Below are 57,671 nucleotides of genomic sequence, written 5' to 3' on the forward strand. Positions count from 1 at the left end.
TAGATCTGCTATTTCTTGGGCAACCGCTTTGGACGCTGTGGCCGAATTTTCATATACTATGGTACCTATGTTTTCAAATCTTTTTTCGAAACCTGTTGCTTTGTCTATGTTACTTTTTAACATGTCGTATTGTTTTCTTGTTGATATTGCTTTTTAGTTTTCCAACTGTTTTATTTTTTCTGTAAAACTTTGTATAAGTTTAAATTGATTTTTAGCTCGATCTAAATTATGCTCAGGATATTTTGTTTTATAATAAATGTCGTTGTTCAAATAATCTGTTAAAAAACGCAGTGCCATAATAAAAATCATTGTTTTGGCACTTAAAGGCAAATATCGCAATTCTACAGGAGATAATGAAGATTTCATTTTCTTTAAAAAGCCTTTTTTATAAGCTTTATAGTAATCGAGATTAAATTCTACCATATCTAAATCGGTTTCATCTTCCGCAGCGGTATTGCAAATGGTTCTTATAGCATCTCCAAAATCATAATGTACAATTCCTGGCATTACGGTGTCGGTATCTATAAGGCATAATCCTTTATTTTTTTTATTAAACAAGGCATTTGAAATTTTTGTATCGTTATGGGTAACCCTTAGTTTTATTTCTCCTGATTCTTTTAGGTTCTGAATAATGTGCATTTCCTCTTTTAAATCGGCTACGAGTTTTATATACTCTTTAGCTCTTTCTAACCTTTCTTGTGATGCTATCTTTAGAGCATCCTCAAATTGCTCATAACGAAAGGACATATCATGAAACTTAGGAATTACTTCCACTAATTTTGAGGTGTCAAAATCGCTTGTTAGCGTTAAAAATTGACCCAATAAACGTCCGCCTTCATAAGCTATCTCTTCGCTGGTAACTATGTCATGGGTTACACTCTTATCTATAAAATACATTAAGTTCCAATAGTTTCCGCCTTCATCCTTATAATAAGGTGTGCTAGTATTTGTTTTTGCAAAAGTTAGTACGCGACGCTTTAATTTTTTTGATGGAAGATCTTTTAGTTTTTCCCGGATATGATTGCTAATAGTTACTTTATTTTCGATTAAGCCCGGTACATCTTTAAAGACACCATGGTTAATACGCTGCAACACAAAATAAGGTTTTTTAGAGGTTATTACTAAGTAGGTGTCGTTGATGTGGCCAGAGGCTAATTCTTTAAAAGAACGGAATTCACCGTTATGTTGAAATTGATTAAAAACCTTTTTTAATTTTTCTGCGGTCATATGACTTTATTTTTTTGGGGGATAACTTCGTTCTTTTAATTTTTTAAAAGTTAATTTACAACTATTTAGTGTCCGACTTATAACCTATTTTTTTCAAATAATGATAGTAGGCTGATGATTAGATATAGTTGGGATTTACAGATTATTATAGCCTACAAAGGTAATATTTACCCTATAATCAACTAAGCATTTATAATTTAGATAGTCGTGACGGCAATCACCATAAATACGGAATCAAAGATAAGATTTATATAAAAGATTTTAGTGTTTTCAACACCATTTTTGTTTTATTAGTTTAGATTTTATTAAATATCTAGTTACGGAGAGCTCTCTTTTTAACGGATTTGAATCTCACAAAGTTCTAATTTTTTTTTTCGAAGTATGTAAACGTAAAAAATTAATGGAATCTATTTTAATAAAAAAAATCAGCATGAAAATGCTGATTTTTTAAGTACTCGAGGCGGGACTTGAACCCGCACGACCAGATGGTCACAGGATTTTAAGTCCGGCGTGTCTACCAATTCCACCACTCGAGCCTATTATCGTTTGCACGATAACAAATTGGTAAGTTATAAATGAGCGAAAAACGGGATTCGAACCCGCGACCCTCACCTTGGCAAGGTGATGCTCTACCCCTGAGCTACTTTCGCATTTTTTAAAAGAACAAAGCATTTTTACGTCAAATGCGAGGGCAAATTTAAGACAATTCTATAAATTGCAAAGCCTTTTTTAATATTTTTATAAAAAGGTTTAGTAAAGTATATAAATTGATATGGCTGTTACTGAATTAATAAATATATTTGCACCACTTTAGTAATTAATTATGCAGACTTCATTGGGTACTATCGCAAAAAAACAATCCTTTGTAACAGTTTTGGACGATTTAAAACAATTGACCAAGTTTGGGTTGTCAATTAGCGTTGTTTTTTCTGCATTGGCAGGTTATTTACTAGCTGCAGAATCTGTTCAAATATCAACACTGCTTTTATTGGCGGTTGGCGGTTATTTTATGGTTGGAGCCTCAAATGCTTTTAACCAAATTATAGAAAAGGATACTGATAAATTAATGAAACGGACTATGGACAGACCTTTGCCTGCGGGCAGAATGTCCGTAAATACTGCCTTGACCATTGCGGTTATCAGTACTATTTTAGGAGTTGCAATTTTATATATGATAAACCCTAAAACAGCAATGTTTGGGGCTATCTCAATATTTTTATACACCTGTCTTTATACTCCTTTAAAACCTAAAACACCTTTAGTTGTTTTTGTTGGTGCTTTGCCGGGTGCCATCCCATTTATGTTGGGTTGGGTCGCTGCTACAGGTAAGTTTGGTATAGAAGCGGGAATGTTGTTCATGATTCAATTTTTTTGGCAGTTTCCGCATTTTTGGGCCATAGGATGGTTACAATATGATGAGTATAAAAAAGCAGGTTTCAATATGCTGCCTACGGGTGAAAAGAACAAAAAAGCAACATCGCAAATCATTCTTTATACCGTGTGGATGATTATAGTTTCTGTATTTCCTGTGTTAAATTTAACAGGGAATTTATATTTATCGCCAATAGCGGCAATTTTAATTTTGTTGTCAGGTATGGTTATGCTATATTACGGTATTCAATTGCATAAAAAGCAGACCGATAAACTTGCGAGAAAATTAATGTTAGCAAGTGTTTTGTATATTACTTTAATTCAAGTAATTTACGTAATAGATAAATTTTTACATTAAGATGATAATGGACGCTCAAGTGAGAAGTAGAACTTCGAAACAGATGATGTACGTAGCCATCATTAGTATGATAATGATGTTTGCTGGACTTACAAGTGCTTATGTAATTAGTAGTAATAGAGAAGATTGGGTAACTTTTGATTTGCCTCAAGCCTTATATATAAGTACGTTGCTAATTATTCTAAGTAGCATAACCTATTTTTTGGCAAAGAAAAGTATTCATAAAAATAATAGATCGCAAACAACAATTTTTTTAGTAGCAACGTTAGTATTGGCTATTGGATTTGTCTTTTTTCAAATTGAAGGATTTAATCAATTAAGAGAAGTAGGATTGTATTTTACAGGAAAGGGCAGTGTGGTTTCATCATCCCTATTGGTGGCAATTTCCTTCGCTCACTTGTTGCATGTTGCTGCAGGGCTTATTGTCTTATTGGTGGTTTTGTTTAAACATTTAAATCATAAATATAATGCCAATAATGCGTTGGGATTAGAAGTTGGAGGAATTTTTTGGCATTTTGTTGATTTTTTATGGATTTTCCTGTTTTTATTTTTCTATTTCATTACATAATATTGTTGATGTCATATTATTTTATATTTTTGCCTATCAACCATTATAATTTAACCAAAAATTAACTGATAAACTTTTTATGGAAGCAACAATTGCTACAGAAAACAAAGAACAAGGTGCTTGGACCGGTGGCGGTAAAAAACCATTGGGAGCCAGTTATGGTAAAATGATGATGTGGTTCTTTATCATGTCAGATGCCTTGACTTTCTCGGGGTTTTTAGCGGCTTATGGGCTTATGCGTTTTAAATTTATTGATAGTTGGCCTATTGCCGATGAGGTATTTACGCACGTGCCTTTTATACATGGCCATTACCCGATGTACTACGTGGCATTTATGACCTTTGTCCTAATTTTTTCATCCGTAACAATGGTATTGGCCGTTGATGCCGGTCATCAAATGAAAAAAGGAAAGGTAACTTTATATATGTTGCTCACTATTGTAGGTGGTCTGATTTTCTTGGGCTCACAAGCTTGGGAGTGGAAAAATTTTATTGGAGGCACTTATGGTTCTTTGGTTTTGCAAGATGGCAAAATAGTTCAATTTGTAGATGACACAGGTCACCAAATAGCTTTGGAAGATTTTGTTACCAAATCACCAACTAATGAAAGAGTACAGCACACTAGAAGTAATGGTCTTTGGTTTGTAAAGGATGCGGCTGCATTACCACCCTATTCTGTAAATGAAGTAATTGAAAGTTTTAAAAATAGCCCAAATGTTAATTTAAGAACGGAACAGGTAAATTTAGAAACTAAGAAAAAAGTTATACTCTCAAGAGAGGAAGCAAATCAATTTTTGGAAAAAGCGACAGGTGTGGTTAAAGGTGCAAACCTTAAAATTAACGAATATGGAAACACTTTGTTTGCCGATTTCTTTTTCTTTATTACCGGATTTCACGGATTTCACGTTTTTTCGGGTATAGTAATAAATATTATTATCCTTTTTAATATAATTATTGGCACTTACGAGAGGAGAGGGCATTATGAGATGGTTGAAAAAGTAGGTCTATATTGGCACTTTGTCGATCTGGTTTGGGTATTTGTATTTACATTCTTCTATTTAGTTTAAAAAATATTATGGCACAAGATCAAGAACACGAACACGAATCGCACGTAGGATTAATCTGGAAAGTATTCGGATTTTTATCATTGGTAACAATTGTTGAAGTAGCTTTAGGTATTATTAAACCTAAAAGCTTGCACTTAGGCATATTTTTAGGAACGAGTTGGCTAAATTGGATTTTCTTGATTCTTACCTTGGTAAAAGCATATGGCATCGCATGGTACTTTATGCACTTAAAATATGAAAAGACAGGTTTGCGTAGGGCAATTGTTTGGACAACGGTATTCTTAATTTGTTATTTGGCCGCTTTGATATTAATTGAAGGTGATTATATTGCGGATATTATGAGTGATTATACACGTTGGAGCTACTAAACTAAAAAATTCAAACCTTTTTGGTTTGATTCGATTCTACTTCTCCTTTGGAGAGGTCAATTAATTCCTTTTTAGGAATTATTGGGAGAGGACAAAAATTTAAAGCGGTTTTTTAAACCGCTTTTTTTATATGCAAAAGAACCGTAATTTTGTGGCTCAATAGTAAAAAATAATTACCTTGAAGTCAAAGAAGTTTTGGATATTAGTTGGGCTTTTTATAATGCCTTTGGTTTTCTACCTGCTTATTTTAACAGGTACAAACAATTTCGCTAAACTTCCGGTTTTAAATGAAAAAATTGGTAATGTTACCGAGTTTAAAAATAGCACGGGTACTTCTGTAACCTTGGACAATAAAATTACGGTATTGTGCTTTTTAGGCAATGATTTAAAATCAGTAAAAAATAATGCCCTTAACCTTAACGAGAAAATATATAAGCATTTTTATAAATTTAAAGACTTTCAATTTGTTGCAGTACTTCAAGAAGGTACTTCAAATCAAGTTAACGATTTAGTTAAGCAACTTAAGGTTACAACCGATATGCAAAAGTGGAATTTTGTTTATGGTAACCAACAGCAAATAAAAAAATTGTTCAACAGCTTAGATACCAGCCTTAAAATTGATGCTAACGGTTATTCACCTTATGCATTTATCATCGATAAAAACAGGTATTTACGTGGACGGACCGATGATGAAGACAACGGATTAATGTACGGTTACAATGCAGAAACCGTAGCACCTATTCACGGTAAAATGGTTGACGATGTTAAAGTTTTAATTGCTGAATATAGATTGGAGTTAAAAAAGAACAAAAGAGAAATCTAGCAACCCAATTTGATAGAATTGTCCCCTTGAGGGGACCTTAGGGGTGTTTTGGCCCGAGATGATTTTTAATTATGAAAAAAACATATATAGGCATAGCATTTATAGTACTCGTTTTCGGCATTTGGGCAGTGCCTAAAATTGTAAATCGGTTATCGCCAACATCACTATTAAAGTTTGAAAAAGTACCCGATTTTGAGTTTACGAATCAAAACAATGAAACAATTTCCAATAAAGATTTTAAAGATAAAGTTTACGTAGTAGAATTTTTCTTTACTTCTTGCCCAACTATTTGTCCAAAAATGCACCAAAGTATGCTTAAAATACAAGATGAATTTTACGGCAACCCAAATTTCGGAATTGTTTCTGTAACCATAGACCCCAAGAGAGATACTCCTGAAGCACTAAAAAAATATGCAGAAAAGCACAATGTAACGCTAAAAAATTGGCATTTTTTAACTGGTGAAAAAGAGGCTATTTATAATTTCTCCAATAATGGTTTTAAACTATATGCTGGTGAAAATGCAGAAGCTGAAGGCGGATTTGAACACTCTGGGTTATTTGCCTTAATAGATAAAAATGGTTTTATACGATCTAGAACAGTACAAACAGGTGAATTTGAAAACCCAATTAAATTCTATGATGGATTGGATTCTGAACAGGTTCAAATGTTAAAAGTGGATATTGATATTTTATTAAATGAATAATGGATAGGGCAGCAAAAAAATATAACAAGTGGATTGTTGTTTTGTCAGTAGTTATTCCGCTGGTGGTTGCTGCCCTGTTTAAGGTTAAACTTGATTTAGAATTACCTATTTTTTTGCCTCCAATCTATGCAACAATAAATGCCTTTACGGCAGTATTGTTAATTGTTGCGGTTTGGGCTATTAAAAACAGAAAAAGAATCTTACACGAACGGTTGATGAAAACCGCGATTATATGTTCTGTTATCTTTTTAGTACTTTATGTGTTGTATCACATGACGTCTGATTCAACTAAATTTGAGGGAGAAGGTGCGGTAAAATATATTTATCTATTTATTCTGTTAACACATATTGTGTTGTCCATAGTTGTGATACCGTTTGTTTTAATTACATACGTGAGAGCAATTACGGCTAATTTTGAAAAACATAAAAAAATAGCGAGATTTACATTTCCGTTATGGCTGTATGTTGCTGTATCTGGAGTTATTGTTTATCTGATGATTTCGCCTTATTACTAAGATTATTAATGAAAAAAATTCTATTCATATTATTTTTCTTGATTGTTCAATCAATTTCGGCACAATGTGCAATGTGCAAAGCAGTAGTGGAATCTGGCGATACTGAAATGGCCGAAGGGCTAAACAATGGTATTGTATATTTAATGGCGTTTCCATATATTCTAGTAGGCGTAGCCGCCTATTTTTTATTTAGAAAATGGAAAAAGAGATAAATAAACAATACAATAAGAACAATTAAGTGTAACAAGTTTTACTTTTGTTCGTCATATATAAAAAATCAATAAAAATCAACCTTTAGAAAACAATAGTTTTATGAAAATCAGACTAAGTGTCTTAACAGCACTCCTCGTTTTTGCAACTTCCTTTGCTCAAGATAAAAAATGGACTTTAAACGAATGTGTAGATTACGCATTGGAGAATAATATAAATATCAAAAAGAACAAAAAACTTGTAGAAATAAGTGAAGTTGATATAATCGATGCCAAAGGTAATTTTTTACCAAATTTAGGAGCATCTATTAGAGGTAATTTTAATTCTGGTCTTTCTCCAGATCAAGAGGGGATTCTAAAAAATACTAACAACTTTAGTTCATCTTATGGTTTATCCACAGGAGGAACTATTTTTAATGGTTATAGAAATTTGAATATCTATAAACAGGCCAAATTGGGTGTAGAAGCTAGCAAACTGGATTTGCAAAAAATTGAAGACGATATTTCGTTATTTGTGGTCAATGCGTATTTGAATATTTTATTTGCCAAAGAAAATTTGGAAGTAGCTCAAACACAATTGGAAATAAGCCAAAAACAAATAGAAGTAACCCAAGCACAGGTCGATGCAGGTGTAAAACCAAAAGGTGATTTGTTAGATGCGGAATCTACTGTTGCTGCTGATGCCCAAAATGTAGTAACGCAAGAAAATGCCTTGGATTTGGCACTTTTGTCTTTAGCACAATTATTACAGGTTTCCCCAGATAATTTTGATGTGGCTATTATTGATGTGGGTTCTCCGTCTATAGCTACATTGTACGAAAATTCAAATATGGTTTATGAAAAAGCATTGGAGAATAGAGCAGAGATTGCTAGGGCAAAGCTTGCCGTTGATAATGCCGATTTAAACATTAAGATTGCTAAAGGAGCGTATTTACCTACTTTATCTTATAATTTAGGAGCAAGTACCTCATACTTTTATCAGTTTAATAATTTATTGCCAAACCAAATGAACGCAGGCTTTTCTGATCAGTTTAGCGATAGATTTCAATATAGCGGAGGCTTATCTTTAAACATTCCAATTTTTAACAGAAACCAGACCAGAGCGAACATTAACAAGTCAATTATCAATAAAAAAATAAGCGAGTTCGATTTAGCCGATCAAAAACTACAGTTAAAAGAAACTATTGAAAGAGCTTATTTAGATGCTAAAGCAGCGGCAAAATCTTACGAAGTCGCTAAAATATCTTTAGATGCACAGCAAGAGGCTTTTAAAAACGCCGAAGAACGTTATAATTTAGAAGCTATGACCTCTTTTGAGTTTGACCAAGTTCGAAGCCGCCTTGTTGATGCAGAATCTACATTGATCAGAGCGAAATATGACTACGTTTTTAAAACTAAAGTATTGGAGTTTTATTTTGGAGAAGAAATAGTACTCGAATAAAGCAAATCTCAAATCTCGAATCCCAAATTTCAACAATTTTGATTTGGAATTTGATTTTCTGAATATATCCAATTTAAACCATCATAGTCTTTGCAAGACCTTTGTTTTTTTGCGTGAAACCCAAGTAATATTTGTAAGTCTTAATCGATCGTATGTTTTGAGGTTTAAGTTTTTGGGATTTGGAATTTGATTTTTGGAATTTTTTTATCAATAATAGTTTATATTTACCAACTTAACTTAGCTTTTGTCCTTAATTTTAAACATAGAAACTACTACAAAAAACTGCTCAGTTAGTTTAGCTGAAAAAGGTGTGTTACTCACTTTAGAGGAGCTAAACGATGGTAATTATTCTCATGGAGAGCAGTTGCATCTTTTTATTCAAAAGGTTTTAAAAGATGCTCAGAAATATATAAAGGATATTGACGCTGTTGCTATAAGCAAAGGGCCTGGATCTTATACAGGATTGCGTATTGGTGTTTCAACCGCTAAGGGTTTATGTTTTTCTTTAGATAAACCTTTAATTTCTATTTCTACCTTAACCTCTTTGGCAAATGCTATTTCTACTGATGGAAATTCTGTAATCGTGCCATTGCTAGATGCAAGAAGAATGGAGGTGTATAGTGCGGTTTTTGATAATAATCTCAATCAAGTTAGAGAAACAAAAGCGGAAATTATCAGTGAAAATTCATTTTCGGAATATTTAAGTAAGGGTAAAGTTTACTTTTTAGGTGATGGTACAGAAAAATGTAAGTCGGTTATAAAAGTTGATAATGCTAATTTCCTTGATGGATATTATCCGTCAGCTAGGCAAATGGCAAAATTGTCGTATAACAAGTATAAAAAAAACGACATTGAAGATGTCGCTTATTTTGAACCTTTTTATCTGAAAGATTTTATGGTTACTACGCCTAAAAATCAGCCCTGAAAAGAGATCACCCCTCTTTCTTTATTTCAACTGCATGTGGGTAAGGAATTTCAATACCAGCTTTGTCTAATGCTATTTTAACATTTTCAGTGGTCTCAAAATAAACATTCCAATAATTTTCTGGTGTACACCAAGGTCTTACCGAAAAATTGACCGAACTATCTGCCAACTCAGAAACATTAACTGATGGTGCAGGATCTTTTAAAACTTTATCATTAGCTGTTAAAACACTCATTAATACTTCTTTAGTTTGTTTAATATCAGAGTCGTAACCAACACCAATGGTGAGATCTACTCTTAGTTTTCCTTCTTCTGTATAATTTATAATATTACCGTTAGATAACGGTCCGTTTGGAATTATTGCCAATTTATTTCCAGGAGTTATCAATTTGGTAGTGAATATTTGAATTTCCTTTACAACACCCAATTCACCTTGAGCCTCAATTAAATCACCTATTTTAATGGGTTTAAAAATCATCAATAAAACTCCACCCGCAAAATTTGCCAATGACCCTTGTAAAGCAAGGCCAATTGCAAGACCAGCGGCAGCCAATATGGCTGCAAATGATGTTGTTTCAACACCTAATTTAGCTAAAATAGCAAGGATTAATAATATTTTTAATACCCATCCAATTAAATTAAGTAAGAATTTTTGCAAACTCTCATCGTAATTATTTTTGGTCATTACGTTACGAGCTACTTTAAGTAATTTTTTTATTATCCAAGAACCAACAATCCATATAACTATGGCTCCAATAATAGAAATGCCATATGTTGTTAAAAAAGTTGTTGTTTGTTCTAAAACGTTGTCGAAATCCATTAGTTCAATATTAATTAGTTAGATGATAATGCCAAGGTTGTAATTAATGCAAGGATCGCTGGTAAAGCTTGAATATAAAATAATTTTATTTTCTTCGTTGAATAAGCTCCATAAATTCCGGCAATTATTACGCAAGATAAAAAGAAAATAGCAATCTCGTAAGAAAATTTTTTGTGGAGAAGCGACCACACTAGCCCCAACGCTAAAAAACCGTTATATAAACCTTGATTTGCGGCTAATACCTTAGTTTGTTCTGCGAACTCTTCAGTAAGTCCAAACGCTTTTCTTCCTTTAGGTTTAGTCCATAAAAACATTTCTAAAATCAAAAAATAAAAATGCAAGAAGACCACTAGAACAATAAGTAATAGTTGAATTATTTTCATTCGATCTGAACTTTTATCTGTTCAAAAGCTTTTTCAGTTTCATTAACAGGCAATTGGCATGTGCCATCTATACAAACATAAAAAGTAGTTTCATTTTCAGAATATTTGTATTCCAATAAAGGTAATTTGCTATCGGTAGTGCTACCAACAATTAATTTATTGGGAATGTATTTTTGATTGAATTCTTTCAACTTTTCTTTTGCATCTTTCCCTACTATGGCAACTTCATAAAACTTACCTAAATAATTACTATATAATAATAACCAATTAGAAAATCCACCGCCATATTGTACTGCTTTATCTTTAACATTATGCAACATTTGGTCTGCATTTTTAGCATAAGTTGGGTTTGCAAAGTAATGCCCTAATTTGAATAAGTTGTTGGCCATAATGGAGTTAGATGAAGGAATCACATTATCGTCCGTTTCAATTTTTCTAGTAATTAATTGTGGGTCATTGTCCGATGTAAAATAGAACATTTGACTTTTATCATCATAAAAATGATCAAAACAATAATCGGTCATTTTTTTTGCATTATGTAGCCATTTTTCATCTAAAGTAACTTCGTATAAATTGATAAAAGCATCAATTGTGGTAGCATAATCTATTAAATACGCGTTGATGCTGCTCTTGCCATCTTTATAATTGCGGTATAAACTACCATCTTCTTTGTGCTGTACTTTGTTAATAAAATTGGCAGTTTTTAATGCTTTTTCCAAAAAATGTCCATCATCAAAAACACTATACGCATCAACATAACCTTTCAGCATTAAGGCATTCCATGAAGTTAGAATTTTATCGTCTAACCGTGGACGGTCTTTTTGCTCTCTAGCTTTTAATAAAGTTTCTTTCCAAGTCGCTGCTTTTTTAGAAAGATCTTCTTTTGAAATTTGAAAATTCTCGAAAATCTTATCGTCAGTTGCGATACGATTTAAATGATAGGTTTCGTTTTCCCACTTATAAGCATCTTTTATATTATAATATTCCGCAAATAAATCAAAATCGTTTTTGAGAATGCTTTTTAGCTCCTCTATTTTCCAAACATAAAAAACGCCTTCCTCTAATTCGCCTTTTTCATCCTTGCTATCCGCATCTAGCGAAGAGTAAAAAGCTCCAGTCTTATCCATCAATTCACGTTCCACAAAAGCTGTGGTTTCATAAACTATTTGTTTGTACAAGGGATTCTTAGTAACCAAATAAGCATTGGCATAGAGGCTTACCAACTGCCCATTGTCGTACAACATTTTTTCAAAATGGGGGATGTGCCATTTGGCATCGACAGAATATCTGGAAAAACCACCGCCCACCTGATCGTACAATCCTCCGTAAGCCATATTGGTCAGGGTAGTGTTTACGTAGTCCAACATTTGTTTATCATTATGTTGCACTGCATATCGTAACAAAAATTGGTAATTATTTGGCATTGGGAATTTTGGGGCACCTGCACTTCCACCAAGGTCGGTATCCATATATTTTTTCCAGTTTTCAACAACGGTATCCAGTTCAATAACGGAATATTTTTTTTCCGAGGTGTTAAGGGTAACGAGACCGGATTCTTGGACTCCAGCAGTTAATTGTGTGGCATATTCTTCAATTTTTTCGGGATTTTCTTTATATAACTTTATGATTTGTTGCAAGGCACTTTTCCAGTTTTCTTTTGGTAAATAAGTAGCTCCCCAAACAGGTCTGCCATCGGGTAAAGCAATGCAGTTTAAGGGCCAACCGGCACTGCCCGTCATCAGTTGAACGGCATTGATATAGATTTGATCTACATCTGGTCTTTCTTCACGGTCAACTTTTATATTGATAAAGTTTTGGTTCATTATATTGGCTACTGTAGAATCTTCAAAGCTTTCATGCTCCATAACATGGCACCAATGGCAAGCCGCATAACCAATTGAAATTAAAATTAATTTCTTTTCTTTTTTTGCCAAAGCCAACGTTTCATCGTTCCACGCATACCAATTTACAGGATTGTGGGCATGTTGCAATAAATACGGACTTGTTTCATTAATTAAATTATTGGTGTATTTATGTCTTGTCATTTCTTCTTTATTTTGACTGTTACAGCTTATCATAAGAAAAGAGCATAGCACGATAAGTAAATATTTTTGAATCATATTTGTTGTTTGTAATAAGAGGATAAATATAGTGAATAAAATTCCTGCTAGAAAGCCGTTTCACAACATTGCTCAGAAAAGCTAAGAGTAAGAGATATATAGTGAAAAGTAAAAAAGCGTTTTGAATTTAATCAAAACGCTTTTTTTAACATTGTCATTCATAACGAAACAAAAAAATGGTTAAACATTTTTGAAATACTATGCGAAGTGCAGAATCTCATGAACAGTACATGATATTTTAACACTTTCCTCGCACTTCTTTTTTTACTTTCGTTTTCTGGCTTCGGTTTTCTAAATTCGTACCTAGTACCTATAACCTCGTACCTTTTTTACTTTACTTCAAAAGTAATTTTGACATTTACTCTAAATTCTTCAACATCGCCATCTTTAACAACTACGCTTTGCGATTGAACAAATGCGGACTTGATATGATTTACACTTTTAGAAGCATGTTTTATTGCTTTACGAGTAGCGTCTTCCCAACTTTTGTCGGAATCTGCCATTACTTCGATTACTTTCATTACTGCCATAATACTTGTTTTTAAACCTGTCTACCGACAGGTAAGATTTATAAATAAGTGAATTGTAAATATACAAAAATTAAACAGAGTTTATCCGTTCAAAGCCACAACTTCTTCTATTTTATTGGGTAATAATTGCTTTAAGGTAGCCTCAATTCCATTTTTTAATGTGATGGTGGAAGACGGACATCCGCTACAAGCACCTTGTAAAATTACACTAACGGTTTTACTATCTGTGTTGTAAGACTGAAACATAATATTACCACCGTCAGAAGTTACAGCTGGTTTTATATATTCATCTAAAATAGCAATAATTTCTTGCGAAATATCATCTAGATCTTCCGTGGCCACAGGTTTTATTTCTGTTTTTTCATGAACTTTAGGTTTGTAATTTTCTGTAATTACAGGTTTAGCTTCTGATAAATATTTTTTTAAGAAATCGCGTAAAGCTGTTGTAATTTCAAACCATTCAACGGTATTGTTTTTTGTAATTGAAATATAATTGTCAGAAACAAACACCTCCTTTACAAAAGGAAAATCGAAAAGATCTTTGGCTAAAGGTACTTCTTTAGCATCTTCTAATGAAGTAACTTCTATATTTTGTGAAGTCAATAATTTATTGCTTACAAACTTCATTACCGCTGGGTTGGGCGTACTTTCCGCATAAACTTCAACAACAACTTGCTTGGTTTCTGTTTTTGCGGTAAAAAGACTGTCGTTTACAGCAAGGTAATTTTCTATAACACCCTTTAATTCGTCCTGGACATCTGCCCATTCAACAATATTAAAACGTTCAACCGCTATAAAATTAGCGGTAACAAATACTTTTTTTACAAAGGGCAAATGAAATAATTGTTGAATAAATGTAGAGTTTTTAACCTCTTCGACTGAATGATATTCAAAACTACCCTCGGTTAATATTTTATTGGCCACAAACTTGATTATAGTTGGCGTTTTGGTACTTTCTATATGTATTTTTAACATAATCTAAATATATTTAATTTTCAATGGATCTTTCCTTTTTACCTCTCCTTGGGAGAGGTCATAACTGCCATTTTCAGCAGTTATGGGTGAGGTAAAATATAAAATTTCTGTTTTTGATATTGATATCAAAAAAGAAATCCAATGAATGGTTTTACGCTACCAATAAAAAGGTGTTCAGTTCAAAGAAATTTTCTATTTACAAAAGTAACACTATATTTGATACAACCTAAACTTATTCATTTGAAGAAAAATTACTTATTCATTTTATTTTTTCTGGTTTTATCCATTCCCTGTTTAGCACAAAAAGAGGCATCGCATTGGTATTTTGGCAATAGGGCGGGATTGGATTTTAGCTCGGGGGTACCTGTAGCCGACACAAACGGAGCTTTATCCACCACAGAAGGTTGTGCCACAATTTCAGATATTGGCGGTAATCTTTTGTTTTATACCGATGGTAGAACCGTGTGGAATAAAAATCATGATAGGATGCCTTCAGGCAATGGTTTGTTAGGAAATTCTTCAAGCTCACAATCAGCGATAATTGTACCTAAACCTGATGACAGTACCATTTATTATATTTTCACCGTGGATTGGTCCGGAGGTGAAAGCGGACTGAATTATTATACCGTAGATATGACTTTGAATGGTGGTTTAGGCGATGTTGTAGGAACGAACAATTCCCCTGATGCAACGTTGTTATTAGCATCTCCAGTAACCGAAAAAATTACTGCCGTAAAGGTAAAAGATAAAGAAGCTTTTTGGGTCATAACTTCAAAAGATGGTCGATTCAATGTTTTTAAAGTTGATGAAAAAGGAGTGCAAACTACACCTGTTGCCGGGAACACGGGTTTTATTAACCCAGAAGATTTTAGGGGATATTTAAAAACATCTCCCGATGGTAAACTATTAGTGTCTGCGAATATGTCTTCAGGTACTTTTTTGTACGATTTTGATAGTGCAACGGGTAAAGTTTCCAATCAACGAAGACTTAATTTATCTGGAGCATTTGGGTACGGAGTTGAGTTTTCACCATTAAGCAAGAAATTATATGTTTCCACTGGTAATTTTGGTAGAAATGGTCCTTATGAAGAACTATTATTACAGTTTAGGTTAGATATGTCTCTACCAACCGAGCTAAATATTAATGCGTCCAGATTTGAATTACATAGATATATAAATTCTAGAGCCGCCTTGCAAGTAGGTTTAGATGGTAAAATTTATAGAACTATAGATAACAGTGCATTTTTGGGTGTAATAAACAATCCGGATGGTGATGCCACTGCGTCAGATTATAGACATGAGGCTATAAGTTTAGGCGGTAAATTTTCCACACAAGGTTTACCACCATTTATTCAGTCGTTTTTTGCTGCATTGATAACAACAGAAAATCTTTGTTTAGGTAATGAGACCAAATTTTCTATCGAGTCCAATGAACCAATTATATCTATTAAGTGGGATTTTGGCGATGGTTCAACCTCAACCAATTTAGAACCTGCTCATGTCTATGCATCAACTGGAGATTATGTTGTAAATGTTGATGTAACTACAGTTTCGGAAACTAAAACCATTACTCAGACCATTTCTATTTTTGAAGTTCCAGCCGTAAATACTCCAGTTGATTTATTTCAATGTGATGATGATACCGATGGTTTTACCAACTTTAATCTGAAGGAGGCCATCCCATTAATGGTAACTGATGCAACGGATTTAACCATTAGGTTCTATCAAAATAGTGCTGATGCAACTGAAGGAAATACTGTAAATATCATTCAAAATAGCACACAATTTTCAAACACACAAGCTTCTAAAGTCTATGCAAGAGTGGAAAATATTTATGGCTGCGAAAAGATTGTTGAGGTTAATTTAAAGGTGTCTTCGACCACGATTCCTTCTGGTTTTACTTATGTAGTAAACGAATGTGATAATGGCTCTGATGGCGATGACACTAACGGATTCGCAACATTTAATTTTAGTCATGCAACACAAGAAGTTTTAAAACAATTGCCTGCCGCTCAAAATTTGGAAGTTTCCTATTACGAAACCATGGAGGATGGTCTGGCAGAAGCCAATGCTATAAATCCTGAAAGTTATACAAATACCACAGTATTTTCACAGAAATTAGTGGTCAGGATAGAGAACGAAGATAATAATAATTGCTTAGGGCTGGGTTATTTTGTTACATTACAAGTTAATGCTTTACCAGAATTTGAGTTAGCAGAAGAAGCCTTTGTTTGCATAAATAAACCCTCTGAACCTGTTTTGGTTACCGTTGAAAATCCACAGGATGTTTATAATTATCGATGGACAGATAACAATGATAATAATTTACCCGATGGCAATAATTCGTTTTACAATTTTACCGAAGCAGGTATTTATAAGCTTACCGCTTTTAATACAATAACCAATTGCTCTAGAACAAAATCGATTGTGATAAGTGCATCGAATATTGCTGCTTTTGAAGATTTTCAAGTAGAAGATGCCACAGAAAACAATACGGTTACGGTAAACGTTTCTGGTGAGGGAGATTACGAATATGCACTTGATGATGCGTCTGGTCCGTACCAAGATTCCAACATTTTTGAGAATGTAACCTCAGGTATCCACACAATTTATATAAGAGATAAAAAGGGTTGTGGTACTATTGAAGAAGAGGTTTCAGTTATAGGTTTTCCTAAATTTTTTACGCCCAACGGTGATGGATTTAATGATACTTGGCAGATTGATGGCGTTAGTTTTCAACCAAACTCGCTCATTTATATTTTTGATAGGTTTGGAAAAGTACTGGCAAAAATAGATCCTCAAGGTGAAGGTTGGAACGGTAGGTACAGAGGTAAATTATTGCCAGAATCTGACTATTGGTTCAAGGTAAAATTAGAAGACGGAAGAACGCTAAAAGGAAATTTTAGTTTAATAAGAAGATAGCCCTTAAAGGGCATTTGGCAAAAAAATGTTAATAACAACTTGTTAGAAACAAATAGTTAGTGAGATACTCATGATATGAAAAATTTAAGAGAAAATAGTTGGAAATTAGCCGTTAGAAAATTCGTCAATTCGAGTGCTTCAACTGTAAGGAGAAGTGTATCGAGAATTGAATTTTCGGCTAAGTTGATTCTCAATATACACCACTTGGCGGAAAGGCTATTTTTTGTTCCATTGCACCCCGATAGCTATCGGGACACAAAAAGCACTCGAACTGACGTTGGTGGCTTAAAAACAATAACTATATTATTTATTACATTAAGCACCTTAGCTATAAATGCTCAAGGTACATTGCCTATTTATTCCGATTATTTGTCGGATAATGTATATTTGGTACACCCGGCAGCGGCAGGTATCGGGAATGCGGCAAAATTACGACTTACACATAGGCAGCAGTGGTCAGATAATGAAGATGCCCCATCATTACAAACGTTGAGTTACCATCAAAGATTTGGAAAAAAAATGGCTCTGGGCGGTTTGTTTTTTAATGATAAAAATGGATATCATTCTCAATTAGGTGTCAGAGCCACTTATGCCTACCACCTTAATTTTGGTAGGGATGATGCGTTGAACCAACTTTCTTTATCCTTATCTGGATCCTATGTTCAAAATAGTGTTGACCAACGAAGTTTTACGGCTTTTGACCCCGTAATTTCACAAGTAATTGAATCGGATCATTATGTAAATGCCGATTTTAGTGCTGCTTATTTTAATTTGGACGGGTACGTTTACTTTACTGCAAAAAACTTATTATTGAATGCAAAAAACTCGGTGGATAATAATTATAGTTCGCTAAATTTAAGGACGTACCTGTTAAATATGGGTTACTTTTTTGGCTGGCAAAAAAGGCTTCAAATAGAACCTTCCGTAATGTTGCAATTTGTAGAAAAAACATCGGAATTTACCGCTGACGTTAATGTAAAAGCTTATAAGCTGTTAGACCGCAACAAACGGGTATGGCTGGCATTAAGCTACCGACAAAGTTTGGACGGCAACAAATTACAAGAGCTAAGTCAAATTACGCCTATAGCCGGATTTGAAATTGACCGTTATCTAATTTCTTATACTTACACACATCAATTAGGCAATATTACTTTTGCTAATGGAGGTTTTCACCAATTTACTTTAGGTGTAAATCTTTTTGAAAAACGACCAAAAGATCAGGGCTATATTCCAAGATTTAATCCTTTTTTGTTTAAGAACGATAATTAGAGTGTAAAACCCTTTCATTTCTTTTACTAAAAAATTTTCATGATAACAAAATATCAACGATCACCGGCTAACGGCTACCAAGAATAATTCTTGCCCTTAGCCTGTCTTTTAATCGCTTCTACCATTACATTGTCCAAACCGTTACTGCTGTCTTTTTGTTTTTGGGCTACATATTTATTTCTTTTTGTGTTCAATTCTTGAATTTTTTCTTGAATCTCGGCACGTTTTTTACTTTGCTTGGCAACGTAAGCTTTGATTTCTTTAGAAGATTTACCTTTAAGTACTTCGGGCAAGGTTTTTTTATCTAATTTATCATAACTAAAACCCTCTTCTTTTTCGGCATCTACCAAATCCCATGTAGCATTATTGTAAATTCTAGAACTCTTACTTACTGCTCTTTTTACGACTACAACTTCGCTAAGTTCTTGGGCATTGTCATCTTGTTTTGCCTGATTTTGCATTTTATTTCTCCCTGAAGACCCAAAATAAATATAGGTATCGTTCAGTTGTTTGTTGAGTTTGATAATAACTTCATCATAGGGCGAGGCAATATGTACAATTTTTTGATCTTGATTTATGGTCATATACTCGCCACCGGTTAAGGTTGCACCGTCTTTCCACATTCCTGAAACTCCGTTTTGATAGTTGCCACAAAAAATGGTATTAACAACAACATCTTGCTCGTTGGCTTGGGTTGCCGCATCTTTATAGTCAATTTTTCCTTGGGTAAAAGGTTCATTTCCAGCAATGAAAATAATGTTCAAATCATTTTTATTGTTGCCCCATTCCAGTTCTTTTAAAGAAGTCATAATTACTTCACCACAAAATTCATTGCCACCATTTGTTTTTAGAGCAAATAGTTTTTCTGAAATTTCATCTAGGTCAGAACTAAAACCAATTACTTGACGGATAAATCCCTCTCTTGATGGCAAATTGCTGTTACCATATTCATATAGTGCAATTTCCAAATTGGGATTTTCACCATCGCATTTGGCATAGGACAGTTCGTTTACAATTTCCCATAATTGTGTTTTGGCTTGATTGATCAAACCGTCCATGGAATTACTAGTGTCTAGTAGCAGAGCCACTTTTATGCTATTTTTTTTCTTGGGGTGGTTTTCATTAGCAAAAGCTATAAAGCTATTGCATATTAATAATAGGATTAAAATTTTACTTAGATTTTTCATTTTTTTCGTTTTAAATTCAGGGTAAAAGTAATTTGAACAAAAAGCTAAAAAAACTCTAAATGAGTAATTGGGATGTTTTAATGAGTGAAAAAGACCTTTAAAAAAGCAAAGCGGGAATTTGTAGCCATACCAAGCCCCAAATTCCTTGTTTTTAGGGCAATGCCATTTTATTAAACCAATTTTAGTATGTAGATTTACATAATTTTAGAAACCTAATGAAGCAACGATTATACATATTTATCATTCTGTTTTTTGCCGTATTTGGATTTGTCAATGCTCAGGAAAACGAGAGGATGGCCCTGCCAAATAAGATTTATTCCGATAGGGTTACGGATGAAAGCGGTACTCCGTTAAGCGGACTTACAGTCCGTGTTAAAGGTAAAGGTTTAAGAACTACGACCAATGCCAATGGAGAGTTCTCCATCAATGCAAAAAATGGCGACGTAATTGAATTAAGTAAAAACGGAAAGGTTATAAATACTTACAGATTGGATGGTAGTATTTACTACGAAGTCCAAGATGAATCAGGAGTTTTAGATGATGAACTAAATGATGCAGAAGCTGATGAAGCTAAAAAAACAAGTTCAGTTTCTAAATTAAGAAAACGGGATGAAGGGACAGCGTTTAATGAGTTTTTAGATTCGGCAAGGGATCTTAAAAAAAGTAATCCCACCAAAAGTATAGATCAAATTAGAGAAGCTTTATTGATAGCGGATAGCAATAATAATAAGCAACAGTTGGCAGCTTCTTATGACGTTTTAGGTGATGTTTACACGAACTTAAAGCAATACGATTTGGCTGCAAATAATTATAAAGTCTCTATTGAGAATGTTGAAAGTACAACTGTGTTACTTAAACTAGCCGATGCTTATTTATTGAATAAAGAGTATAAGAATAGTGAAAATACCTTTAAACGAGTTCTAGAGAAAAGAGAAATTTCGGATGATCAAAAAATATTGGCTTATAAAGGGTTGGGCGATGTTTATTTAAAATCAAAAAAATATAACGACGCCATAGCCCAATACCAAACTGCATTAAAATTAGCTCAAAAACAGAAAAACACATCACAAATTACGGATCTGAATACTAAGATTTCAAGTGCTTTTGAAGCGAGCGGACAAATTGTACAAGCTGAAAATTTTTTGAATTTAGCTAAAACAAATGTTCGTGCTCAAAGCCCTAAAGAAGAAGCCATTCAAAGTCAACGCACTGCCGATTTTTACAGCCGAAATAATAATATTGATAAAGAAGTGCAACAACGAAAGCAGACCTTGAAAAACTTGGAAGAAGCTGATGTAAATGAAGTTGTTAGTGAAGATATTGTGCTGAACAAACCCAAGGCAAAACTAGAATTGGGCAATGCTTTGATAAAGCAAAATAATTTTAAAGAGGCAATTCCAATTTTAGAAGAAAGTGCTTCGGAAGCCGAAAGCACAGAAGATATTCTTACGCAAAAGAATGCCGTGCAACGTTTGTCGGAAGTTTATGCTACATTGGGTGACGACAATAAAGCATTGAACAATTATCAAAAATATGTGTCGTTGGTAGATAAATTATACCAGCAAAAGGAGGATGAAATCAATGCCATTGTAAGTTTAAATAAAGAACTGTCCGAAAAGCAGAATAGAATTACCAGTTTGGAAAAAGACAGGGAATTGACGGAAAGTAAATACAAGCTGTTTGAAACGGAAAATGAATTAACGGCGGAAAATGATAGACGACAAAAAATAATTATTTACGCTTTGCTTGGCGGATTGTTATTGTTGTTATTCTCATTGTTTTGGATGATAAGAAGTAATAAGCAACGTAGACTGGCAAATAATTTACTGGCCTTAAAATCGTTGCGGACGCAGATGAATCCGCACTTTATTTTTAACGCATTAAACTCGGTAAATAGTTTTATAGCCCAAAACGACGAACGTACCGCCAACAGGTATTTAACAGATTTCTCTACTTTAATGCGTAGCGTATTAAACAATTCCGAAGAGGATTTTATTTCGTTAGAAAAAGAAATAGAGCTCTTAGAATTGTATTTAAAATTGGAACATTCGCGTTTTAAAGATAAATTTGATTATGAATTGACCATTGATAAAAACATTGACCAAGGACAATTTCAAATTCCACCAATGCTCTTACAACCTTATGTGGAAAATGCCGTTTGGCACGGGCTGCGTTATAAAAAAGAAAAAGGATTTTTAAAAGTGAGTTTAGACAAAGTAGATGATGAAACTATTAAAATTGAAATATCCGATAATGGTATAGGCAGGTCAAAATCTAAAGCTCTAAAAACCGAACATCAAAAAAAGCAAAAATCAAAAGGAATGCAGAACATTAAACAACGTATAAAAATACTGAACCAAATGTACAAAGACAAAGTTGATGTTTTTATAGAAGATATGTATGATGATAAAACCGGAACTAAGGTTGTTTTAATACTAAAAAAAGATTAACAAACCCCGAAAGGGTTTTAAACCCTTTCGGGGTTGGGTAATTACACAAATCAACAATTACAAGATTATACATGCAACTAAAAACCATTATAGTAGAAGATGAGCAAACGAGTAGGGAAATTTTAAAAAATTACCTACAAAAATATTGCCCCACCGTTGAGGTGGTTGGTGAAGCCGAAAATATTGACGAAGCCCTTGTTTTAATCCGAAATAACGATTTAGATCTGGTGTTTTTGGATGTGGAAATGCCTTATGGTAGTGGTTTCGATTTACTCGAAAAACTAGGAAACACAACTTTTGAGGTGGTTTTTGTAACCGCTTACAATCAATATGCCATTGAAGCATTAAATAGTCATGCTTCTTATTATTTGTTAAAACCAATTTCTATTGATGAATTGATTAAGGCGGTAGATTATGTAACTACGTTAAGAACTAAAGAAAGCGAATTACAGAATGTTGGTTTGGTTCCAAAAATTAAAGCCAACGAAGGCAAAATTACAATACCTACCCAAGACGGTTTTGAGGTGTTGGAAATGAAAGACATTATGTATTGCAAAGCCGATGATAATTATACAGAAATATTCTTAGACAACAACCACAAGAAACTAGTAAGCAAAACCCTAAAGTATTTTGAAAATATTTTAAAAGATAGCGGTTTTGCCCGCATCCATAAATCATATATGGTAAATGTGTCTTATATTGCATCTTATAAAAAAGGAAAAGGAGGTACGGTTACATTGTCAAACGGAAAAGAGTTAAGTGTTTCCGCCTCAAAAAAGGCAGATTTTTTATCTTATTTTAAGTAGTGAATAATTGTCAGGTCGAGCATCTCGACTTCGCTCGATACAGGCCAAGTCGAGACCTATTTGATTTAAGGGTATATAGTTATGATTTCAAAAAAACTTAACGGAAAAGCACCTCAATTTGGTAAAGATTGTTTTATTGCCGAGAACGCAGTTTTAGTTGGTGATGTTGCTATAGGAAATCAATGTAGTATTTGGTACAACGCCGTATTGCGTGGTGATGTGCACTACATAAAAATGGGAAACAAAGTAAATGTGCAAGACGGAGCGGTAATACATTGTACTTATCTTAAAAGCCCCACCAATATTGGTAATAATGTATCCATTGGACATAATGCCATTGTACACGGATGTACAATTCAAGATAATGTTCTTATAGGAATGGGCAGTATTGTAATGGACGATTGTATTGTAGAAAGCAACTCCATTATTGCTGCAGGTGCAGTGGTAACAAAAGGAACTAGAGTGGAGTCGGGGACAATCTATGCAGGTACGCCCGCAAAAAAAATAAAAGATATTTCAGAGGAATTAATCTCGGGTGAAATAGATAGAATTGCCAATAATTATGTAAAATATTCCAGCTGGTACAAAGAGTAGTCGGTGGTCGTTAAAAAAACCTACAAGGTCTTCAAGACCTTGTAGGTTTGGTTTAGTATTATCTCTATATTTATGATAAGATTATGAATAAATTATTATTTCTAATTGGGCTGATTGTCATTTTTGGTTCTTGCAAAAACAAGGAGCAATCTACCGTTGTAGATGAATCCATTGTCAAAAAGAAGTTTGACAAAATAGAACAATTACAATGGCTTGTTGGTGAATGGACTAACATTACAATAGATCAACAATCGTATGAGACTTGGACTCAATTAAATGACAGTACTTTGACAGCTTATGCCTATACCACAGTGTTAAATGATACCGTTTTTCAGGAGAATATGACAATTAAACAAAATCCTGAAGGTGTTGTTCTTATTGTAAGCGTTCCGAATCAAAATGATGAAAAACCAGTTGTTTTTAACTTCTTACCCGAAAAAAATGATGTATATACGTTCGTAAATGAAAAACATGATTTTCCGAACAAGATATCTTACTCAAATCCAGTAAAAGATTCTATTCATGCTTGGATTGAAGGAGAAATTGATAGTACTTATAAAAAAATGGACTTTTATTTTAAGAGGGAAAACTAAATGAAAAGATTTCTCTGCATATTATTGCTGGTATCGGTATTAGCAAATTGCAAATCTGCAAAAACGCCTTTAAAAGGAAAATTACAACTCAAATTTTTAGATGAATATATTGTGCCAGAAAATATCTGGATCGATAGTACTTTAGTAGGTGGCTTATCTGGTATTGATTTCGCGAACGGTAAATATTATTTAGTTTGCGATGATGCCTCAAATCCAAGATATTACGAGGCTAATATAAAAATCAACAATTCAAAAATTGATACAATTGTATTTACCAACGTTATAAAGTTTAACGATAGCTCACAATATTTAGATTTGGAAGCCATTAGATATGATAAAAATTCAAGTCAGGTTTTTATAACTAGTGAGGGAAGTATTAATTACAAAAAAGATCCATCATTTTTTAGTGTAAAACCAGATGGTACAATAAGCCATTTTTTTGAAATTCCAGGTGCGTTAAAAGCAACCAGCCTAGAAAAACCCAGAAATAATGGCACCCTAGAGGGGTTGTCCACAAGCTTTGACAACAAAGGATATTGGATTGCAATGGAATTGCCCTTAGAGGCTGATGGGCCAGAACCTACTGTTACTGAGACGAAATCACCAATCAGAATAACTTACATTGATGCTAAAACGCGAAAACCAACAAGGCAGTTTGCCTATTTCTTAGGTAAAATTGATAAGACACCCAAAAGGAACTTTGCCGTAAATGGTCTAACAGATTTAATGGAATACGAAAAAAATAAATTTATAGTTGTTGAACGCAGCTATTCTTCTGGTTTGGGTAAACAGGGAAATACTATAAAAATTTTTAAAATGGATGCTTCCAAAACAACCAATTGCCTTGCTTTGGACAGCTTAAAAGATTTTGATTTTATTCCGGCTACCAAAGAATTGTTATTCGATTTTGAAAGTGTCAAAAATCAGATGACCTACAAAATTATCGATAATATTGAGGGGATAACATTCGGTCCAACATTGGCAAATGGCAATAAATCTTTACTTTTAGTAGCGGATAATAATTTCAACAAATTAGGGGCTCAATTAAACCAATTTATTTTGTTGGAAATTTTAAATAATTAAAAATATTTTATATATTAGTGGTCTACAAAGAAAAGGATTCTCCTATTATTACATTTATTCCTTTTCTTATTTATTGGGTTATTTATATAAGTGTTTAGCGACAAATAATACCCAAAAATTGAAACAGCCGTGCTATTCAGCATGGCTGTTTTTATTTTAACAAAATTTTAATTCTTTTTTTTATTTTTTGTTGTGGATTTATAAAAATAATTTATATCTTAGCAGTCTACTTTGAAAGGGATTCGTCCTTTTCTTTTTTGGGTGTTTTCATAAGTGTTTAGCGACAAAAATTATATTCCCCAAAAACTTTAGAAAGCCGCACCTAGTGCGGCTTTCTTGTTTTATTGTCTTTTGTGAAAGATTTTAGAAGTTTAGGTATGCTATATGTGCAGTATCTGTAACGCCTTCAACTATATGTGTTAGAGTCTTTACATCTGCATTGCTGTATAAATTATGTTGAGGAACTTTTTTAGATATATTAAGTAGGTTATTTTTATCTAATATAGTTTTTGTTTGTCGTGCTACCGCTTCTCCAGAATCAATTATAGTAACGTTTTTGCCAACTATCTTTTTGATTTGAGGAATTAAAAAAGGGTAGTGACTACAGCCCAGCACCAAGTAATCTATTTTTTTTTGCAGCATGGGTCGTAAAAATTTTTGTAAAAGCTGCTCCATTTCTAAGCTTTCAATTTGATTATTTTCTATTAAAGGTACCAAACCTTCGCCGATAGTTTCTATAACAGTAATACCTTCTGTAAACTTTTGCGAAGTACTATGGAACAGATCGCTGCTTAAGGTGCCTTTAGTTGCTAAAATGCCAATGGCATTGGTTTTGGTTTGTAGAGCAGCAGGTTTAATGGCAGGCTCAATACCAATAAAAGGAACATTGTAATTTGATCGAAGATAGTCAATAGCATTTGTAGTTGCGGTATTACAGGCCACAACAATAATTTTGCAATTTCTGCTTAAAAGATATTCAGTATTTTTTATACTTAAATCTATAATTTCTTGTTTTGATCTTTCTCCATACGGAGCATTTTTACTATCGGCAAGGTAGATTGTATTTTCATTTGGTAGTAACTGAATCAGTTCTTTCAATATAGAAATACCCCCTACACCAGAATCAAAAACACCAATGGAATTTTTAGAAATCATATTACAAATATAAAGGAATGAATCATGAACGGTTACTTATTGAAACAAAAAATCCCGTCTAAGACAGGACTTTGAAATTTGTTATGTAAAAAATTAAATCTTATTTGATACCTAATTTAGCTTTTACATCTGCCATTAAATCCAAACCATTATCAATAACTAAACCTTTGCCAGGAGTTGAATCAAATACATATTCAATTCCTTTTGCCGCAGCAACTTCCTCAATTGCTTTTTGTGCTTTTTCAGCGATTGGCTTGTACAGGTCATACTCTTTTTTTTGCATTTCTTCTTGAGCGGTTTGTTGGTACATTCTTAATTTTTGTTGCAATTCTTGTACTTCTTGTAATCTTTTTTGATTTTCTGCATCCGTTTGAGTGGGAGCTTCTTGATCGTACTTTTTCATTTTTGTTTGCAATGCAGTTGTTTGCTCTTTGAAATCAGCCTGATATGCCTGTACCACTTTTTTAAGTTCCTCTTGCATTTGTATGGTCTCTGGCATGGCGGCAACCAGCTCATCGGTATTAATATGTGCTACTTTTGACTGTGCATTCACCGTCATAGCTCCAAATAGTAACACACTTGCTAATAGTAGATTTTTAAATAGTTTCATTTTTGTTTAATTTATTAATTATTGTTTATTTTCTATTACTTGTTTCTTATTTCATTGCGAGGAGCATAAACGAAAATGTTATCGTTTAAAGCTAATCTCAAATGCAACATGGCAACCTTTTAATGATTCAACCGCGTTTTTTAGTATTTACTTTCTTCTTGGTTCTAGTTCTCGATACATTTTTTGTTTCACTTCGTTACACAAAAAACACTCGAACTGACAATACTCCGAACTACTCCTTAACCTTAGTCGTATCTTGTTTCTGTTTTATTTTTTCTTCCCGTTCTTTTTTCAGTCTCGCAATTTCATCTAACCGTTTTTGGCGGGCTTCTTGTTTGGCTTTAATAGCCTCAGCTCGTTTTGCTGCTTTAGCCTCGTTTTGCAATCTTATTTTTTCTCTAAGAGCCTCGTTTTTAGCATTTCTTTCTTCCGCTTTGGTTTTAGCTGTTTCAATAGCTTCTGCTTGAGCTTCAATACGTTCTTCTTTCTTTTCTGCAATAGCTTTTACCTTTCTACCTTTAACTATTTTACTCAATACCAGTTCGCTAATGTCATATTGGTTGTTAGCGTAAAGCATTAGCAAATCACTTGACCTGTCCACAACAAAATCATATTTTTTTGCTACCGCTATTTCTTGTACGGCGTTATAAATTTGGTCTTGTACAGGTTTTACCAATTGTTGACGTAAAAAGAACATATCTCCGTTTGGTCCAAAATAAGCGGCTTGCAAATTTTTCAGATCCAACTCTTTAATTTCTATATCTTCCTGCTTTTCTTCAATAAGATCATCAGTTAACAAAGCCTTTTCATTATTTAACTCTGTTTTTAATGTTTCTATTTCACTTTTTATAGCATCCAATTTCTGTTGCCAAGTAATAACTTTAGCATTTAGTCTAGATTCTGCTTCAACATATTCAGGTACGTTATCTAAAATATACTGCATATCTATATACGCTAATTTTTGTGCTTTTTGAGCTACAATAACAGTACTTGCAAATAAAGTCAGTATAAAAATTATTTTACGTATCATAGTGCAATGTGTATTTAGAAAAAACCGTGCCAAAGTAAAATAGTTATGCAAATGTACTAATTTAGTTTAGAATTGTTGACCGATAATAAAATGTACCGATTGACCAGGTGTAAATAGGTCGGTATCGAAACCTTTAGCAAAATCTATACCCAGCAATCCAAAAGCTGGCATGTGTATTCTAATTCCTGCCCCAGCAGATCGTTTTAAATCAAAAGGTTGGAAGTTGGTAAACCCGTCATAGGCCTTGCCACCTTCTAAAAACCCTAATACATAAATGGATGCCGTTGGTTTTAGGGTTATAGGATACCTGAGCTCTAATGAAAATTTATTATAAATTGTACTCCCTAAGTTAGAAGACAAACTATTGTTTTCGTAACCACGTAAACCTACAGTGGTTCTTCCATCAAATTGCCCAGATGCCAAACCATCACCACCTAAATAAAAACGTTCAAAAGGAGAAACCCCTAACTTATTGTTATAAGCACCCAAAAAACCAAACTCAACATTAGACATTAAAACCAATTCGTGCTGAGGTTTACCCATTATTTTACTGTACCATTTACCGCTAAAGTTTAATTTATAGTATTCAAGTAGTTTAAATTTTTCTGCGGAGGTCATGGTTGCATAATCTTTATCTTTTTTGTCGAATAAAGAATACGGAGGCGTAAGTTTTGCACCTATATTAAAAGTAGAACCTTGTGTGGGAAATATTGGGTTATAACCCGCAGAACTTCTGCCAAAATTTATACCCAAAGATAAGTTGTTGGAAACTCCATTGTTAAAACCAAAAGTACCTAAAAAGAAGTTGTCTAAATTAAAACGTTGATAGCTAAGAGCTGTTGACAATGTAAAATAATCATCCGGCCATTTCAACCTCTGGCTTAAAGCAACAGTGGCACCAATTATATTCAATTTCTGGTTTTTATCTACTTTTCTAGTTCTATAATTATAGCTAAACTGGCTAGAACTATATACAGAAAATGATAGCGATTTTGGTTTTTTACCGCCAAACCAAGGTTCAGTAAACGATAGGCTGTAAGAATTTGAAAAACGACTTGCCTGTGCTCTCAACGCCACACTTTGGCCGTCACCTCTGGGTACGGGTTTGTATTCACTGCCGTTAAATAGATTCTTTATGGAAAAATTACTGAAAGATAAACCTAATGTACCTATAAAAGTATTCCCCCCAAAACCACCTTGTAGTTCTATTTGACTGGCACCTTTTTCTACAACACTATATTCAATATCAACAGTTTTATCAGCATAATTTGGTTGTACATCAGGTACAATACTTTCCGGGTCAATATAGGGCAATTGACCTACTTCTCTAATAGTCCGTATAATATCTTCTCTACTGAACAATTGGCCGGGCATGGTACGCATTTCTCGCAGCAATACATGGTCGTTGGTTACCTCGTTACCAACTAATGTTATTTTTCTAATGGTAGCGGGTTCATCTTCCCTAATTCTTATCTGTATATCTATAGTGTCGTTTTTCACTCTGGTTTCAACTGGAATAACATTAGAGAACAGGTAACCGTTATTCAGGTAAAAATTAGTAATATCTTGTGAGTCTGGCGTACCATTACCTTTAATCCGTTCATTTAATAACTTGCCGTTGTAAACATCACCTTTTTCCAATCCTAAAAATTGATGTAAAATAGTATCGGAATAAACGGTATTGCCTAAAAATTCTATATCGCCAAAATAGTATTTTTTACCTTCGTTTACCGTAATATCCAAATTGATGGTATTATCATCGTTCCAAGAAATGGAATCTTTTAAAACTTGGGCATCACGGTAGCCTTTTTCTTGATATTTCTCGACCAACCTTTCTAAATCGGCATCATATTCTTCTTCAATATATTTAGAAGCTTTCCAAAAGCGATAGAACTTTTTTTCTTTAGTTTTTTTAAGATATTTTGATAAACGTTTGTCATTAAATTTTTCATTACCGTGGAAGCGTAAGTTCTTAATCTTTATCTTATTGCCTTTGTCAATAACTATCAGAGCTTTTTCAGCATTATTATCAGTAGTGTCAATTTTAGTATTTATTGTAACTTTTGTTTTTAAGAAACCTTTATCCACATATTTCTTTTTAATATAATTTTTTGTTGTGGTTACAAGGTTCTCGGTGAGCATTGCCCCTTTTTTAAACTCTGTTTCTTTAATTAGCTCCTCACCTTTGTTTTTTCTAACGCCCTCAACGGTAACCGAACTTATTTTTGATAGTTCCTGTACTTCAAATTCCAAATAGATTGTATTGTCATCTATTTTGGTAACATAAACATCAACGTTGCTAAACAGTTTGGAGTTCCATAGTTTTTTTATGGCAGCCGTAAGTTTATCTCCAGGTATTTTTATGGGCTGCCCTACACTAAGTTCGGAAAAAACAGTTATGGATTGATCGGAAAATTGCTGATTTCCCTTTACGGAGATACCACCTAAAATATAGGTATTGACTTTTCTGAAATTAATATCGTCTAAACTAATCTTTTTGGGAGGAATTGTATCTGTAGTTTTTGTAGCTAAACTATCAATTACAGGGGGAGTAACTATTGTATCCGTTGATTTGGTTATCTGGGGGATGTCTTGTGCATTACTTAATAATGCTGTTAACGTAAATACTAAGAGTAATAGGTTGACCTTTAGTTTTCTAATCATTATTATTTTGAATTTGTTCACTAATTTTCCCAAAGCGTCTTTCTCTATGTTGGTATTCTAAAATTGCTTTAAAAAAATCTTCTTTTCTAAAATCGGGCCATAATACATCTGTAAAGTACAGTTCAGCATAGGCAATTTGCCATAATAAAAAATTACTGATGCGTTTTTCACCACTAGTCCGTATCAAAAAATCAACGTCGGGCAAAGTAAATGTATATAAATGATTATTTATAATTTTTTCATCAATTTCTTCGATAGAAAGTTGCTTATTAACAACTTTTTTAGAAATATTTCTAATAGTATTAACAATTTCTTCTCTTGAACCATAGCTCAAAGCCAAATTTAAGACCATCTTAGTATTATTTTTGGTCAATTCGATAACTTCCAGCAGTTCTTTTTGTGCTTTTTTTGGCAGATTTTGGGTCTGGCCAATAGTCTGAAGTTTGATATTGTTTTCTTGAAAAGTTTCCAATTCATCTTTTAATGAACTTATCAGAATTTTCATCAAAGCTTTTACCTCAGATTTTGGTCTGTTCCAATTTTCGGTAGAAAATGCGTAGAGGGTAAGTACTTCAATACCTATTTCTGCGGCAGCTTCAACTGTTTGTTTAACAGCTTTAACACCGTTTCTGTGCCCAAAAACCCTCAACATTCCTTTTTGTTTGGCCCAACGTCCATTACCATCCATAATTATGGCAACGTGTTTAGGGAGCTTATGAGTATTTATTTGAGTTAATATATCCATTACATGTTAAAAGACACCAGTATAGCAACCTGGTCTTCCAAAGGCATAAACTATGGTAATTCCTGTAAAGACGTACCAGTCCTTACTATTTGGGTTTCCAAAAGTACGATTTGGATCGTTTGTAATTGCATGATTGTTACCATCAATTACATCTTTAAAAGTATATCTAAATGAAGATTCAATTGCTATACCAACATTCTCCATTAACTTCATTTTGTAGCCAAGACCAACGGGAAAAACAACAGAAGTAGTTCTTTTTGAGACACCTCCAGGACCAATTGACGCATAATTTACTGCTCCAACCTGTGCTATTATATAAGGTGTTTGTGTAAATCCAGTTTTAGATAAGCTGTATTTAAAAAAGCTAAATTCCACGCCAAGAGCGGCTTCTAATATTGAATTTCTAAATTGAAGACCTCTATTTTGTCTAAAAGTACTTTGGGCTCTACTATCACTATCATGTAGCCGGGTATATAAACCCGTAGCTCTGAACGTAATTCTGGGCGTATAGTTAAATTTTGCAATACCGCCAACAGCAATTCTATTGGGCTGGATGTAAAATTCCGATCCAATATCGCCAATATAATTACTACCACCTAAAAAAACACCACCTTCGTATAATTGTGCTGACGAAATACTTGTAATTAGTATAAATACGTAAAATAAAAGCCTTTTTCTCATTTTTAAAAATGTTTGCAAATATAATTAAAACTATTAGGTTTTAAAGGATAAAAAGTCCTTTTTTGATAAACAGTTTTAATGGTAAAATATTGTTGTGAAGATGGTTAAGTTTTCACAAAATATTGTTAACATATAAGGTTTTAGTTACGTTTATCTTCGCCCCAAAGTAATTTTTCCCTGAGTGTTTTAAAGAAAGTCTGTTGGTCCAGCTGGATAGTTTTAAGCGAAAATTTGGCTTTTTTAATCGTTATCTCAGAATTGCTATTAATAGTTGTTGTTCTAGAATCTAAAGATAATAAAGCTTGTTTCTCTCTTGAGATTATTTTTAACTTAATGGTTGTATTTTCAGGAATTATTAAAGGTCTGGCATTTAAATTATGAGGGGCAATAGGGGTCAAAACCAAACTTCTGGTATTTGGAGTTATTACAGGGCCGCCACAACTTAACGAATACCCGGTAGAACCTGTTGGTGTGGCAATAATTAACCCATCAGCCCAATAAGAAGTTAAATATTCATCATTTAAATAAGATTCAACCGTAATCATTGAGGTAGTATTTCTTCGGCTAACGGCAATTTCGTTCAATGCAAAGTTAATCTCAGAAAGTTCTTCGTTTTTTTGATTGGAACTTACGCTCAATAAAGTCCGCTCATTAATAGTATATTTTTTTGTAATCAATAAATTAATTGCTTCAGGAATACTTTCTTTTTGAACAGTTGCCAAAAACCCTAATCGACCAATGTTTACCCCTAAAACGGGTATGTCTAAATCTCTTACATAAGTTACCGCTCTTAAAAAAGTACCGTCACCGCCAACGGTAAGCATAACTTCGAAAGAATTGTCTAAATCTTTATAGCTACTAAAAGTTTGATATTCTTTTTCGGGAAAATTATTAACCTTTATAAGGTCATAAAAATCTTCCTCAATAAAGGCTTCAATATTTTTTTCGGCAAGGGTTTTTAATAGTATTTCTATGTAACTTATAGCTTCACCTTTATAATATTGTCCGTAAATACCTACTTTCATCCTTTGGTTTTTATTGCTATATGTCCAAATATTTTTGCAAATAATCTGATCTTTCTTTAAGTGTGTTTAAATATTCATCAACATGAAAACTATTTAAAATAGTGTAGTTATATCTTCTGAAAGATTGTATAGTATTGTTAAGATCATGATCGCTAATTTTAACGGTAACTTCGACTGTTTCCTCATTGATGTTTGAAATAAAAGCACCTAACATTTTTGCATTGTTAGACTCTATAATTTGAGAAATTTCGCTAAAAGAGTAATCATCAACACCCTTAGAAACCACCATAACGGCACCGCTCTGATTTAAAAAAGGGGTGCTGTTAAAAATGTGCAAAATATCTGCCAATTCATAATATCCCAAATAGCCTAGTTTTTCGGTAACAACTGGAATTATGGTAGCCTCGTTCAAGGCAAATATTTTCAATAATTCAAACCAATTGGTGTTTTTGCGAGCAAAAAAGGATTGAAACAAATAGTTATATTCAGAAATTGGTTTCTTATCTTCAACTATGGCTTGCACGTCATTTTCGGCAATTAAGCCAATAAACTTCCCATTTTCCAATACAGGTAAATGTGTAAAAGTCAATAAGTTAAATAACCCTTTGGCTTTGCTTACATTATCCGTAATCAATAATGGTTTTACGTCTTTTGTTATATAATCTGATGTGTTCATAATCTATTGCAAAATAACTAAAATTAAACTACAAATACACTAATTTTGTTTTTGTAAATTTTTTTTGAAAGTTATAATAAAACGAATAATGACTAAATTAAGTGTGAATATTAATAAAATTGCAACGTTGAGAAATTCTAGGGGTGGAAATACCCCAAATTTGCTTAATGTTGCAGCTGATGTACAGGATTTTGGTGCCCAAGGCATTACAATTCATCCCAGACCGGACGAAAGGCATATTAGATACCAAGATGCATATGATTTGATACCAATTGTATCTACCGAATATAATATAGAGGGAAATCCGATTCAAAAATTTATCGATTTGGTTTTGGATGTAAAACCGACACAGGTTACTCTGGTACCAGACGCTGTAAATGCTATTACTTCAAATGCAGGTTGGGATACCATAAAAAACCAAAGTTTTTTAACTGAAGTGATTACTGAATTTAAAAAAAACGGAATAAGGACTTCCATATTTATGGATCCTAATTTAGAGTTAATTGAGGCCGCCGTTAAAACTGGTGCCGATAGAATAGAACTTTATACCGAAGCCTACGCCACAGAATACGCTGCTGGGAATAAAAATGCTATAAAACCTTATGTAGATTCGGCTGAATTGGCTACAAAGTTGGGATTAGGAATAAATGCAGGACACGATTTAAGCCTAGAAAATATTAAATATTTTGCTGATAGTGTTCCAAATTTATTGGAAGTTTCTATTGGCCATGCCCTAATATCGGAAGCATTGTATTTAGGCTTGGAAAATGTAGTAAATATGTATTTATATAAATTGCAATAATGGAAATTTTAAGTTCAAATATTAAAGGTAAAGGAGAACCTCTTTTAATTCTGCATGGATTTTTAGGCATGGGCGATAATTGGAAAACTTTGGCAAAAAAATTTTCAGAGCATTATGAAGTACATTTGATTGACCAACGAAATCATGGTAGGAGTTTTCACTCAGAGGAGTTTAGTTATGAGCTGATGGTTGAAGATTCATTAAGGTATATTGAACACCATAAACTAAAAAGTGTAAACACCATTGGGCATTCCATGGGAGGTAAAACAGCGATGTTATTTGCGGTAACACATCCGGATAAAGTAAATAAATTGATAGTTGCTGATATTGGGCCAAAGTTTTATCCTCGTCATCACGATACTATTCTAGAAGGTTTGTCAGCAATTGATTTTTCAGAACAAAAGACAAGGGGAGAAGTAGAAGAAGTTCTAAAAGAATACATTCCAGAATGGGGAGTCCGGCAGTTTCTACTTAAAAATGTATATTGGAAAAACAAAGAACAACTTGCGTTTCGGTTTAATTTGGAAGCACTGAAAGAAAATATTGACGAAATTGGTACTCCATTGCCAACATTGGCTGCTTTTAATGGAGAAACCTTGTTTTTAAGAGGTGAAAATTCCGGTTATATTACTGATAATGATGTTGCTTTAATAGAAACTCATTTTCCAAAAGCATTGGTAAAAACTGTCAAAAATGCAGGGCATTGGCTACATGCAGAGAATCCGACGGATTTTTACGACTATGTTGTCAGTTTTCTTTAGTGAAGAGTGCTTTGGCATATAAGTTGACTATTATATAATTCAATTTAAATTGTTAATATGAAATTAATTCTAAGAGTACTTTTAACCGCAATCGCAGTAGTTATTCTAGCAAAAATTTTACCGGGAGTTGCTGTTGAATCTTATACAACTGCCATAATTGTAGCTGTTGTATTGGGTTTGCTGCGAATTTTTATAAAACCTTTAATAATATTATTTACCTTACCATTAACTATAATCACACTTGGTCTGTTTTTATTTGTAATCAATGCACTTATTATTTTATTGGCAGATAAACTGGTTGATGGTTTCGCCGTATCGGGATTTTGGTATGCATTGCTCTTTAGTCTATTGCTATCCTTTTTTCAGTCGATACTTTATTCTTTTTTAAAAGAACCAAAAAGAAAAGAATTAGAGAGTTAATTAAATCTGAATCCGTAATTGATTTTAGGCAATTTAATTCAGATTGTTACTATAAATTTTTGGGTGGATTGATGGACAATAACAGTACAAATAAATAATAGCAACAGAAAATAAATAATACCTAAAAATTTACTAATTTTGCACCCGCTTAAGGCAATATTACAATTAATAGATATAAGATGAACATTACTAAAGAAAATATTGATGATTTAAATGCTGTAGTAAAAATTAATATTACAGAAGAAGATTATCAGAACAAAGTAGCTGAAATTTTACAAGATTATCGTAAAAAAGCAAACATTCCAGGTTTTAGAAAAGGTCATGTGCCAATGAGCTTGGTCAAAAAGCAGTACGAAAAGCCTGTTTTAATTGATGAGGTAAATAAATTATTGCAAGAATCTTTAAGTAAGTTTTTAGTTGAAGAGAAGCTGGATATTTTAGGAAATCCTCTGCCTAAAACACAAGAAGATTTTTCTTGGGATGCAGATCAGTTCTCTTTTGAATTTGAATTGGGTCTGGTACCGGAATTTGAAGTTAACTTGCAACCTAAAAAAGCAATTACTAGCTATAAAATTGTTGCCGACAAAAAAATGTTGAACGATCAAATAGCTAATATACAAGAGCGTTACGGTAAAATTATCTCTCAAACTGAGATTGCTGAAAACTCAAACATTACAGGTACTTTTGTTAATGAAGAGAAAGAAATTGAGAAGAAAACAACCTTTAAATTAGACAAAATAAAAGGTAAAACCAATTCAAAACTGTTTATTGGAGCAAAGGTAGGAGATGTTATTACACTAAAGACGAAAGGGTTATTTACAGATGATCATTTATTGGAAAATCATCTAGGTGTTTCTCATGACGATACTCATAATCTAGATGTAGAAGTAAAATTCACCGTTGAAGAAATTTCTGAAACGGAACCAGCAGAATTAAATCAAGAATTGTTTGATAAATTATTTGGTGAAGGTGTTGTGTCTGACGAAAAAGAATTTAGAAAGCGTTTAAAGGAGGATACTGAAAAGCAATTTGAGCAACAATCTGATCAACAGTTGCTAAATGCCGTAACAGAAGCGTTAATTGAAAACACCAAATTTGACCTGCCTTCGGAGTTTTTACAAAAATGGATAGCCGTGGCCGGTGAAAAACAATTGACCGAGCAAGAGGCTGAAGAAGAATATAACAGATCTGAAAAAGGGTTGCGTTACCAACTTATTGAAGGCAAAATAAGTAAAGACAATAACCTTCAGGTAACTTATGAGGAGCTAAAAGAGTTTGCTAAAGGTTTCATTAAAAGTCAGATGGCTCAATATGGCAATGCAAATCCAGAAGAAAAAGAATTAGAAGATATTGCGGGTAGAATTTTGAGTAATCAAGAAGAAGCTAAGCGTTTATCAGAACAATTAATGAGTCAGAAATTATTGACTTTTTATAAAGAAAACGTAAAGTTAAAAACCAAAGAAGTTAGTTTTGACGACTTTGTAAAAGAAGTTTATAAATAAGTAGCATAATTATGCAAAATAAAAAATCCCGAAATTTTAATTTCGGGATTTTTTTATAATACACTTTTTTACCTAAACTTTTTTGGTTGGTACTTCTTTCATACCAACTATTCGTTTGCCTTGCTCGGTCTCACCAGTTGGCTCGCCATTTTCATCGGTTAATTCAATGGTCATTTTTTCCCAAGTTATTTCAAACTTTTTGCCTACCGTTTCTTCATCAAACAAATCAGCTTCAACTTCATTATCTATTTCGTTAAAAACGGTTATTTTATTATCGGCATCTTTAAAATTAAAGTAATATTCATCGGTTAAACCAGAAAAAGTTCCAGTAAATTTATATTGGTCTTGTGCATTAATGTTCGCGTAAGACAATACGGTAAAAACTAAAATTACAAATGTTTTCATCTTTTTAATAATTTATAAATTAAAAATTTTTCAAAATTTTCAGAAAATATGCTGAGGAAACAGTCATATATAAAACAAGGACAGCCTTTTATCCCAAGCCGTTGGGCAAAATAGCTAATTGGAAGGTAGGAAATTATTTTTCCATAATCATTTAAATTAAGTTATGTAAAATTAATTAATTTTTGAATTGAAAAAACATTTTTTGTAAAATTTTATTAATGAACCAGAGTAAATCCAATACCTCTATTTTAGTATCTTTTTTGCCACTAATACACGAATAAAACCGAAATATCGTGGTAAAAATAATTATCACGAATAAAAAATCTATAGATTTTTTAAAATTAGTATGAATTCTTTTTACATCAATTGATGATAAAGAAAAAATTAGTGTATTCATGGCATTTTTCATAATGAATGAGTTTGCTTTAATTAGAAAACCAACAACTTCTTACTTTCGTAATTAGTTAGTATATTTACCGTCTTAACATAAACAAAATACAACACATGAATTACGGAGAAGAATTTAAAAAATTCGCTATAAAAGACCAAGGAATCAACAGTTTGTACTACGATAAAATGATCAGTGCAATGTACCCTGTAAACCTTACCCCAAATATTATTGAAGAACGTAAAATGAACATTGCCATTTTTGACGTTTTTTCGCGTTTAATGATGGATAGAATTATCTTTTTAGGAACAGGAATTGACGATTATGTGGCAAATGTTATTCAAGCACAATTATTGTTTTTAGAAAGTACTGATGCTTCAAAAGATATTTCTATATATGTAAATTCCCCGGGTGGTGGTGTATATGCTGGTTTAGGTATTTACGACACCATGCAGTTTATAAAACCTGATGTAGCCACCATTTGTACTGGTATTGCCGCTTCTATGGCAGCTGTGCTAATGTGTGCTGGCGAAAAAGGGAAACGTTCAGCATTACCTCATTCACGAATTATGATTCACCAACCATTAGGTGGTGCCCAAGGACAGGCATCTGACATCGAAATTACTGCTAGGGAAATTCTAAAATTAAAAGATGAACTGTATCAAATTATAGCAAAACATTCTGGTCAAGACATTAAAAAAGTACATGACGATTCTGATAGGGATTATTGGATGAAAGCGGAAGAGGCAAAAAAATATGGAATGATAGATGAGGTTTTATTAAGGAATTCATAATAAAAACAACTAAAACCAGTTTTAGTAAAGGACTTTAAAGAAGGCAATAGTATGGCAGAGAAGAAAGAATTAGAATGTTCGTTTTGCAAACGTAAAAAATCTGATACCAATATGCTGATCGCGGGCTTGGAAGGTCATATTTGCGATAGGTGTATTGAACAGGCTCACGGTCTGGTTGTAAAGGAAATAGCCGAAACTGAAACGAGTGGTTTATCAGGTGAGTTAATCCTGAAAAAGCCACAAGAAATAAAACATTTTTTAGATCAATATATTATTGGACAAGAACAGGCAAAAAGAGTGTTGTCCGTTGCTGTTTACAATCATTATAAACGTTTATTACAACCAGCAACAAAAGACGAGGATGATATTGAAATTGAAAAAAGTAATATCATGTTGGTGGGCGAAACGGGTACTGGTAAAACTTTGATGGCAAGAACCATCGCTAAAATGTTGAATGTTCCGTTCGCCATTGTAGATGCTACGGTATTAACAGAAGCCGGATATGTGGGTGAAGATGTTGAAACGATATTAACACGATTATTACAAGCGGCAGATTATAATGTACAAAAAGCGGAAAGAGGTATAGTTTTTATTGATGAAATTGATAAAATTGCTAGAAAAAGCGATAATCCTTCTATTACAAGAGACGTTTCTGGTGAAGGTGTGCAACAGGCCTTATTAAAATTATTGGAAGGTACAGTGGTAAATGTACCACCAAAAGGAGGAAGAAAACACCCTGACCAAAAATTTGTTGAGGTTAATACACGTAATATTTTATTTGTAGCTGGTGGTGCTTTTGATGGTGTAGATAGAATTATAAGCAAACGCCTAAATATGCAGGCTGTTGGTTATAGTGCTTCAAAAAATGAAGAGAGAGTAGATGATAAAAATTTACTGCAATATATTGTTCCTAAAGATTTAAAAGATTTTGGATTGATACCTGAAATTATAGGGCGTTTACCCGTGCTAACTTATATGAATCCACTTGATGCGGAAACCTTGAGGGCTATTTTAACCGAGCCAAAAAATGCCATTATCAAACAATACACAAAACTGTTTGAAATGGATGATATTGAATTTTCCATAGACGAAAAAGCATTAGATTATATTGTTGAAAAAGCTGTAGAATATAAATTAGGTGCACGTGGATTACGCTCTTTATGCGAAGCCATTTTAACCGACGCCATGTTTGAATTACCTGGAGGCGAAAACAAAAAATTAAGGGTGACCAAAAAATATGCTGAGAGTAAAATGGAAAAATCTACATTAAGTAAATTGAAAGCAGTGTCGTAAAGCCTCCCCCAACCCCTCCGAAGGAGGGGAGCCAAAATGATTGGTGGAGATAAATTTATTGAATCTTTGGGTTTTTTAATGCTCCTAATTTAATTTTAGAATAGTTTTTGTAAAAAAACTTTTTAACTTAACTCCGAAAGGTCACAGAGAATCCTTTTAGAGTTCTAAATTCGTTAATTGTTGTATAGTATTTATTTCTCTTTTTTTATCATAATTAATGTTTGCTGATAAGTCTAAAATCATAAGTCTAAAATCTAACATCTTTTGATAACCAGAAACACCATAGACAAAGTTTTTGAAACGGCTCGTGTCGAAGAGGTTATTGGTGATTTTGTACAACTCAAAAAAGCGGGAAGTAATTTTAAGGGTCTAAGTCCTTTTGTTAACGAAAAATCACCATCTTTTATGGTGTCTCCCGTTAAGCAAATTTGGAAAGACTTTAGTTCGGGCAAGGGTGGCAATGCCATTTCTTTTTTAATGGAGCACGAACATTATTCGTATCCTGAAGCCATTAGGTATTTAGCAAAGAAATACAATATAGAAATTGAGGAAACCGAACAGTCAGACGAACAGAAAGTTCAGGCTAGTGAACGCGAAAGTATGTATTTGGTTTCTGAATTTGCCCGCAATTATTTTCATGATGTTTTATTAAATACCCAAAAGGGTAAAGCCATAGGGCTGAGCTATTTTAAAGAGCGTGGCTTTACAGATAAAACTATTGAAAAGTTTGAACTCGGCTATGCCTTAGACGAATGGTCTGCATTTACTGATACCGCATTAAAAAAAGGGTATCAACTAGAATTTCTTGAAAAAACGGGATTGACCATCGTCAAAGAAAACCAATCAGTTCCGAATCAAAGTAAATATTTTGACCGTTTTAAAGGTCGAGTACTTTTCCCCATTCATAGTATGTCTGGGCGTGTTTTAGGTTTTGGAGGTAGAATATTGACCTCTGATAAGAAAGCGGCGAAATACTTAAACTCCCCTGAAAGTGAAATCTATCACAAAAGCAAAGTCCTATATGGAATATTTAATGCCAAAAAAAGTATAGCCAAAGAGGACAACTGTTATTTGGTGGAAGGATATACCGATGTTATTTCTTTCTATCAAAGGGGAATCCAAAATGTGGTGGCCTCTTCAGGTACCGCTTTGACTTCTGACCAGATTAGATTGGTAAGCAGGTTAACACCTAATATTACCGTGCTTTTTGATGGTGATGCAGCAGGAATCAGAGCTTCCATACGTGGTGTTGATTTGATTTTAGAACAAGGCATGAATGTGAAAGTGGTTGCCTTCCCTGACGGAGAAGATCCTGACACTTTTGCGAAAAAGAATTCTTTAGAAAAGCTACAAGAATATTTAGACACCAATGCTCAGGATTTTATCCGTTTTAAAGTTTCTTTATTGATGGATGAGGTGAAGGACGATCCCGTAAAAAAAGCAGGATTGATAAGAGATATTGTGGCTACGATTTCTAAAATTCCCAATCAGATTCAACGTGAAATTTATGTGCAGGAATGTGCCAAGATTATGGACATTTCCGAACGTGTTCTGTTCAGCGAATTGGCACAAATCTCTAAAAAAGAAGAACGTGAAGCAGCCAAACGTCCCATAGAGGAGCAGCAAGAAGCTTTTACCGTAGAAAAGTCCGAAAAAATTGCTTTTAAAAAAACAGATCAATTAAATAAGTTAGAACGAAAATTGATTGAAATCCTGTTGCTGTATGGCAATAAGGAAATAGATTTTGAAGATTATGTAGAAGTTGAAGACGAAGAAGGCAAAACCAAATTGGTAAAAGAAAACTACCAAAATACCATTGCCAATGAGATTTACTTGCATTTGCAGGATGACGAAATTGAGTTTAGCAATGAAATTTTCCAAAAAATATATTTTGATGTAATTCACCAATTAAATCAAAATGAAAAGATAAACTCAGATGGCTTTATAAATCATGAAGACCCTGAATTGGGTAAAATGGTGACTGATATTTTAATGGACGATGAAAAATATATATTAAGCGATTGGGAACGTAAAGAAATCTATGTCCGCACCAAAGAAAAAAGTCTTTCTAAACTCGTAATGGATGCTATATTAAATCTGCGTAGAATTCTTATTGAACTAAAAATAAAGGAATTGATGGATGAAGAAACCCCTGAAGAAGAAAGACAATCTATGTTAGAAATGGTGGTAAATTATACCGAGCTTAAAAAGCTACTTTATGAAAAACTGAATAGGGTGGTTTGATGGTCGGTGGTCTGTAGTCTTTGGTCGTTAGATTTTGTACCTGCGACTTTGAATTATGCAATAAATTTCTTTTTTTTCGATTAAACGATTAAACGATTAAACAGAAAACTACAAACCACAAACAGAAAAAACCTTTATTTCATCAACTCATCAGGTATCTCACAAACCGGTATCGGTACCATTTTATGTTTATTAGCTCTATGACGTTGCAAATAAATTTCAATAACCTTTTTCGCTCGGCCATCAAATTCGTCAATGGTTTTCCCTTGGGCAACCATTTTCATAGCCCATTCTAGTTCGTCATAACTCGCACCAATCTGATCTTCATCGGTTCTGGAATCACCAAATAAACCATCCGTAGGTTTTGCTTTTAAAATCGATTCGGGTACGTTTAAGTGTTTTCCAATTTTATATACTTCCGATTTCATCAAATCGGCTATTGGGCTAAGGTCAACACCGCCATCACCATATTTAGTAAAAAAGCCTACACCAAAATCCTCTACTTTATTACCAGTGCCGCAAACCAACAAACTATGTATCCCTGCAAAATAATAGAGCGTGGTCATTCGTAATCTTGCTCTTGTGTTTGCCATTGATAAATCTACTTTATCAGAAGTGGCATCATCAGGGAGCAACTCGTCAAAGGCATCAAAAACAGAAGTCAAATTAATATTTTTTGAACTTACTTTTGCATAACGCTCTTTAAGTTGTGCAATATGTTCTTGAGCTCTATTAACTTGACTTTCAGCTTGGTGTATTGGCATTTCTAAACAAAGTACTTCCAATCCCGTTTCAGCACATAAAGTTGAAGTAACCGCTGAGTCTATGCCGCCCGATATGCCCACAACAAATCCTTTTACTCCAGCTTTTGTTGCATAATCTTTTAGCCAATCTACAATATGTTTTGTTACTTTTTCTGTTTGCATTGTATTACATTTTAGTACTTTTGCCAAGATTCCTGATGGAGTTTACCCAGAGTAAAGACGAATGGCGGGGATGACAAAAGCGGTTAAGCGAAAATACTAAAAAATAAAAATCATTTACCAAAATGTACAAATACATTTCTATTTTAATCTTATTCATTGCTTTTACGAGTTGTACAAAAAAAGAAAAGCTCGATATTGATGTATCCGATATTTTGGTTGATGTTGATGTTCATCGTTTTGACCAAGAGTTTTATACAGCTAATTCTGAAAAGTTACCTGTATTAAAAAGCAAGTATCCATATTTGTTTCCTGCTCAAAACCATGATAGTATTTGGTTACAAAAAATACAAAACAAAGATGAGCAGGAGTTATATGCTGAAACTCAAAAAGTATTTAGCGATTTTTCTGATGAAAAAGAGCAATTAGAAAATTTATTTAAGCATATAAAATTTTATTATCCTGAATTTAATTCACCTAAAGTAGTTACGTTATTGTCAAACGTTGATTATGAAACCAAGGTGGTTTATGCAGATAGTTTGTTGTTAATTTCTTTAGATATTTATTTAGGAAAGGATAGTAAAATTTATGAAAGTTTTCCGAATTACATCAAACAAAATTTTACCAAAGACCATTTAATTGTCGATGTCGCCAACGCCATTACCAATGTTCAAATACCATTTTCAACAGATAGAACTTTTGTGTCTAGAATGGTGCAACAAGGCAAAAAAATGTATTTATTAGATGCGTATTTGCCAAAAGTTTCAGATGCCAATAAAATGGGTTATACCGAAGAGCAAATAGAGTGGGCGGAGTTTAATGACGAAGAAGTTTGGAAATATTTTGTTCAGAATAAATTATTATTCAGCACTGAACAGGAATTGTCGCGACGTTTTATAGACAATGCCCCCTTTTCCAAATTTTATCAAGCCAATGACAATGAAACTCCTGGCAGGATAGGTGTTTGGTTTGGCTGGCAAATTGTTAGAGCCTACATGCAAAATACTAATACATCTTTGCAGGAAATGCTAAAAACCAAAAATGAAGAAATTTTTAAAAAATCGAAATATAAACCAGTTAGATAGTCGGTAGTCTTTGGTTGTTAGAGACATAATGATTGCGTCTTTATTATGAACGCCAACGACCACAGACCAACGACCACAGACCAATGACCATGAAAACTTCCGAAATAAAATTTACCGTAGAACTGGACGAAAATAAAATCCCAGAAAAATTAAAATGGGATGCCAAAGATGGCGGTATTGAAAATGAATCGACAAAAGCAGTTTTAATCTCCGTGTGGGACGATAAAAAGAAGGAAACTCTAAAAATGGATTTATGGACAAAAGATATGCCGCTTAACGAAATGCAGCATTTTTTCCATCAAACTTTACTTTCCATGTCCGACACTTTTTTACGTGCCACAAATGATGAGAAAATGACCGCTACCATGCGAGATTTTTGTGAATATTTTGCCGAGAAATTGGAATTGTTGGAAAAGTAGTTATGAGTTCGGAGTTATGAGTTAAGAGTGCCACATCCTAAAATAGCTTGACTGAGTTTTATTTTTATAATATAGATATTATTGTGAGGTGGTTCATCCATTTGGCAAGGATTTAAGAAGTGCTTTTATTAATTATACCAATAACCTTCTTGTAATCACTCTTATTCTTTTCAAAATCAAACTCAGAAACATCAATAACTAAGGTATTTAAACCTTTTTCTGTCTTAATAAAATTAACATAACCCTGGTGGATTTGCTCTAAATATTCTGGTTTTATATTTTGCTCGTAATCTCTTCCTCTCTTTTTAATATTTTCCAATAAACTTTCGGTATTTTGATAGAGATAAACATACAAATCAGGTTTTGTAATTTCTTTATATAATACATCAAAAATACGTCTGTATAATTTGTACTCTTCTTCAGATAAGGATACTTGAGCAAAAATTAATGACTTAAAAATATAATAGTCGGAAACAATAAAGCTTTTGAATAAGTCAAATTGAGCCAAATCATCAGAAAGTTGTTGGTACCTATCCGCTAAAAAACTCATTTCCAATGGAAAAGCGTAACGCTCCATGTCTTCGTAATACTTTGGCAAAAAAGGGTTGTCTGCAAAACGTTCCAATACCAATTTAGCGTTAAAATCATCACCAATCATTTTTGCCAATGTTGTTTTTCCTGCACCTATATTACCTTCAATAGCTATATAGTTATATTTTTCAATAATGGAAATAGGTCTATTTAATTTTAAATCGGTCTTTTCAATTTCTAAATTATCCTCGCAATTTTTTAAACATTTTCCTATTGTTTCTTTGGCAACAGGATGTTTAATTTGTGGTGCAATTTCCGCCAGGGGAACCAATACAAACTTCCGCTCCAACATCCGCGGATGTGGAACTGTCAAATCCCGATAGCTATCGGGATTGTAAAAAATAACTTCATCGTCAAAAAGTAGTACATCAATGTCAATGGTTCGTGCTTTATACTCTTTATTGTCGTCTCTTTTTCTTCCTAAATCCGTTTCAATCTTTAAAACTTTGTCCAGTAAATTTTCTGGATTCAAATGACTAGAAACTTCAATGCATATATTTAAAAAATCCTTACTTTCAAATCCCCACGAAGCTGTTTTGTAAACAGAAGAAATTTTGGTTATGTTACCTACATTTTGAGCAATTAAATTAATACCCTTCTGTAAATTTTCCAGCGGATTGCCCAAGTTACTTCCCAATGATAAATATGTGGTTCGTTGTATTTTCATTAAAGTGTTACAAAGAAAATAAAATCATTACATAAAAGATTATCTTTGCCGTTCAATTTATAAACATTTTAAAAGGTTCTGTAACATTTTAAATTAATGACAGACTTATATTAAAAGAAAAATGGGTGCTAGGCCCAACTAAATATTAAAGGAAAGATGAAATTTTTAAGAGAATTATTGGCGGCAATATTGGGAGTATTTATTGCCATGACTATTATGTTTGTGGTTTTGATGATATTCATATCGGTATCAGCGTCATCATTTAGCGATGATAAAAAAGTATCGGTTAAAAACAATACCGTACTAGAATTAAATCTAGAAAGTCTAATAAAAGATTATGCACCCAAAAGCGATGACCCATTTGCCGAAATTTTTGATATGGATGAAGGTGTTTTAGGGTTGCAAGAAATTTTAAATGCCATTGAAAATGCTAAAACCGATGACAATATAAAAGGGATAAGTATTAACACATTATTTGTAAATGCCGGAAAAGCTCAAACACAAGCGATACGAGATAAACTGGTTAATTTTAAGGAGTCTGGAAAATTTATAATGGCTTATGCTGATTTTTATTTACAAGATAATTTCTATTTAAGTTCTGTAGCGGACTCTGTTTTTGTAAATCCTGTTGGTGAGATTGATTTTAGGGGCTTATCAACCGAAATATTGTATTATAAAGATTTGCAGGAAAAATCAGGCGTTAAAATGGAAGTTATCCGGCATGGTAAATATAAAAGTGCCGTTGAGCCTTTTTTAGCCAATAATATGAGCGATGCCAACAGAATACAGATTTCCTCCTTTTTAAATTCAATTTGGGATGAAATGGTTACCGACATTGCTGAAAGTAAAAAGAAAACGGCTGAGGAGATTAATACTATTGCCGATAGTTTATCTGCAAGAACCCCAGAAATGGCAATTAAAAAGAACATGATCGATGGTCAATTATTTCATGACGAATATAATGATAAACTAAAGTCCTTGTCGGGCATTGAACAAGATAAAGAATTGAGTAAAGTTACCATTGCTGATTATATTTCTACGGGAAAAGGCAGAATAAAGTCAACTGCTTCCGATAAAATAGCAGTGATATATGCTCAAGGGGAAATTATGTATGGTGAAGGTAGTTTAGATGTTATTGGTCAAGAAAAGATTATTGAAGCACTTAAAAAAACCAGGGAAGATGATAAAATAAAAGCAATTGTTTTACGTGTAAATTCTCCAGGTGGCAGTGCTTTGGCATCTGATATAATTTGGAGGGAACTGGAATTGACAAAAAAAGAAAAACCATTGGTAGTTTCCATGGGTAATTATGCAGCTTCAGGTGGATACTATATTGCCTGTAATGCGGATGAAATTTTTGCAGAACCCACAACCATTACTGGCTCAATTGGTGTTTTTGGAATTATACCTAATTTCAGCAAATTAACTGAAGATATAGGCATCAATGCAGAACAAGTAGGCACCAATAAAAATTCATTTGCATATAGTCCTTTTGAACCAATGACCGAAAGTTTTTACAATGTAGCAAAAGAAGGAGTAGAAGGTATTTATAAAACTTTTGTAAGTCGCGTTGCTGATGGCAGAAATATGACAGAAGCAGAAGTTGATAGTATTGCACAAGGCAGGGTTTGGTCTGGTGTTGAGGCCCTGGAAAATGGTTTGGTCGATAAATTGGGGAATCTTGATGATGCTGTAGGTAGAGCTGCAGAATTGGCAGAAATATCTGATTATGGCATAACCAACTATCCGCGTTATAAAACCGATTTTAAGGATGCTTTCAACCCAATTTCATTTATAAAAGCTAGTAAAGAAAGTGTTCTTAAAGAAGAATTGGGTATAGAGAATTATCAAATTTACAAAAACATAAAATATTTTGCTAACTTAAAAGGTGTACAAGCTAGGATGCCTTTTGAATTGAAAATAAAGTAGAGATCATCTTATGGATCAATCACTTGGTTACTAAATACTGTTTTTAGTAACCAAGTGTTATACTACTGCATAAATCGTTTTACTTCCCCTCTATATTTTGAAGCACTTTTACCGGTAAACTCATTAAACAATTTATTAAAATGAGAAAAGTTGTTAAAACCGCATTCAAAACAAATATCCGAAATGCTTAATTGACTTTCTGTCAATAATTTGGTGGCATGTACTACACGATATTCATTTACCAATTTTGTAAATGTTTTTCCGGTAGCTTTTTTGAAATATCTACAAAACGCGGGCACAGTCATACTAACTATATCTGCAATTTCTTCCAATGGTATTGGCCTTTGAAAATTTTTGTTGATATGTTTATATATTATATCAATTTTAGCACTATCCTGACGTTCGGTTTCAAAGGCAAAACCATTAACGTTTAATATGGTGTAATCTTCTGCTTTAGCTAAATCGTTTAAGATTTCTAGTAACATGGAGATTCTTTCAAACCCTTTTAACTCAATTAAATTTTGAATTTTAGGACCTACAACTTGTTTTGTGTCAGGCTTATATAGTAGTCCCTTTTTTGCTTTTTCCAACAAATTGGTAATAGCGTTCATTTCTGGAGCCTCAAAAAAGGCACTACCCAAAAAATCAGGTTTAAATTGTACAATAGTTTCAGTGCCTCTTGTTGTAAGCCTGTCTGCAAAACCATTATGGGGCAAGTTTGAACCAATTAATATGAGTTGACTATTGTTAAAATAGGATAAATGATTACCTATATGACGTTTTCCCTTTCCTTTATCTACATAAACGAGTTCAATTTCAGGATGAAAATGCCAATAAGCTAAATTTTTATTATTTATTTTTTTAGTGTGCTGCTTTACCAATATGGAGCTACCGAAGCCTGGGCTTATTTTTTCCAGCGTTGGTTTTTTATTTAATGTTTTCAACTTTTCCATAACACAAAATTACAAGTTATAAGTTATAATATCTATGGATGTTTAACATTTTTATATGCTATATTAACCTATACAATTTGTTAATCTTATTATATTGATAATTTAGCACAGAAATAGATTAAAATGGATGTTTTTTAGGACTATAATGCCCCATACATTTGTACCGTTATTAATTCTAAAAAATAAAAACATGAAAAACGTAATTAGAAAAAGTTTAGTAATAGTGTTAATGTTCGCCACTATGTTTAGTTATGCAAATGAATTTGCACACACTATCGAAAAAAATAAGGACGAAATTACTCATTTAGCCTTTAAAAATGTAACTGAAGGCTCGGTCTTAACTATTAAGGACTTTAATGGGTTAATTCTCTACAAAGAAATAATTGAAAAAGCGGGAGAGTATTCTAAGGAATTTAATTTAACCGCCTTACCAAACGGTAATTATCTTTTTGAACTGGACAAAACTTTTGAAATAAAGATTATACCATTTAAAGTTAATAATAATCAGGTTGTTTTCGATAAAGAAAAAGAATCTATTATATTTAAACCTACCGTTATCGCTAAAGACGGTATAGTAAAAATACATAGTGTATTCTTAAATAATAAGCCACTTAATGTAAAATTTTACTATGAAAACGGAGATTTAATTTACAGCGAAAATATTGAAAATAAACAAATTTTAAACAAAGTATATGATTTTACCACAAGTTTGAAAGGTAATTATAGAATTGTTTTTAATAATGATAAAAGAACATTTGTAGAGAATGTTAAGATTTAAAAGAGATTATTGAATTTAATTCATAATATTTATGTTAGTTAAGTTAGTGGAGACTGTCTGAAAAGGCAGTCTTTTTTTATTTCCTCTTAAAAGTTACAAAACTATAATCGTAATCGTGCTTTTCGTCAGCATAGTGCTTTTCACGACTTGTTTCTTTCCAGATTTTATTATTGATCTCAGGGAAAAAAGCATCTGCATCAAAAGAAGCATCAACCAAAGTAAGGTCTAGTTTATCAGCAATTTTAATGGCCTCGGTATAAATTTGTGCACCACCTAAAATATAGGGGTCTGGATCTTCAGATGCGATTAAAGCATCTTCCAATGAGTGTACCACAGTACAAAGCGGAGCCATATAATTTCTATTTCTGCTGATTATAATATTGGTTCTACTGGGCAGTGGACCGCCTAAAGATTCATAAGTTTTTCTGCCCATTATAACATCGTGACCAGAAGTAATTTTTTTAAAACGTTTCAGGTCGTTGGGCAGGTGCCAAAGTAACTTATTGTTTTTGCCCAGTTCACGATGTTTTCCGATAGCGGCAATTATCGTAACAGAATTTTTAGTTATTTTTTTTTTTGTAGAGCTCAATGGCTCGTCGATGGAAGTTAGCACACCCGATTTAATTATTTTTTTTTCTAACTTCTCTGATTTCATATTATGTTTTTTGATCAGTTTCTCGGTTTCTATGCGTTCCCATTCCTTACCAAAAAACTTGTTGGTTATAAAAACATTTATAAAATGAAAAATCCAGATCAAAAGCCATAAAGCTACGGCATATTTAAACCACTCACCATACTTTTCTTGACCCACGTTAAAAAAAGTATTTAGCACAATTAAAAAAAGCGAACCAATTAAAAAGATAATAAAATGGTAATATAATCTCTTTTTTTGCTTTACCCTTTTACGGGCTTTTTCGTAGAGTTCGTGTTGTTCTTTTTCCATTAAATTTTATTTCTTTTCTTTTTTAGGTTTTTCTATAATAATGGTAATTGGTAAAGTGAATTTATTATCAGCTCCAGCTTTATTCGTTCCATCAAAACTCATTTTTGGTAATTGTTTTACAATTCTAATAGCCTCATCTTCAAAAATTTTATGTGGCCCTCTAGCTCTAACGTCTTTTATATAGCCTTCACTATCTATAGAAAATACTGTAATCACTTTTATCTTATCCTTAGGTTTATAACCTAATTTTTTAATCTTCTCATAAGTTGCCTCGTTAACTAAAGTTGATTCACCTTTTTCAATTATTTTTTGTACGTTTTCTGAGATATATTGAATATTAACTTTGTCTGTAATTTCATCTTCCATCTTTTTTGCTACCATCAAAACAATGGGCAAAGAATAATTTACACCAACCGGTTTGCCTTTGTGCAAACCAGGGGTCATTTTTGGTAAAGAACTAATAACTCGAATACCTTCTTTTTCTAAAATTTCATGTTCCCCACTGGCTCTAACATCTTTAACAATACCATCAGATGCAATCTGAAAAATTACATACATTCTAGTTTTCCCAGGTTCAAGCCCAACTTCATTAGCCAATTTTGTGTTGAAATTTTTGGCTACATGTTTTTGAATCTGATTTTGAAGGCATGTTTTTTGAAGTTTTTTATCCAATTTCTCGCAACCGGGAAAAATAGGAGCATCTTCGATAATTGCAAATGATATAGTTTCATTATTTGTTGTGTCTTTTTCCTTTTCTTGTGAAAACACAAAAAATGTACTAAAAGCACAAAATATAATTAGAAAATATTTAATCATATCTTGAAATTACATGCTTTTCAACCATTCCTTAATATAACCCGAAAAATCTTCGGGCTCCAAGGCATTGTGCTTATTGTCAAATTCAATATGCTCACTTTCCAAAGTGTTTAAAATAGTCTGAATGGCGTTCAGCTTGTTTTCATCTTCAATCTGATTAATTCTTTCAATCAAATCTTTCTTTAAATTTTCTTTTCTCATGTTTTTATTTTTTAATTTATAATATTCTTCAGTTCTATAAAAATCTAATCGCTTATTTATCAAATATATAAGTTATATACGCTCAGATAATAAGAATGTAGCCTCTAAATTACCAATAAAATTACAAATTTTATTCAAAAAAATGATTTTAAAAATAATAATCATACAATATTTAACACAGAATTTTGAAGTTTTCTTTTTTTTGATGTTCAAAATTAAATTATTGTTAAATCTACTTAATTATCAATAGATTAGCTATGAAATATGAAAAATCTTATATACTTTTGCACAAAATTTTAAAACACAGAAATTATGGCAATTACTAAGAATTATTTAAAAACAAAACCAGTTTGTAAAGTTACATTTACTGTTGCAGAAACTGAAGCAAAAAAAGTTGCGGTTGTTGGAGATTTTAACAACTGGAAACCTGCAAAAAAGTATGAGTTGAAAAAATTAAAAAACGGTAACTTCAAAGGAACTATCGATTTAGAAAAAGACCAAGCTTACCAATTCAGATATTTAGTTGATGGTGAGTATAAAAACGATGAGCAAGCAGATAGCTATGCTTATAACGAATTTGCTGGAACTGAAAATGCAGTTTTAGAATTATAGTATAACCGAACAACACTAAATTTAAAAAATCCCAAATGCGATTAAATCGTATTTGGGATTTCTTTTTACATATTAAAAATCAGACGGCAACCGCCCCTTTTATATGTGGGTGTGGATTGTAATTTAACAATTCAAAATCGTCGAATTTAAAATCGAAAATACTTTTTACTTCAGGATTTATTTTCATTTTTGGCAAAGGTCTCAATTCTCTGGACAATTGTAATTCTAATTGTTCAATGTGATTGCTGTAAATATGGGCATCACCAAAAGTATGGATAAATTCTCCGGGCTCATAACCACAAACCTGAGCAATCATCATTGTAAACAGAGCATAAGAAGCAATATTAAAAGGTACACCTAAGAAAATATCAGCACTACGCTGGTATAATTGTAAAGAAAGTTTCGGCTTGGCTTTTGCTCCCCCCGAGGGGGCTGGGGGACTTACATAAAACTGAAAAAAAGCATGGCAAGGGGGCAATGCAGCTTTGCCGCTGGCAACGTTTTCACTAAAAGATTTTGAAGTGTCAGGTAAAACCGAAGGGTTCCATGCGGAAATTAACATCCTCCTACTGTCGGGATTTTTTTTCAAAGTTTCGATTACATCGGTCAGTTGATCGATTTCGTCACTGTTCCAGTTTCGCCATTGATGGCCATAAACAGGCCCTAAGTCGCCATTTTCATCTGCCCAGGCATTCCAAATACGCACGCCATTTTCCTGTAAATACTTAATGTTGGTATCTCCGTTTATAAACCAAAGTAATTCATAAATAATGGATTTGAGGTGCAATTTTTTAGTAGTTACCATTGGGAAACCTTCACTCAAATCAAATCTCATTTGATGGCCAAAAACACTTTTTGTGCCTGTGCCCGTTCGGTCGTTTTTTTCATTTCCGTTTGCTAAAACGTGTTTTACCAAGTCGTGGTATTGTTTCATATAGCCCATCTTCCGTCTTCCCGAAGGGAAGAAACTAGTTACTTTGTAAAAGTATAAAAATTGATCAATTTTTAATAAGTTAAAATCCAATATTTAACCAATAGTTATCAACTTATAATACCAGTAGTTTATAAACCTCTTAAAGGCTTAAGCGAATTATAATTTCACTCCTAATTTACTTGATCTCCTTTCGGGGAGGGCTGGGGAGGGGCTTTTACCCAATTATCATTCCGGCAATAGTAGCGGAAATCAATGAAGCAATTGAACCTCCAATTAAGGCTTTCATGCCAAATTCCGATAAGGTTTTTCGTTGTCCGGGAGCTAAAGAGCCAATACCGCCAATTTGAATTCCAATAGAAGCAAAGTTGGCAAAACCACAAAGCATATAGGTCGCCATTATAATAGATTTTTGATAATTCAAATGGGTTGCATTGGCCACATTTTTTAAATCGGCCAATTGTATATAGCCAACAAATTCACTCGCAGCCAACTTAATGCCTAGGAGCTGTCCCATGAGCATCATATCTTCTTTGGCAACCCCTATTAGCCACATTAAAGGAGCAAAAATCGTCCCTAAAACTGCTTCCAAAGAAAATTTAGGATAAGGCGTATTTGCTGCCATCCAATTGTTTAATGAAGTAATATCGCCAAACCAACCAAAAATACCGTTAATCATGGCAATAAATGCTACAAAAACCAAAAGCATCGCCCCAACGTTTACAGCTAGTTTTAGTCCTTCTGTGGTGCCATTGGCAATAGCATCTAAAAGATTGGCTCCGATTTTTTCTTGAGATACCGAAACATCAGTATTTATATATTCAGTTTGTGGCAATAGAATTTTTGAAATTACAATAGCACCTGGTGCTGCCATTACAGATGCAGCTAACAAGTGTTTGGCGTACATTAATCGCATCGCTTCGTCATCACCACCCAAAAAACCAATGTAAGCTGCAAGAACCGCTCCTGCAACGGTTGCCATACCCCCAATCATAACCAAAAGAATTTCGGACTTGTTCATTTTTTCTAAATACGCCTTAATTAAGAGTGGTGCTTCCGTCTGACCAAGAAAAATATTTCCCGTTACGGAAAGACTTTCCGCTCCTGAAATTTTTAGTGATTTTGTTAGAAGTAATGCTAGGAATTTTACAATCTTTTGAATAATACCTAAATAAAATAATACCGAAGTTAGTGCAGAAAAGAATATAATGGTTGGTAGTACTTGAAAAGCAAAAATGAAACCATACGAATTAATATCTATAATTCCACTAAATAAAAACTCACTACCAGATCTGGTATAATCAAGTATGTTAACGAATAATTGACCGATTATTTCAAACCCCTTTTTAATAAATGGCACTTTCAATACGCCAATAGCTATTATCAATTGAAAAGCTAAGCCCAGAGCTACGGTTTTCCAATTGATAGCCTTTCGGTTTGAACTGAAAAGAAACGCAATACCGATCAATACTATAATTCCCAGTAGACCCCTAAGTAAAGAGTTTATAGAAAATCCCTGGCTCTCAATTATGGTATCTTCTGAAACCTCTTCAGTAACAAAATTAGCATGTGTAACTGAAATAAATGTAAAAACCTTATTTCCATTCTTTAAAGTTAATTGATTCTCAGAAATTTCTATAATTTGATAATAAACATCAACGTTTACCGGAACTTTTTGCTTAAAAACCAGTAAGCTATTGTTCTGTAACCAAAAACCTTTATAAAAACTATTATTAAGTGTAGCGGCATATTCGCCGTTTTCATTTAGAGCTAAAAACTCTTTACCTTTTGTAAAATCTATAATTGATTTTATACTATCGGGGTATTTTTCATATTCGACATGACGAGATAGTTGCCAATATTTTATAATGCTAACTTCTTCAGATTTATTGTTTTTGATTGTAGTAATTGAAATTGAATCTGTCTTAGTTTCCTGACCAGACAATGTGATGTAGAAACTTAAAAAAGCTAAAATAAAGACAACAAAATTCTTTGTCATAAGATTGTGAGGGTTTGATAGCTATTTTTTACGTTTGGAAATCTCATCTCTCAACTTTGCTGCCAGCTCATAATCTTCATTAGTAACTGCTTCTTCCAATTGCTTGTTCAATTCTTTTAAAGAAATATCTTTTAGTGAAGATTCTTCGGCAAGTTCTATTGCCATTTCTTCAACTTCTATTTTTGCTTGGGTTAATTTGGGTTCTTCCTTAATTTTTAAGAAGATGCCAGCTTTGTCCAAAATATTTTCGTAAGTGAAAATTGGAGCGTTAAAGCGTGTAGCCAAAGCAATGGCATCAGAAGTTCTGGCATCTATTATCTCTTCAATTTTATCACGTTCACAAATTAAACTCGAATAGAAAACTCCATCGACTAATTTATGGATAATTACTTGTTTTACTTTTATGTGAAATCGGTCAGAGAATGTTTTAAACAAATCGTGCGTAAGTGGTCTCGGCGGTTTTATTTCTTTTTCCAACGCTATGGCAATAGATTGTGCTTCAAATGCACCAATAATAATTGGTAAGGTGCGTTCACCATCTACTTCGCTTAAAACCAATGCATAAGCTCCACTTTGTGTTTGACTGTATGAAATACCTTTTATGTTAAGGCGGACTAAACTCATAAATATAAATATATAAAAAACTGTCTAGTTAAAGGGTTTATGCCCAAAAATTAGACAGCCTTTAAGAGGCACAATTTACTAAAATTATGCGTTTTGAGCCTTAAATTCTTTTAACTTTTCTATTAATTTTGGTACAACATCAAAAGCATCGCCAACAATACCGTAATCGGCCGCTTTAAAAAACGGTGCTTCAGGGTCGTTATTGATTACTACTTTTACCTTTGAGGAATTGACCCCTGCTAAATGTTGAATGGCACCAGAAATGCCCACCGCAATATATAAATTAGCGGCAACTGGCTTACCGGTTTGCCCAACATGTTCGCTATGTGGCCTCCATCCCATATCGGAAACAGGTTTTGAACATGCGGTGGCAGCCCCTAATACATCAGCTAGCTCTTCAATCATTCCCCAGTTTTCAGGCCCTTTTAATCCCCTACCGCCAGAAACCACAATGTCGGCATCTGCTATGGTAACTTGACCTTTGGCTCTATCAACGGATTCGGAAGTGATATTGAAATCGCCTTCTGTGAGATTGGGCGTAAAATCTTCTTCGCTACTGCTTACTTTATTTTCTACGAGGCCAAACGAATTTTTAGCCAATCCAATAACTTTTTTATCTGTTTTTATTTCGGTGTTGTTAAAGGCTTTATTTGAAAATGCTTTGCGTTTTACCGTAAACGGCGAGGTTGAACTTGGGGCTTCAACAACATTGGAAGCATAACCTGCTTCCAAATTTATTGCCAACAATGGTGCTAGATATAATCCGTTATTACTTGAGTCAATAACAAGAATATCCACACTTTCTTTTTCAGCTACTTGTTTCAGCACATCGGCGTAGGCCTTAGCATTAAATGGTTTTAGTTTGTCATTATTTACTTTAATTATTTTTTCTGCTCCATAATCTGACAAAGTTGAAACATCGTCAGCATTTATAGTAACAACACTTAAACCGGTTTCTAATTGTTCGGCAACTTTTTTACCATAAGAAACCGCTTCAAAAGCGATTTTTTTAAATTTTCCTTCAGAGGATTCTGCGTAAACTAATACAGACATATTTTTTAGATTTTAGACATTAGATTCATGGACAACCCGAAACATTTTACTGCTAATAATTAACTATGATTTTTAATACTTTACTTTTTATTTCAGTCTAAGATTACTTTGCGAGTATTGTCGTTAAACTGTATAGTACTTTTTTTGATGCACGTCCTTGAAAAGAGTTGACCGTTTTTTAGGTTATTTGTTCATTTTTAAAAAATTCAAAAATCGTTAATCAGCAATCGTTATTCGTTAATTCTCTTTAACTCCAAACACTTAACTAAATTTTTTAAACTCATAAACTTTTTTCTCTTACCTCCAACCTCGTACTTAAATTACCTTTGCTTCATTATGCAATAAATCAACCAATTCGCCAACATTATCCGCATCAATTAATTTTACCGCTCCTTTGGCTTCTGGTTTTTCAAAACTTTTTGATTGTGTTGTGGCTTCAAAAGAAACAGGTTCCACAACGTTTAAGGGTTTTTTTCTGGCCATCATAATACCTCTCATGTTCGGTATTCGCAAATCTTTTTCTTCTACAACTCCTTTTTGACCACTAATTACCAGTGGTAAAGTTGTACTCATTGTTTCCTTGCCACCATCAATTTCTCTGACCGCTGTTACATTGTTGCCTTCAACTTCTAGACTAATACAGGC

The 57,671-nt window shown here is 33.2% G+C and carries 56 protein-coding genes and 2 tRNA genes (1 of these 58 running past the window's edge); 29 read left to right on the top strand and 29 right to left on the bottom strand.

The genetic code is table 11. The features are described from left to right. Positions 1-153: 153 nt before the first annotated feature. The 3 genes from UMM65_RS13340 to UMM65_RS13350 form a co-directional block, all read right to left on the bottom strand. Positions 154-1,227, bottom strand: a complete 1,074-nt coding sequence (locus UMM65_RS13340; RefSeq protein WP_321977198.1) for a phosphotransferase enzyme family protein — start codon at positions 1,225-1,227, stop codon at positions 154-156. A gap of 452 nt (positions 1,228-1,679) precedes the next feature. After that, positions 1,680-1,763 (bottom strand) — tRNA-Leu (locus UMM65_RS13345). A 42-nt stretch (positions 1,764-1,805) separates the two neighbouring features. Beyond that, positions 1,806-1,877, bottom strand: a tRNA-Gly gene (locus tag UMM65_RS13350). A 173-nt stretch (positions 1,878-2,050) separates the two neighbouring features. Between UMM65_RS13350 and cyoE the strand changes: the two genes are divergently transcribed. The 10 genes from cyoE to tsaB all read left to right on the top strand — a co-directional run bounded on the left by cyoE (position 2,051) and on the right by tsaB (position 9,575). Next, positions 2,051-2,956, top strand: a complete 906-nt coding sequence (cyoE, locus tag UMM65_RS13355; RefSeq protein ID WP_321977199.1) for a heme o synthase — start codon at positions 2,051-2,053, stop codon at positions 2,954-2,956. A gap of 7 nt (positions 2,957-2,963) precedes the next feature. Beyond that, entirely contained in the window at positions 2,964-3,524 is a 561-nt protein-coding gene (locus UMM65_RS13360) for a cytochrome c oxidase subunit 3 (RefSeq protein ID WP_321977201.1), read from the top strand. Between the two features lie 79 nt (positions 3,525-3,603). Continuing rightward, on the top strand, positions 3,604-4,590 hold the full coding sequence (locus UMM65_RS13365; RefSeq protein WP_321977202.1) for a cytochrome c oxidase subunit 3: 987 nt from the start codon (positions 3,604-3,606) through the stop codon (positions 4,588-4,590). An 8-nt stretch (positions 4,591-4,598) separates the two neighbouring features. Then, positions 4,599-4,958 (top strand): cytochrome C oxidase subunit IV family protein, encoded by a 360-nt coding sequence (locus UMM65_RS13370; RefSeq protein ID WP_321977203.1) that lies wholly within the window; start codon positions 4,599-4,601, stop codon positions 4,956-4,958. A gap of 178 nt (positions 4,959-5,136) precedes the next feature. After that, a complete protein-coding gene (locus UMM65_RS13375) occupies positions 5,137-5,781 on the top strand; it encodes a thioredoxin domain-containing protein (RefSeq protein WP_321977204.1) in 645 nt (214 codons plus the stop codon). Positions 5,782-5,852: 71 nt separating this feature from the next. Next, positions 5,853-6,485: an SCO family protein gene (locus UMM65_RS13380; RefSeq protein WP_321977205.1), complete on the top strand. Its 633-nt coding sequence runs from the start codon at positions 5,853-5,855 to the stop codon at positions 6,483-6,485. Beyond that, positions 6,485-7,000 carry a DUF420 domain-containing protein gene (locus tag UMM65_RS13385; RefSeq protein WP_321977206.1) on the top strand — a complete coding sequence of 172 codons (516 nt, stop codon included), beginning with the start codon at positions 6,485-6,487 and terminating at the stop codon, positions 6,998-7,000. Before UMM65_RS13380 ends, UMM65_RS13385 begins: the two co-directional genes overlap by 1 nt. Positions 7,001-7,008: 8 nt before the next feature. Next, positions 7,009-7,212 (top strand): hypothetical protein, encoded by a 204-nt coding sequence (locus UMM65_RS13390; RefSeq protein ID WP_321977207.1) that lies wholly within the window; start codon positions 7,009-7,011, stop codon positions 7,210-7,212. A 100-nt stretch (positions 7,213-7,312) separates the two neighbouring features. Next, positions 7,313-8,650, top strand: a complete 1,338-nt coding sequence (locus UMM65_RS13395) for a TolC family protein (RefSeq protein ID WP_321977208.1) — start codon at positions 7,313-7,315, stop codon at positions 8,648-8,650. A gap of 244 nt (positions 8,651-8,894) precedes the next feature. Further along, positions 8,895-9,575, top strand: a complete 681-nt coding sequence (tsaB, locus tag UMM65_RS13400) for a tRNA (adenosine(37)-N6)-threonylcarbamoyltransferase complex dimerization subunit type 1 TsaB (RefSeq protein WP_321977209.1) — start codon at positions 8,895-8,897, stop codon at positions 9,573-9,575. Between the two features lie 7 nt (positions 9,576-9,582). On the opposite strand, the gene UMM65_RS13405 is transcribed toward tsaB, so the two are convergent. The 5 genes from UMM65_RS13405 to UMM65_RS13425 form a co-directional block, all read right to left on the bottom strand. Next, positions 9,583-10,395, bottom strand: coding sequence for a mechanosensitive ion channel family protein (locus tag UMM65_RS13405; RefSeq protein WP_321977210.1), 813 nt, complete (start codon positions 10,393-10,395; stop codon positions 9,583-9,585). Between the two features lie 14 nt (positions 10,396-10,409). Continuing rightward, entirely contained in the window at positions 10,410-10,778 is a 369-nt protein-coding gene (locus UMM65_RS13410; protein WP_321977212.1) for a DUF1304 domain-containing protein, read from the bottom strand. Then, on the bottom strand, positions 10,775-12,823 hold the full coding sequence (locus UMM65_RS13415; RefSeq protein ID WP_321977213.1) for a thioredoxin domain-containing protein: 2,049 nt from the start codon (positions 12,821-12,823) through the stop codon (positions 10,775-10,777). Before UMM65_RS13415 ends, UMM65_RS13410 begins: the two co-directional genes overlap by 4 nt. A gap of 404 nt (positions 12,824-13,227) precedes the next feature. Next, positions 13,228-13,428 (bottom strand): dodecin family protein, encoded by a 201-nt coding sequence (locus tag UMM65_RS13420; protein WP_321977214.1) that lies wholly within the window; start codon positions 13,426-13,428, stop codon positions 13,228-13,230. An 81-nt stretch (positions 13,429-13,509) separates the two neighbouring features. Further along, positions 13,510-14,403 carry a NifU family protein gene (locus tag UMM65_RS13425; protein WP_321977215.1) on the bottom strand — a complete coding sequence of 298 codons (894 nt, stop codon included), beginning with the start codon at positions 14,401-14,403 and terminating at the stop codon, positions 13,510-13,512. A gap of 240 nt (positions 14,404-14,643) precedes the next feature. Here UMM65_RS13425 and UMM65_RS13430 point away from each other — a divergent pair, with 240 nt between their 5' ends. Continuing rightward, positions 14,644-17,325 carry a T9SS type B sorting domain-containing protein gene (locus tag UMM65_RS13430; protein WP_321977216.1) on the top strand — a complete coding sequence of 894 codons (2,682 nt, stop codon included), beginning with the start codon at positions 14,644-14,646 and terminating at the stop codon, positions 17,323-17,325. A 75-nt stretch (positions 17,326-17,400) separates the two neighbouring features. Further along, positions 17,401-18,594, top strand: a complete 1,194-nt coding sequence (locus UMM65_RS13435) for a PorP/SprF family type IX secretion system membrane protein (protein WP_321977217.1) — start codon at positions 17,401-17,403, stop codon at positions 18,592-18,594. Positions 18,595-18,668: 74 nt separating this feature from the next. Here UMM65_RS13435 and UMM65_RS13440 read toward each other — a convergent pair whose 3' ends face one another. Beyond that, positions 18,669-19,781: a vWA domain-containing protein gene (locus UMM65_RS13440; protein ID WP_321977219.1), complete on the bottom strand. Its 1,113-nt coding sequence runs from the start codon at positions 19,779-19,781 to the stop codon at positions 18,669-18,671. Positions 19,782-19,996: 215 nt separating this feature from the next. Here UMM65_RS13440 and UMM65_RS13445 point away from each other — a divergent pair, with 215 nt between their 5' ends. The 5 genes from UMM65_RS13445 (at position 19,997) to UMM65_RS13465 (ending at position 25,307) form a co-directional block, all read left to right on the top strand. Then, positions 19,997-22,231 (top strand): tetratricopeptide repeat-containing sensor histidine kinase, encoded by a 2,235-nt coding sequence (locus UMM65_RS13445; RefSeq protein ID WP_321977221.1) that lies wholly within the window; start codon positions 19,997-19,999, stop codon positions 22,229-22,231. A gap of 71 nt (positions 22,232-22,302) precedes the next feature. Beyond that, positions 22,303-23,037: a LytR/AlgR family response regulator transcription factor gene (locus UMM65_RS13450; protein WP_321977223.1), complete on the top strand. Its 735-nt coding sequence runs from the start codon at positions 22,303-22,305 to the stop codon at positions 23,035-23,037. An 81-nt stretch (positions 23,038-23,118) separates the two neighbouring features. Continuing rightward, positions 23,119-23,631, top strand: coding sequence for a gamma carbonic anhydrase family protein (locus UMM65_RS13455; protein WP_321977227.1), 513 nt, complete (start codon positions 23,119-23,121; stop codon positions 23,629-23,631). A gap of 83 nt (positions 23,632-23,714) precedes the next feature. After that, a complete protein-coding gene (locus tag UMM65_RS13460) occupies positions 23,715-24,224 on the top strand; it encodes a DUF6265 family protein (RefSeq protein ID WP_321977229.1) in 510 nt (169 codons plus the stop codon). Next, positions 24,225-25,307 (top strand): esterase-like activity of phytase family protein, encoded by a 1,083-nt coding sequence (locus UMM65_RS13465; RefSeq protein ID WP_321977231.1) that lies wholly within the window; start codon positions 24,225-24,227, stop codon positions 25,305-25,307. It abuts the gene before it with no gap. Between the two features lie 363 nt (positions 25,308-25,670). Here UMM65_RS13465 and murI read toward each other — a convergent pair whose 3' ends face one another. The 8 genes from murI to UMM65_RS13505 form a co-directional block, all read right to left on the bottom strand. Then, positions 25,671-26,462, bottom strand: coding sequence for a glutamate racemase (murI, locus tag UMM65_RS13470; protein ID WP_321977233.1), 792 nt, complete (start codon positions 26,460-26,462; stop codon positions 25,671-25,673). 100 nt (positions 26,463-26,562) lie between these two features. Further along, entirely contained in the window at positions 26,563-27,072 is a 510-nt protein-coding gene (locus UMM65_RS13475; RefSeq protein ID WP_321977235.1) for an OmpH/Skp family outer membrane protein, read from the bottom strand. A gap of 232 nt (positions 27,073-27,304) precedes the next feature. After that, positions 27,305-28,102 (bottom strand): OmpH/Skp family outer membrane protein, encoded by a 798-nt coding sequence (locus UMM65_RS13480; RefSeq protein ID WP_321977237.1) that lies wholly within the window; start codon positions 28,100-28,102, stop codon positions 27,305-27,307. Positions 28,103-28,168: 66 nt separating this feature from the next. Next, the gene (gene bamA / locus UMM65_RS13485) at positions 28,169-30,766 is read right to left on the bottom strand and encodes an outer membrane protein assembly factor BamA (protein WP_321977239.1); all 2,598 of its coding nucleotides are present in this window, start codon (positions 30,764-30,766) and stop codon (positions 28,169-28,171) included. Next, on the bottom strand, positions 30,759-31,511 hold the full coding sequence (locus UMM65_RS13490) for an isoprenyl transferase (protein ID WP_321977241.1): 753 nt from the start codon (positions 31,509-31,511) through the stop codon (positions 30,759-30,761). Before UMM65_RS13490 ends, bamA begins: the two co-directional genes overlap by 8 nt. Positions 31,512-31,517: 6 nt before the next feature. Then, entirely contained in the window at positions 31,518-32,192 is a 675-nt protein-coding gene (porG, locus tag UMM65_RS13495; protein ID WP_321977243.1) for a type IX secretion system protein PorG, read from the bottom strand. Between the two features lie 140 nt (positions 32,193-32,332). Continuing rightward, complete coding sequence (locus UMM65_RS13500; RefSeq protein WP_321977245.1) at positions 32,333-33,217, bottom strand: NAD kinase; 885 nt, start codon at positions 33,215-33,217, stop codon at positions 32,333-32,335. 16 nt (positions 33,218-33,233) lie between these two features. After that, positions 33,234-33,893 carry a CBS domain-containing protein gene (locus UMM65_RS13505; protein ID WP_321977247.1) on the bottom strand — a complete coding sequence of 220 codons (660 nt, stop codon included), beginning with the start codon at positions 33,891-33,893 and terminating at the stop codon, positions 33,234-33,236. Positions 33,894-33,981: 88 nt separating this feature from the next. Between UMM65_RS13505 and UMM65_RS13510 the strand changes: the two genes are divergently transcribed. The 4 genes from UMM65_RS13510 to tig all read left to right on the top strand — a co-directional run bounded on the left by UMM65_RS13510 (position 33,982) and on the right by tig (position 37,378). Further along, complete coding sequence (locus tag UMM65_RS13510) at positions 33,982-34,695, top strand: pyridoxine 5'-phosphate synthase (RefSeq protein WP_321977249.1); 714 nt, start codon at positions 33,982-33,984, stop codon at positions 34,693-34,695. Further along, on the top strand, positions 34,695-35,456 hold the full coding sequence (locus UMM65_RS13515) for an alpha/beta fold hydrolase (RefSeq protein ID WP_321977251.1): 762 nt from the start codon (positions 34,695-34,697) through the stop codon (positions 35,454-35,456). The genes UMM65_RS13510 and UMM65_RS13515 overlap by 1 nt, the downstream gene beginning before the upstream one ends. A gap of 57 nt (positions 35,457-35,513) precedes the next feature. Further along, entirely contained in the window at positions 35,514-35,876 is a 363-nt protein-coding gene (locus UMM65_RS13520) for a phage holin family protein (protein ID WP_321977252.1), read from the top strand. A 179-nt stretch (positions 35,877-36,055) separates the two neighbouring features. Further along, entirely contained in the window at positions 36,056-37,378 is a 1,323-nt protein-coding gene (gene tig / locus UMM65_RS13525) for a trigger factor (protein ID WP_321977254.1), read from the top strand. Positions 37,379-37,450: 72 nt separating this feature from the next. On the opposite strand, the gene UMM65_RS13530 is transcribed toward tig, so the two are convergent. Then, a complete protein-coding gene (locus UMM65_RS13530) occupies positions 37,451-37,783 on the bottom strand; it encodes a hypothetical protein (RefSeq protein ID WP_321977256.1) in 333 nt (110 codons plus the stop codon). A gap of 504 nt (positions 37,784-38,287) precedes the next feature. On the opposite strand from UMM65_RS13530, the gene clpP reads away from it, so the two are divergent. The 3 genes from clpP to dnaG all read left to right on the top strand — a co-directional run bounded on the left by clpP (position 38,288) and on the right by dnaG (position 42,502). After that, positions 38,288-38,965 carry an ATP-dependent Clp endopeptidase proteolytic subunit ClpP gene (gene clpP, locus UMM65_RS13535; RefSeq protein ID WP_321977258.1) on the top strand — a complete coding sequence of 226 codons (678 nt, stop codon included), beginning with the start codon at positions 38,288-38,290 and terminating at the stop codon, positions 38,963-38,965. A 51-nt stretch (positions 38,966-39,016) separates the two neighbouring features. Next, the gene (clpX, locus tag UMM65_RS13540) at positions 39,017-40,258 is read left to right on the top strand and encodes an ATP-dependent Clp protease ATP-binding subunit ClpX (protein WP_321977259.1); all 1,242 of its coding nucleotides are present in this window, start codon (positions 39,017-39,019) and stop codon (positions 40,256-40,258) included. A 264-nt stretch (positions 40,259-40,522) separates the two neighbouring features. Then, entirely contained in the window at positions 40,523-42,502 is a 1,980-nt protein-coding gene (dnaG, locus tag UMM65_RS13545; RefSeq protein WP_321977260.1) for a DNA primase, read from the top strand. 134 nt (positions 42,503-42,636) lie between these two features. On the opposite strand, the gene nadE is transcribed toward dnaG, so the two are convergent. Continuing rightward, positions 42,637-43,428, bottom strand: coding sequence for an NAD(+) synthase (gene nadE / locus UMM65_RS13550; RefSeq protein WP_321977261.1), 792 nt, complete (start codon positions 43,426-43,428; stop codon positions 42,637-42,639). 122 nt (positions 43,429-43,550) lie between these two features. Between nadE and gldB the strand changes: the two genes are divergently transcribed. Together gldB and gldC are read left to right on the top strand one after the other, a co-directional pair. Further along, complete coding sequence (gldB, locus tag UMM65_RS13555; protein WP_321977262.1) at positions 43,551-44,510, top strand: gliding motility lipoprotein GldB; 960 nt, start codon at positions 43,551-43,553, stop codon at positions 44,508-44,510. An 83-nt stretch (positions 44,511-44,593) separates the two neighbouring features. After that, the gene (gene gldC, locus UMM65_RS13560; RefSeq protein ID WP_321977281.1) at positions 44,594-44,929 is read left to right on the top strand and encodes a gliding motility protein GldC; all 336 of its coding nucleotides are present in this window, start codon (positions 44,594-44,596) and stop codon (positions 44,927-44,929) included. A gap of 112 nt (positions 44,930-45,041) precedes the next feature. Here the strand turns inward: gldC and folK are convergent, their stop codons facing one another. Continuing rightward, entirely contained in the window at positions 45,042-46,187 is a 1,146-nt protein-coding gene (gene folK / locus UMM65_RS13565; protein WP_321977263.1) for a 2-amino-4-hydroxy-6-hydroxymethyldihydropteridine diphosphokinase, read from the bottom strand. Between the two features lie 156 nt (positions 46,188-46,343). On the opposite strand from folK, the gene sppA reads away from it, so the two are divergent. Beyond that, positions 46,344-48,116 (top strand): signal peptide peptidase SppA, encoded by a 1,773-nt coding sequence (gene sppA / locus UMM65_RS13570; protein ID WP_321977265.1) that lies wholly within the window; start codon positions 46,344-46,346, stop codon positions 48,114-48,116. 62 nt (positions 48,117-48,178) lie between these two features. On the opposite strand, the gene UMM65_RS13575 is transcribed toward sppA, so the two are convergent. After that, positions 48,179-49,069 carry an AraC family transcriptional regulator gene (locus tag UMM65_RS13575; protein WP_321977266.1) on the bottom strand — a complete coding sequence of 297 codons (891 nt, stop codon included), beginning with the start codon at positions 49,067-49,069 and terminating at the stop codon, positions 48,179-48,181. 190 nt (positions 49,070-49,259) lie between these two features. Between UMM65_RS13575 and UMM65_RS13580 the strand changes: the two genes are divergently transcribed. Beyond that, complete coding sequence (locus UMM65_RS13580) at positions 49,260-49,847, top strand: hypothetical protein (protein WP_321977267.1); 588 nt, start codon at positions 49,260-49,262, stop codon at positions 49,845-49,847. A 76-nt stretch (positions 49,848-49,923) separates the two neighbouring features. Here the strand turns inward: UMM65_RS13580 and UMM65_RS13585 are convergent, their stop codons facing one another. The 3 genes from UMM65_RS13585 to UMM65_RS13595 are packed head-to-tail and all read right to left on the bottom strand — an operon-like array spanning position 49,924 to position 51,807. Continuing rightward, positions 49,924-50,790, bottom strand: coding sequence for a dihydrofolate reductase (locus UMM65_RS13585; RefSeq protein WP_321977268.1), 867 nt, complete (start codon positions 50,788-50,790; stop codon positions 49,924-49,926). 6 nt (positions 50,791-50,796) lie between these two features. Beyond that, positions 50,797-51,606, bottom strand: a complete 810-nt coding sequence (locus UMM65_RS13590) for an energy transducer TonB (protein ID WP_321977269.1) — start codon at positions 51,604-51,606, stop codon at positions 50,797-50,799. 9 nt (positions 51,607-51,615) lie between these two features. After that, positions 51,616-51,807, bottom strand: coding sequence for a hypothetical protein (locus UMM65_RS13595; RefSeq protein ID WP_321977270.1), 192 nt, complete (start codon positions 51,805-51,807; stop codon positions 51,616-51,618). Between the two features lie 312 nt (positions 51,808-52,119). On the opposite strand from UMM65_RS13595, the gene UMM65_RS13600 reads away from it, so the two are divergent. Further along, positions 52,120-52,419 (top strand): isoamylase early set domain-containing protein, encoded by a 300-nt coding sequence (locus tag UMM65_RS13600; RefSeq protein WP_321977271.1) that lies wholly within the window; start codon positions 52,120-52,122, stop codon positions 52,417-52,419. Positions 52,420-52,498: 79 nt separating this feature from the next. On the opposite strand, the gene UMM65_RS13605 is transcribed toward UMM65_RS13600, so the two are convergent. From UMM65_RS13605 to UMM65_RS13625, 5 genes are all read right to left on the bottom strand, one after another. Next, entirely contained in the window at positions 52,499-53,353 is an 855-nt protein-coding gene (locus tag UMM65_RS13605; protein WP_321977272.1) for a thymidylate synthase, read from the bottom strand. A gap of 214 nt (positions 53,354-53,567) precedes the next feature. After that, positions 53,568-54,932, bottom strand: a complete 1,365-nt coding sequence (locus tag UMM65_RS13610) for a NupC/NupG family nucleoside CNT transporter (protein WP_321977282.1) — start codon at positions 54,930-54,932, stop codon at positions 53,568-53,570. Between the two features lie 438 nt (positions 54,933-55,370). Next, positions 55,371-55,973 carry a bifunctional nuclease family protein gene (locus tag UMM65_RS13615; RefSeq protein WP_321977273.1) on the bottom strand — a complete coding sequence of 201 codons (603 nt, stop codon included), beginning with the start codon at positions 55,971-55,973 and terminating at the stop codon, positions 55,371-55,373. Positions 55,974-56,057: 84 nt separating this feature from the next. Then, positions 56,058-57,026, bottom strand: coding sequence for an electron transfer flavoprotein subunit alpha/FixB family protein (locus UMM65_RS13620; RefSeq protein WP_321977274.1), 969 nt, complete (start codon positions 57,024-57,026; stop codon positions 56,058-56,060). A gap of 315 nt (positions 57,027-57,341) precedes the next feature. Next, positions 57,342-57,671: the final stretch of an electron transfer flavoprotein subunit beta/FixA family protein gene (locus UMM65_RS13625; RefSeq protein ID WP_321977275.1), read on the bottom strand. It continues 417 nt past the right edge of the window; the window shows 330 of its 747 coding nt (coding positions 418-747); the start codon falls outside the window, past its right edge; its stop codon occupies positions 57,342-57,344.

The organism is Aureibaculum koreense (assembly GCF_034296135.1).
Taxonomy (GTDB): Bacteria; Bacteroidota; Bacteroidia; order Flavobacteriales; family Flavobacteriaceae; genus Aureibaculum.

Bases quoted from the DNA above. Each gene is read 5' to 3' on its own strand.
- UMM65_RS13340 (WP_321977198.1), bottom strand. From the start codon at position 1,227: ATGACCGCAGAAAAATTAAAAAAGGTTTTTAATCAATTTCAACATAAC.
- cyoE (WP_321977199.1), top strand. From the start codon at position 2,051: ATGCAGACTTCATTGGGTACTATCGCAAAAAAACAATCCTTTGTAACA.
- UMM65_RS13360 (WP_321977201.1), top strand. From the start codon at position 2,964: ATGGACGCTCAAGTGAGAAGTAGAACTTCGAAACAGATGATGTACGTA.
- UMM65_RS13365 (WP_321977202.1), top strand. From the start codon at position 3,604: ATGGAAGCAACAATTGCTACAGAAAACAAAGAACAAGGTGCTTGGACC.
- UMM65_RS13370 (WP_321977203.1), top strand. From the start codon at position 4,599: ATGGCACAAGATCAAGAACACGAACACGAATCGCACGTAGGATTAATC.
- UMM65_RS13380 (WP_321977205.1), top strand. From the start codon at position 5,853: ATGAAAAAAACATATATAGGCATAGCATTTATAGTACTCGTTTTCGGC.
- UMM65_RS13385 (WP_321977206.1), top strand. From the start codon at position 6,485: ATGGATAGGGCAGCAAAAAAATATAACAAGTGGATTGTTGTTTTGTCA.
- UMM65_RS13390 (WP_321977207.1), top strand. From the start codon at position 7,009: ATGAAAAAAATTCTATTCATATTATTTTTCTTGATTGTTCAATCAATT.
- UMM65_RS13395 (WP_321977208.1), top strand. From the start codon at position 7,313: ATGAAAATCAGACTAAGTGTCTTAACAGCACTCCTCGTTTTTGCAACT.
- UMM65_RS13405 (WP_321977210.1), bottom strand. From the start codon at position 10,395: ATGGATTTCGACAACGTTTTAGAACAAACAACAACTTTTTTAACAACA.
- UMM65_RS13410 (WP_321977212.1), bottom strand. From the start codon at position 10,778: ATGAAAATAATTCAACTATTACTTATTGTTCTAGTGGTCTTCTTGCAT.
- UMM65_RS13415 (WP_321977213.1), bottom strand. From the start codon at position 12,823: ATGACAAGACATAAATACACCAATAATTTAATTAATGAAACAAGTCCG.
- UMM65_RS13420 (WP_321977214.1), bottom strand. From the start codon at position 13,428: ATGGCAGTAATGAAAGTAATCGAAGTAATGGCAGATTCCGACAAAAGT.
- UMM65_RS13425 (WP_321977215.1), bottom strand. From the start codon at position 14,403: ATGTTAAAAATACATATAGAAAGTACCAAAACGCCAACTATAATCAAG.
- UMM65_RS13435 (WP_321977217.1), top strand. From the start codon at position 17,401: ATGAAAAATTTAAGAGAAAATAGTTGGAAATTAGCCGTTAGAAAATTC.
- UMM65_RS13440 (WP_321977219.1), bottom strand. From the start codon at position 19,781: ATGAAAAATCTAAGTAAAATTTTAATCCTATTATTAATATGCAATAGC.
- UMM65_RS13445 (WP_321977221.1), top strand. From the start codon at position 19,997: ATGAAGCAACGATTATACATATTTATCATTCTGTTTTTTGCCGTATTT.
- UMM65_RS13450 (WP_321977223.1), top strand. From the start codon at position 22,303: ATGCAACTAAAAACCATTATAGTAGAAGATGAGCAAACGAGTAGGGAA.
- UMM65_RS13455 (WP_321977227.1), top strand. From the start codon at position 23,119: ATGATTTCAAAAAAACTTAACGGAAAAGCACCTCAATTTGGTAAAGAT.
- UMM65_RS13460 (WP_321977229.1), top strand. From the start codon at position 23,715: ATGAATAAATTATTATTTCTAATTGGGCTGATTGTCATTTTTGGTTCT.
- UMM65_RS13465 (WP_321977231.1), top strand. From the start codon at position 24,225: ATGAAAAGATTTCTCTGCATATTATTGCTGGTATCGGTATTAGCAAAT.
- murI (WP_321977233.1), bottom strand. From the start codon at position 26,462: ATGATTTCTAAAAATTCCATTGGTGTTTTTGATTCTGGTGTAGGGGGT.
- UMM65_RS13475 (WP_321977235.1), bottom strand. From the start codon at position 27,072: ATGAAACTATTTAAAAATCTACTATTAGCAAGTGTGTTACTATTTGGA.
- UMM65_RS13480 (WP_321977237.1), bottom strand. From the start codon at position 28,102: ATGATACGTAAAATAATTTTTATACTGACTTTATTTGCAAGTACTGTT.
- bamA (WP_321977239.1), bottom strand. From the start codon at position 30,766: ATGATTAGAAAACTAAAGGTCAACCTATTACTCTTAGTATTTACGTTA.
- UMM65_RS13490 (WP_321977241.1), bottom strand. From the start codon at position 31,511: ATGGATATATTAACTCAAATAAATACTCATAAGCTCCCTAAACACGTT.
- porG (WP_321977243.1), bottom strand. From the start codon at position 32,192: ATGAGAAAAAGGCTTTTATTTTACGTATTTATACTAATTACAAGTATT.
- UMM65_RS13500 (WP_321977245.1), bottom strand. From the start codon at position 33,217: ATGAAAGTAGGTATTTACGGACAATATTATAAAGGTGAAGCTATAAGT.
- UMM65_RS13505 (WP_321977247.1), bottom strand. From the start codon at position 33,893: ATGAACACATCAGATTATATAACAAAAGACGTAAAACCATTATTGATT.
- UMM65_RS13510 (WP_321977249.1), top strand. From the start codon at position 33,982: ATGACTAAATTAAGTGTGAATATTAATAAAATTGCAACGTTGAGAAAT.
- UMM65_RS13515 (WP_321977251.1), top strand. From the start codon at position 34,695: ATGGAAATTTTAAGTTCAAATATTAAAGGTAAAGGAGAACCTCTTTTA.
- UMM65_RS13520 (WP_321977252.1), top strand. From the start codon at position 35,514: ATGAAATTAATTCTAAGAGTACTTTTAACCGCAATCGCAGTAGTTATT.
- tig (WP_321977254.1), top strand. From the start codon at position 36,056: ATGAACATTACTAAAGAAAATATTGATGATTTAAATGCTGTAGTAAAA.
- UMM65_RS13530 (WP_321977256.1), bottom strand. From the start codon at position 37,783: ATGAAAACATTTGTAATTTTAGTTTTTACCGTATTGTCTTACGCGAAC.
- clpP (WP_321977258.1), top strand. From the start codon at position 38,288: ATGAATTACGGAGAAGAATTTAAAAAATTCGCTATAAAAGACCAAGGA.
- clpX (WP_321977259.1), top strand. From the start codon at position 39,017: ATGGCAGAGAAGAAAGAATTAGAATGTTCGTTTTGCAAACGTAAAAAA.
- nadE (WP_321977261.1), bottom strand. From the start codon at position 43,428: ATGCAAACAGAAAAAGTAACAAAACATATTGTAGATTGGCTAAAAGAT.
- gldB (WP_321977262.1), top strand. From the start codon at position 43,551: ATGTACAAATACATTTCTATTTTAATCTTATTCATTGCTTTTACGAGT.
- gldC (WP_321977281.1), top strand. From the start codon at position 44,594: ATGACCATGAAAACTTCCGAAATAAAATTTACCGTAGAACTGGACGAA.
- folK (WP_321977263.1), bottom strand. From the start codon at position 46,187: ATGAAAATACAACGAACCACATATTTATCATTGGGAAGTAACTTGGGC.
- sppA (WP_321977265.1), top strand. From the start codon at position 46,344: ATGAAATTTTTAAGAGAATTATTGGCGGCAATATTGGGAGTATTTATT.
- UMM65_RS13575 (WP_321977266.1), bottom strand. From the start codon at position 49,069: ATGGAAAAGTTGAAAACATTAAATAAAAAACCAACGCTGGAAAAAATA.
- UMM65_RS13580 (WP_321977267.1), top strand. From the start codon at position 49,260: ATGAAAAACGTAATTAGAAAAAGTTTAGTAATAGTGTTAATGTTCGCC.
- UMM65_RS13585 (WP_321977268.1), bottom strand. From the start codon at position 50,790: ATGGAAAAAGAACAACACGAACTCTACGAAAAAGCCCGTAAAAGGGTA.
- UMM65_RS13590 (WP_321977269.1), bottom strand. From the start codon at position 51,606: ATGATTAAATATTTTCTAATTATATTTTGTGCTTTTAGTACATTTTTT.
- UMM65_RS13595 (WP_321977270.1), bottom strand. From the start codon at position 51,807: ATGAGAAAAGAAAATTTAAAGAAAGATTTGATTGAAAGAATTAATCAG.
- UMM65_RS13600 (WP_321977271.1), top strand. From the start codon at position 52,120: ATGGCAATTACTAAGAATTATTTAAAAACAAAACCAGTTTGTAAAGTT.
- UMM65_RS13605 (WP_321977272.1), bottom strand. From the start codon at position 53,353: ATGAAACAATACCACGACTTGGTAAAACACGTTTTAGCAAACGGAAAT.
- UMM65_RS13615 (WP_321977273.1), bottom strand. From the start codon at position 55,973: ATGAGTTTAGTCCGCCTTAACATAAAAGGTATTTCATACAGTCAAACA.
- UMM65_RS13620 (WP_321977274.1), bottom strand. From the start codon at position 57,026: ATGTCTGTATTAGTTTACGCAGAATCCTCTGAAGGAAAATTTAAAAAA.